The organism is Mesorhizobium sp. M0136, from assembly GCF_040322515.1.
Taxonomy (GTDB): domain Bacteria; phylum Pseudomonadota; class Alphaproteobacteria; order Rhizobiales; family Rhizobiaceae; genus Mesorhizobium.
The window spans coordinates 57,672-114,687 of record NZ_JAMYTP010000018.1; the positions used below are offsets into that span (position 1 = coordinate 57,672).

51 protein-coding genes and 6 pseudogenes (2 of these 57 only partly in view) are annotated in these 57,016 nt (G+C 60.6%); 40 read left to right on the forward strand and 17 right to left on the reverse strand.

What is annotated here, in order from left to right:
• A protein-coding gene (locus NKJ35_RS21430) for a beta-ketoacyl-[acyl-carrier-protein] synthase family protein (RefSeq protein ID WP_352649457.1) crosses the window boundary here: on the reverse strand, positions 1-172 show its 5' end (the start). 1,034 nt of this gene lie to the left of the window's left edge; only the first 172 of its 1,206 coding nucleotides appear in the window; the start codon lies at positions 170-172; its stop codon lies beyond the left edge, outside the window.
• Entirely contained in the window at positions 173-448 is a 276-nt protein-coding gene (locus tag NKJ35_RS21435) for an acyl carrier protein (protein WP_023679611.1), read from the reverse strand.
• 772 nt (positions 449-1,220) lie between these two features.
• On the opposite strand from NKJ35_RS21435, the pseudogene NKJ35_RS21440 reads away from it, so the two are divergent.
• Positions 1,221-2,520, forward strand: a pseudogene (locus tag NKJ35_RS21440) (IS1380 family transposase).
• Positions 2,521-2,889: 369 nt separating this feature from the next.
• Here the strand turns inward: NKJ35_RS21440 and NKJ35_RS21445 are convergent.
• Positions 2,890-3,060 (reverse strand): hypothetical protein, encoded by a 171-nt coding sequence (locus NKJ35_RS21445; protein ID WP_352649458.1) that lies wholly within the window; start codon positions 3,058-3,060, stop codon positions 2,890-2,892.
• A 336-nt stretch (positions 3,061-3,396) separates the two neighbouring features.
• On the opposite strand from NKJ35_RS21445, the gene glmS reads away from it, so the two are divergent.
• On the forward strand, positions 3,397-5,220 hold the full coding sequence (glmS, locus tag NKJ35_RS21450) for a glutamine--fructose-6-phosphate transaminase (isomerizing) (RefSeq protein ID WP_352480273.1): 1,824 nt from the start codon (positions 3,397-3,399) through the stop codon (positions 5,218-5,220).
• 718 nt (positions 5,221-5,938) lie between these two features.
• A complete protein-coding gene (locus NKJ35_RS21455) occupies positions 5,939-6,193 on the forward strand; it encodes a helix-turn-helix domain-containing protein (protein WP_031212627.1) in 255 nt (84 codons plus the stop codon).
• A 1,137-nt stretch (positions 6,194-7,330) separates the two neighbouring features.
• On the opposite strand, the gene NKJ35_RS21460 is transcribed toward NKJ35_RS21455, so the two are convergent.
• On the reverse strand, positions 7,331-7,720 hold the full coding sequence (locus NKJ35_RS21460; protein ID WP_352649459.1) for a hypothetical protein: 390 nt from the start codon (positions 7,718-7,720) through the stop codon (positions 7,331-7,333).
• Between the two features lie 612 nt (positions 7,721-8,332).
• Between NKJ35_RS21460 and queC the strand changes: the two genes are divergently transcribed.
• Genes queC through queE form a run of 3 tightly spaced genes read left to right on the forward strand, consistent with a single transcriptional unit; the run spans position 8,333 to position 10,118 of the window.
• Entirely contained in the window at positions 8,333-9,031 is a 699-nt protein-coding gene (gene queC / locus NKJ35_RS21465; RefSeq protein WP_023679622.1) for a 7-cyano-7-deazaguanine synthase QueC, read from the forward strand.
• A complete protein-coding gene (gene queD / locus NKJ35_RS21470; RefSeq protein ID WP_023679623.1) occupies positions 9,031-9,387 on the forward strand; it encodes a 6-carboxytetrahydropterin synthase QueD in 357 nt (118 codons plus the stop codon). Before queC ends, queD begins: the two co-directional genes overlap by 1 nt.
• Positions 9,384-10,118, forward strand: coding sequence for a 7-carboxy-7-deazaguanine synthase QueE (gene queE / locus NKJ35_RS21475; protein ID WP_352468486.1), 735 nt, complete (start codon positions 9,384-9,386; stop codon positions 10,116-10,118). Before queD ends, queE begins: the two co-directional genes overlap by 4 nt.
• Before the next feature lie 555 nt (positions 10,119-10,673).
• On the opposite strand, the gene hemN is transcribed toward queE, so the two are convergent.
• Positions 10,674-12,023: an oxygen-independent coproporphyrinogen III oxidase gene (gene hemN, locus NKJ35_RS21480; protein WP_352649460.1), complete on the reverse strand. Its 1,350-nt coding sequence runs from the start codon at positions 12,021-12,023 to the stop codon at positions 10,674-10,676.
• 154 nt (positions 12,024-12,177) lie between these two features.
• Here hemN and NKJ35_RS21485 point away from each other — a divergent pair, with 154 nt between their 5' ends.
• The 11 genes from NKJ35_RS21485 (at position 12,178) to NKJ35_RS21535 (ending at position 25,345) form a co-directional block, all read left to right on the forward strand.
• A complete protein-coding gene (locus NKJ35_RS21485) occupies positions 12,178-12,924 on the forward strand; it encodes a Crp/Fnr family transcriptional regulator (protein ID WP_352480269.1) in 747 nt (248 codons plus the stop codon).
• Between the two features lie 604 nt (positions 12,925-13,528).
• Positions 13,529-15,160 carry a cytochrome-c oxidase, cbb3-type subunit I gene (ccoN, locus tag NKJ35_RS21490; protein WP_352649461.1) on the forward strand — a complete coding sequence of 544 codons (1,632 nt, stop codon included), beginning with the start codon at positions 13,529-13,531 and terminating at the stop codon, positions 15,158-15,160.
• Complete coding sequence (gene ccoO / locus NKJ35_RS21495; RefSeq protein ID WP_352649462.1) at positions 15,151-15,882, forward strand: cytochrome-c oxidase, cbb3-type subunit II; 732 nt, start codon at positions 15,151-15,153, stop codon at positions 15,880-15,882. Before ccoN ends, ccoO begins: the two co-directional genes overlap by 10 nt.
• 11 nt (positions 15,883-15,893) lie before the next feature.
• Complete coding sequence (locus tag NKJ35_RS21500; protein WP_352480266.1) at positions 15,894-16,043, forward strand: cbb3-type cytochrome c oxidase subunit 3; 150 nt, start codon at positions 15,894-15,896, stop codon at positions 16,041-16,043.
• Positions 16,044-16,045: 2 nt separating this feature from the next.
• Positions 16,046-16,909 (forward strand): cytochrome-c oxidase, cbb3-type subunit III, encoded by an 864-nt coding sequence (ccoP, locus tag NKJ35_RS21505; protein WP_352480265.1) that lies wholly within the window; start codon positions 16,046-16,048, stop codon positions 16,907-16,909.
• Between the two features lie 116 nt (positions 16,910-17,025).
• Positions 17,026-18,600 carry a cytochrome c oxidase accessory protein CcoG gene (gene ccoG, locus NKJ35_RS21510; protein WP_502904660.1) on the forward strand — a complete coding sequence of 525 codons (1,575 nt, stop codon included), beginning with the start codon at positions 17,026-17,028 and terminating at the stop codon, positions 18,598-18,600.
• Positions 18,597-19,094 carry a FixH family protein gene (locus tag NKJ35_RS21515; RefSeq protein WP_352649463.1) on the forward strand — a complete coding sequence of 166 codons (498 nt, stop codon included), beginning with the start codon at positions 18,597-18,599 and terminating at the stop codon, positions 19,092-19,094. The genes ccoG and NKJ35_RS21515 overlap by 4 nt, the downstream gene beginning before the upstream one ends.
• A complete protein-coding gene (locus NKJ35_RS21520; protein ID WP_352649464.1) occupies positions 19,091-21,379 on the forward strand; it encodes a cation-translocating P-type ATPase in 2,289 nt (762 codons plus the stop codon). The genes NKJ35_RS21515 and NKJ35_RS21520 overlap by 4 nt, the downstream gene beginning before the upstream one ends.
• Complete coding sequence (ccoS, locus tag NKJ35_RS21525) at positions 21,376-21,528, forward strand: cbb3-type cytochrome oxidase assembly protein CcoS (RefSeq protein ID WP_352649465.1); 153 nt, start codon at positions 21,376-21,378, stop codon at positions 21,526-21,528. The genes NKJ35_RS21520 and ccoS overlap by 4 nt, the downstream gene beginning before the upstream one ends.
• Positions 21,529-21,954: 426 nt before the next feature.
• Positions 21,955-23,136 (forward strand): 5-demethoxyubiquinol-8 5-hydroxylase UbiM, encoded by a 1,182-nt coding sequence (ubiM, locus tag NKJ35_RS21530; RefSeq protein WP_352649488.1) that lies wholly within the window; start codon positions 21,955-21,957, stop codon positions 23,134-23,136.
• A 301-nt stretch (positions 23,137-23,437) separates the two neighbouring features.
• Positions 23,438-25,345, forward strand: coding sequence for a putative bifunctional diguanylate cyclase/phosphodiesterase (locus NKJ35_RS21535; protein WP_352649466.1), 1,908 nt, complete (start codon positions 23,438-23,440; stop codon positions 25,343-25,345).
• A gap of 95 nt (positions 25,346-25,440) precedes the next feature.
• On the opposite strand, the gene NKJ35_RS21540 is transcribed toward NKJ35_RS21535, so the two are convergent.
• Positions 25,441-25,722 carry a DNA -binding domain-containing protein gene (locus tag NKJ35_RS21540; protein WP_352480260.1) on the reverse strand — a complete coding sequence of 94 codons (282 nt, stop codon included), beginning with the start codon at positions 25,720-25,722 and terminating at the stop codon, positions 25,441-25,443.
• A 105-nt stretch (positions 25,723-25,827) separates the two neighbouring features.
• On the opposite strand from NKJ35_RS21540, the gene NKJ35_RS21545 reads away from it, so the two are divergent.
• The 6 genes and pseudogenes from NKJ35_RS21545 (at position 25,828) to NKJ35_RS30940 (ending at position 28,973) form a co-directional block, all read left to right on the forward strand.
• Positions 25,828-26,079: a helix-turn-helix domain-containing protein gene (locus NKJ35_RS21545; protein WP_352480259.1), complete on the forward strand. Its 252-nt coding sequence runs from the start codon at positions 25,828-25,830 to the stop codon at positions 26,077-26,079.
• A gap of 161 nt (positions 26,080-26,240) precedes the next feature.
• Positions 26,241-27,180 (forward strand): annotated as a pseudogene (locus NKJ35_RS21550) (IS1595 family transposase).
• A 274-nt stretch (positions 27,181-27,454) separates the two neighbouring features.
• Positions 27,455-27,736 carry a DUF3892 domain-containing protein gene (locus tag NKJ35_RS21555; RefSeq protein WP_352649467.1) on the forward strand — a complete coding sequence of 94 codons (282 nt, stop codon included), beginning with the start codon at positions 27,455-27,457 and terminating at the stop codon, positions 27,734-27,736.
• Positions 27,737-27,855: 119 nt separating this feature from the next.
• Positions 27,856-28,329 carry a hypothetical protein gene (locus NKJ35_RS21560; RefSeq protein ID WP_352480257.1) on the forward strand — a complete coding sequence of 158 codons (474 nt, stop codon included), beginning with the start codon at positions 27,856-27,858 and terminating at the stop codon, positions 28,327-28,329.
• Positions 28,330-28,546: 217 nt separating this feature from the next.
• The gene (locus NKJ35_RS21565; RefSeq protein ID WP_352480256.1) at positions 28,547-28,882 is read left to right on the forward strand and encodes a hypothetical protein; all 336 of its coding nucleotides are present in this window, start codon (positions 28,547-28,549) and stop codon (positions 28,880-28,882) included.
• Entirely contained in the window at positions 28,800-28,973 is a 174-nt protein-coding gene (locus tag NKJ35_RS30940) for a sunset domain-containing protein (protein ID WP_502901907.1), read from the forward strand. Before NKJ35_RS21565 ends, NKJ35_RS30940 begins: the two co-directional genes overlap by 83 nt.
• Here NKJ35_RS30940 and NKJ35_RS21570 read toward each other — a convergent pair.
• Complete coding sequence (locus tag NKJ35_RS21570) at positions 28,915-29,079, reverse strand: hypothetical protein (RefSeq protein WP_352480255.1); 165 nt, start codon at positions 29,077-29,079, stop codon at positions 28,915-28,917. The genes NKJ35_RS30940 and NKJ35_RS21570 overlap by 59 nt on opposite strands.
• 342 nt (positions 29,080-29,421) lie before the next feature.
• On the opposite strand from NKJ35_RS21570, the gene NKJ35_RS21575 reads away from it, so the two are divergent.
• From NKJ35_RS21575 to NKJ35_RS21620, 10 genes and pseudogenes are all read left to right on the forward strand, one after another.
• Entirely contained in the window at positions 29,422-30,384 is a 963-nt protein-coding gene (locus tag NKJ35_RS21575) for an ArdC family protein (protein WP_352480254.1), read from the forward strand.
• The gene (locus tag NKJ35_RS21580; protein ID WP_352480253.1) at positions 30,381-30,584 is read left to right on the forward strand and encodes a hypothetical protein; all 204 of its coding nucleotides are present in this window, start codon (positions 30,381-30,383) and stop codon (positions 30,582-30,584) included. The genes NKJ35_RS21575 and NKJ35_RS21580 overlap by 4 nt, the downstream gene beginning before the upstream one ends.
• 14 nt (positions 30,585-30,598) lie before the next feature.
• Complete coding sequence (locus tag NKJ35_RS21585) at positions 30,599-31,018, forward strand: DUF2958 domain-containing protein (protein ID WP_352480252.1); 420 nt, start codon at positions 30,599-30,601, stop codon at positions 31,016-31,018.
• A 77-nt stretch (positions 31,019-31,095) separates the two neighbouring features.
• Entirely contained in the window at positions 31,096-32,817 is a 1,722-nt protein-coding gene (locus tag NKJ35_RS21590; protein WP_352649468.1) for a ParB/RepB/Spo0J family partition protein, read from the forward strand.
• A 545-nt stretch (positions 32,818-33,362) separates the two neighbouring features.
• Positions 33,363-33,686 (forward strand): DUF736 domain-containing protein, encoded by a 324-nt coding sequence (locus NKJ35_RS21595; RefSeq protein WP_023672372.1) that lies wholly within the window; start codon positions 33,363-33,365, stop codon positions 33,684-33,686.
• 151 nt (positions 33,687-33,837) lie between these two features.
• A complete protein-coding gene (locus tag NKJ35_RS21600) occupies positions 33,838-34,107 on the forward strand; it encodes a helix-turn-helix transcriptional regulator (RefSeq protein WP_352453595.1) in 270 nt (89 codons plus the stop codon).
• On the forward strand, positions 34,104-34,649 hold the full coding sequence (gene lepB, locus NKJ35_RS21605) for a signal peptidase I (RefSeq protein ID WP_352649469.1): 546 nt from the start codon (positions 34,104-34,106) through the stop codon (positions 34,647-34,649). Before NKJ35_RS21600 ends, lepB begins: the two co-directional genes overlap by 4 nt.
• Entirely contained in the window at positions 34,637-35,323 is a 687-nt protein-coding gene (locus NKJ35_RS21610; RefSeq protein WP_352649470.1) for a lytic transglycosylase domain-containing protein, read from the forward strand. Before lepB ends, NKJ35_RS21610 begins: the two co-directional genes overlap by 13 nt.
• Positions 35,324-35,516: 193 nt before the next feature.
• A complete protein-coding gene (gene rlxS / locus NKJ35_RS21615; RefSeq protein ID WP_352649471.1) occupies positions 35,517-37,487 on the forward strand; it encodes a relaxase/mobilization nuclease RlxS in 1,971 nt (656 codons plus the stop codon).
• A 992-nt stretch (positions 37,488-38,479) separates the two neighbouring features.
• Positions 38,480-38,591 (forward strand): annotated as a pseudogene (locus NKJ35_RS21620) (SMC-Scp complex subunit ScpB); the annotation flags it as partial.
• Between the two features lie 704 nt (positions 38,592-39,295).
• Here the strand turns inward: NKJ35_RS21620 and NKJ35_RS21625 are convergent.
• Positions 39,296-40,942: an MFS transporter gene (locus NKJ35_RS21625; RefSeq protein ID WP_352649472.1), complete on the reverse strand. Its 1,647-nt coding sequence runs from the start codon at positions 40,940-40,942 to the stop codon at positions 39,296-39,298.
• A 473-nt stretch (positions 40,943-41,415) separates the two neighbouring features.
• Between NKJ35_RS21625 and NKJ35_RS21630 the strand changes: the two are divergent.
• Positions 41,416-41,646, forward strand: a pseudogene (locus tag NKJ35_RS21630) (class I tRNA ligase family protein); the annotation flags it as partial.
• Between the two features lie 418 nt (positions 41,647-42,064).
• Here NKJ35_RS21630 and NKJ35_RS21635 read toward each other — a convergent pair.
• Complete coding sequence (locus NKJ35_RS21635) at positions 42,065-43,210, reverse strand: trans-sulfuration enzyme family protein (protein ID WP_352647545.1); 1,146 nt, start codon at positions 43,208-43,210, stop codon at positions 42,065-42,067.
• Between the two features lie 92 nt (positions 43,211-43,302).
• Between NKJ35_RS21635 and NKJ35_RS21640 the strand changes: the two genes are divergently transcribed.
• Positions 43,303-43,965: a helix-turn-helix domain-containing protein gene (locus tag NKJ35_RS21640; RefSeq protein WP_352649473.1), complete on the forward strand. Its 663-nt coding sequence runs from the start codon at positions 43,303-43,305 to the stop codon at positions 43,963-43,965.
• Positions 43,966-43,996: 31 nt separating this feature from the next.
• Positions 43,997-44,635: an FMN-binding negative transcriptional regulator gene (locus NKJ35_RS21645; RefSeq protein ID WP_352595050.1), complete on the forward strand. Its 639-nt coding sequence runs from the start codon at positions 43,997-43,999 to the stop codon at positions 44,633-44,635.
• A gap of 128 nt (positions 44,636-44,763) precedes the next feature.
• On the opposite strand, the gene NKJ35_RS21650 is transcribed toward NKJ35_RS21645, so the two are convergent.
• From NKJ35_RS21650 to NKJ35_RS21660, 3 genes are all read right to left on the reverse strand, one after another.
• Complete coding sequence (locus tag NKJ35_RS21650) at positions 44,764-44,901, reverse strand: hypothetical protein (protein ID WP_352595047.1); 138 nt, start codon at positions 44,899-44,901, stop codon at positions 44,764-44,766.
• Between the two features lie 585 nt (positions 44,902-45,486).
• Positions 45,487-45,996 (reverse strand): GNAT family N-acetyltransferase, encoded by a 510-nt coding sequence (locus tag NKJ35_RS21655; protein WP_352649474.1) that lies wholly within the window; start codon positions 45,994-45,996, stop codon positions 45,487-45,489.
• The gene (locus tag NKJ35_RS21660; protein WP_352480559.1) at positions 45,997-46,281 is read right to left on the reverse strand and encodes a type II toxin-antitoxin system TacA family antitoxin; all 285 of its coding nucleotides are present in this window, start codon (positions 46,279-46,281) and stop codon (positions 45,997-45,999) included.
• A gap of 952 nt (positions 46,282-47,233) precedes the next feature.
• Here NKJ35_RS21660 and NKJ35_RS21665 point away from each other — a divergent pair.
• The gene (locus tag NKJ35_RS21665) at positions 47,234-48,199 is read left to right on the forward strand and encodes a glycosyltransferase family 10 domain-containing protein (protein WP_352595041.1); all 966 of its coding nucleotides are present in this window, start codon (positions 47,234-47,236) and stop codon (positions 48,197-48,199) included.
• A 138-nt stretch (positions 48,200-48,337) separates the two neighbouring features.
• Here NKJ35_RS21665 and NKJ35_RS21670 read toward each other — a convergent pair whose 3' ends face one another.
• The 3 genes and pseudogenes from NKJ35_RS21670 to NKJ35_RS21680 form a co-directional block, all read right to left on the reverse strand.
• Positions 48,338-48,694 (reverse strand): hypothetical protein, encoded by a 357-nt coding sequence (locus NKJ35_RS21670; RefSeq protein ID WP_352579644.1) that lies wholly within the window; start codon positions 48,692-48,694, stop codon positions 48,338-48,340.
• 216 nt (positions 48,695-48,910) lie between these two features.
• Positions 48,911-49,083, reverse strand: a pseudogene (locus tag NKJ35_RS30945) (ATP-binding protein); the annotation flags it as partial.
• A gap of 240 nt (positions 49,084-49,323) precedes the next feature.
• On the reverse strand, positions 49,324-50,508 hold the full coding sequence (locus NKJ35_RS21680; protein ID WP_352649475.1) for a glycosyltransferase family 9 protein: 1,185 nt from the start codon (positions 50,506-50,508) through the stop codon (positions 49,324-49,326).
• A gap of 319 nt (positions 50,509-50,827) precedes the next feature.
• Between NKJ35_RS21680 and NKJ35_RS21685 the strand changes: the two genes are divergently transcribed.
• Positions 50,828-51,100 (forward strand): hypothetical protein, encoded by a 273-nt coding sequence (locus tag NKJ35_RS21685; protein ID WP_352649476.1) that lies wholly within the window; start codon positions 50,828-50,830, stop codon positions 51,098-51,100.
• Here the strand turns inward: NKJ35_RS21685 and NKJ35_RS21690 are convergent.
• The gene (locus tag NKJ35_RS21690; RefSeq protein WP_352596264.1) at positions 51,092-53,158 is read right to left on the reverse strand and encodes a carbamoyltransferase family protein; all 2,067 of its coding nucleotides are present in this window, start codon (positions 53,156-53,158) and stop codon (positions 51,092-51,094) included. The genes NKJ35_RS21685 and NKJ35_RS21690 overlap by 9 nt on opposite strands.
• 1,012 nt (positions 53,159-54,170) lie before the next feature.
• Here NKJ35_RS21690 and nadE point away from each other — a divergent pair.
• Together nadE and NKJ35_RS21700 are read left to right on the forward strand one after the other, a co-directional pair.
• Positions 54,171-54,502: pseudogene (gene nadE / locus NKJ35_RS21695) on the forward strand (NAD(+) synthase); the annotation flags it as partial.
• A 404-nt stretch (positions 54,503-54,906) separates the two neighbouring features.
• Complete coding sequence (locus tag NKJ35_RS21700) at positions 54,907-55,989, forward strand: sensor histidine kinase (RefSeq protein ID WP_352649477.1); 1,083 nt, start codon at positions 54,907-54,909, stop codon at positions 55,987-55,989.
• A gap of 424 nt (positions 55,990-56,413) precedes the next feature.
• Here NKJ35_RS21700 and NKJ35_RS21705 read toward each other — a convergent pair.
• Positions 56,414-57,016 (reverse strand): IS3 family transposase gene (locus NKJ35_RS21705; protein WP_352649478.1); it runs 587 nt beyond the window's last position. Within the gene, positions 56,414-57,016 belong to an annotated coding region that runs on past the window's edge; the region does not span the whole gene.

A 57,016-nucleotide genomic window follows, 5' to 3' on the forward strand; every position in this document is an offset into this window, starting at 1 on the left:
CCGGCAGCGCCTTGATCTCGGCACCGATCCTGACCCTCAATTCATAGAGCTCGGAGTTGACGATTGGGCCGATGGCGGAGCAGCCTTCTCGCATCTCTCTCCAAATGGCGGCGGCGTTGGTCCCAAGCCCGCAAATCCCGCCAATCCCAGTAATCACGACGCGCCTGTCCATTCACACCCCCTTAGCGAGCAAGCTGCGCACGGCTTCCACCATGTCCCCAACATTCTGGAGATCCGACCATGCCTCGGCCGTATTCATCTCGATCTCGATGCCGTAGGCCTGCTCCAGGTCCCAGAGAACGTCCGCCAATCCCAGTGAATCGATACCGAGCGAAGTCAGTCCCGTGGCAGCCGTTATCTCGCCGCCCGTGGCAGGCGCTATGCCGCCCTCCGACGCGGCGCGCTTCTTGATCATGGCGATTATTTCGTTGGCGAGTTGATCTGCCATCTTGTTCCTTTCCAGCTTGCGTTTTCGGCGTCGTTCAAAACCCGAGTCGCGTCGCGTTGCCAAAATTGCCCCTCATAGAGCCTGTGCGACCGACCAAGCCCAATGCCCATAGGAACCGGACGAGTTCCGGCTTCTGCGGCGTCAGCCCGATGAGGAAGAAAAGTCGCCGGCCTCCCGCTTTTGCGCCAGCACATCAAGAATCTGCGTGTAAATGGATAGGAACCGTCGTCAAACGTCAGCTAAACGCTGCGACGGTGGGTGCTGTCAGCGTATTCACTCGGCACCTCATATGTAATCGAGATGTTTCATAGCTCCGGACCATTGCGATCAACTATTGTACCGGTCCACCATTCGTCGGAGAGTTCGACATGATCGGAGCGCTGCCTCTCATTCCCAGTACAATCTCCACCGCACGCGACAGATTTCCTCTTTCGGGCTCTTCTCAAGGGACTCGCCACGCGATAGAGGCAGTGATCGGCGCACGTTAGGTCCTGCCAAGTCCATGCGACATTCCGGAAAATTGGTAAAATCGTTTGTTCCAATCAAATGCATCCACGCTATGGATAGCTAAGACATGCGTTTCAAGGGCTCGATCTGAATCTTCTCGTCGTTCTCGACGCGCTGCTGAGCGAGCGCGGCCTCACGGCGGTGGCACGCCGCATCAACCTAACCAAATTCATGGGGGTTGGTGGATGTGGGGCAAGCCGTTGAAATGACGTAGGATTTGGTTGCTTAAGCCGATCCGAACCATTTCCCGGAGACCACACCTACCATGAACGATCTTGCGCTGCCGCTGAGCGGTTTGTCATCAGTCGGCGGCAAGTCCGTCGTCGCCCGTTTCGACGGCGGCATGCTGTCGTCCAACAGCGGCGTTCTGGCCTTGGCCGAGGTGGAAAAGCGGTTGCGGGTGGCCGAGCGTCTGGCGCGTTGCATCGACGATCCGCGCTGCCCGGACCAGGTCGTCTACAGCCTGGCGGACATGATCGGCTTTCGACGCCAACCGGCTGCGCCGCGATCCGGTCTTCAAGATGGCCCAGGATGCGCTGCCGTCGGGTCGGGATCTGGCGTCGCAATCGACGCTGTGCCGGCTGGAGAACCTACCCGGCGTGCGGGAGCTGGTCGCGATGGGACGGGCGATGGTCGATCTCTATTGCGCCTCGTTCCGGCAGGTGCCGAAGCGGATCGTACTCGACATTGACGATACCTTCGACGCTGTGCACGGAGGCCAACAGCTTCGCCTGTTCAATGCCCACCATGACGAGTACGGCTTCCAGCCGATCGTCGTGTTCGATGGTGCGGGACGGTTCGTCAGCGCGATCCTGCGACCGGCCAAGCGGCCGAGTGGGGCTGAGATCCGCCCCCACCTGCGCCGTCTGGTGCGGGCGATCCGGATCAACTGGCCGAACATTCGAATCCTGCTCCGCGGCGATAGCCATTATTGCAACCCGCAGGTCATCGACTGGTGCCGCGCCAACGACGTCGACTTCATCTTTGGCCTCGCGCCCACCACGACCCTGCGCAAGCATGTCGCGGATCTGGAGGCCAGCACGACGGCGCGCTTCGAAGCGTCGGCCAAGACAGGCAAGGTCCGCAGGTTCAAGGAGTTCTTTGACGGCGCCGCCAGTTGGAGCCGCGTCGAGCGCATCATCGCCCGCGTCGAGGTCAGTGCCCAAGGTACTGACACCCGCTTCATCGTCACCAATCTGGCCGGTGGCAAGGCCAAGGCGCTCTACGCGGACCTTTACTGCCGGCGCGGAGCGGCCGAGAACCACACCAAATCGTGGAAGACGCATCTCGCCGCCGACCGCACATCCTGCACCAGAGCCACAGCCAACCAGTTCCGGCTTCTGCATGCCGGCGCCTACTGGATGATGTGGAGCCTGCGCGCCGCGATGCCGAAGCGTTCCAGCTTTGCCGTCGCCCAATTCGACACGCTGCGTTTGCGCCTCATCAAGATCGCCGCGCGGGTGGTCGAGATGAAGACGCAAATCCGCTTGCACCTGCCGACATTCTGCCCCGACCAGCGCATCCTGCGCATCGTCCTCGATCGCATCCCCCAACTCGCGACATAACGATGGGGCGCTGACGCCCCGAAACGAACCCGTCGACCGCAACCTGCAAACCCCCGCCTGCCATCACAACGGAGCAATCCCGGCGCCTGACGAGGCGCGTGGAAAAGCACCGCAACGACGACCACAACGTCGCTTCAGGCCGTCAAAAGCTTATCGCCGTGCATCAAGGCGGCTAGTTCTTCCGCTGCGGGAATCGGGTTTGAGTAAGACGGACGAAGCACTGAGAACCAACGCTTTCGTGATAGTGCATTCATGCCCCGAGAATCCTGTTGACCGTTACGAACCCCAAGAAAGCCGGCGTTGAGTGAAACGGTCGCTGAACGTGCTCTGTGGCGTGCGCCGCCTGACTCTCGGTTTCGGCCATGCCGACTAACAGCGTATGATAGGCCATCGCGGGCTAAGCTCTACCGGCGAAAGCCGCGTCAACAGCGGCAGGCAATCAGAAACTGGATCGGCGGCGACGATGATTATGATCAACGTGACGAACACGTGAATCATGCCGACGGCGCCGACGCTGCCGATGATGATGATGCCGATCATGCGTCGCTGATGCTGCCTAACTACAGTGCTTGTGATCATGCCGATCACCGCGTGATCACGAGCGCCGGCGCTTCGTGTCAGGTGCGTAGCCGGGATGGTCGCGCATGGCCGATTGTTCCTTCGTGCCGCGGGGTGTGGGCTTGCTTTCGATCATGAGGGCGTCAGGCGCAACGAGAAGTTTAGATCAGGGGCTCATCCATGGGCTGGATGATAGTTATCCCTACAATCAATTGTACCAATATTACCGAATACTACTACAAGATCCCCAATGAAAGCGGCCGGATGGGTATCCGTCTCGCGTGGGCTGAAGCTGCCGGCAACAATGGGAAGACGAACATGTGCGGGATTGTTGGCATCGTTGGGCAACAGCCGGTGTCGGATCGGTTGGTCGACGCATTGAAGCGTTTGGAATATCGCGGCTATGATTCCGCCGGCGTTGCGACGATCACCGAAGGTGCCTTGCACCGCCGGCGCGCCGAGGGCAAGCTCGTCAATCTCGAGAGGAGACTGAAGGAAGAGCCGCTGAGCGGCAACATCGGCATCGGCCATACGCGTTGGGCAACCCATGGGGCCTCGACGGAACGCAATGCGCACCCGCACTTTACCGACGGTGTCGCCGTCGTCCATAACGGGATCATCGAGAATTTCACCGAGCTGAAGGAGGAATTGGCGGCGGCTGGCGCCGAGTTCCAGACCGACACCGACACCGAGGTGGTCGCGCATCTCTTGGCAAGACACCGCCGGGAGGGCATGAGGCGGCAAGAGGCGATGCGTGCCATGCTGAAACGCGTCAGGGGCGCCTATGCGCTTGCCGTCCTCTTCGAAGATGATCCGTCGACCATCATGGCGGCGCGCAACGGACCACCGCTGGCGATCGGTCACGGCGACGGCGAGATGTTCCTGGGCTCCGACGCGATCGCGCTCGCTCCCTTCACCAATGAAATTACCTATCTCATCGAGGGCGACTGGGCCGTTGTCGGCAATTCGGGCGCCCATATCTTCGATTTCGACGGCCACCCCGTCGAGCGTCCGCGCCATACCTCCACGGCCGCGGCCGATCTGGCCAGCAAGGGCAATCATCGCCACTTCATGGAGAAGGAAATCTGCGAGCAGCCCGAAGTCATCGCTCATGCTCTCCGTCACTATAGCAACATCATAGAGAATCGCGCCGACATGGTTTCTGGCATCGATTTCGCCAGGATCCCGAGCTTGGCGATCTCGGCCTGCGGGACCGCCTATCTCGCCGGACTGATCGGAAAATACTGGTTCGAGCGCTACGCGCGCCTGACGGTTGAAATCGACGTTGCGTCCGAATTCCGTTACCGCGAGATCCCGTTGTCGCCGCAGTCGGCGGCTCTTTTCATTTCGCAGTCCGGCGAAACCGCCGATACGCTCGCATCGTTGAGGTACTGCAAGGAGCGTGGGCTGAAAATTGGCGCTATCGTCAATGCCTGCGAATCGACCATCGCTCGGGAGGCCGATGCGGTCTTCCCGATCCTTGCCGGACCGGAGATCGGCGTCGCCTCCACCAAGGCGTTTACCTGCCAGCTTGCCGTTCTAGCCGCACTCGCCATCGGCGCCGCCAGAGCCCGCGGGACCGTAACCGAAGACGAGCTGCAGGCGCTCGTCAGGAGCCTCGCCGAAGTGCCGCGCGTCATGGGCCAGGTACTCAACAGCATCCAGCCGGAGATCGAGTTCCTGTCGCGCGAACTGTCAAAGTGTCGTGACGTCCTGTATCTCGGCCGTGGCACCAGTTTCCCGCTAGCGATGGAAGGTGCGCTGAAGCTCAAGGAGATTTCCTACATCCATGCCGAGGGCTATGCGGCGGGTGAATTGAAGCACGGTCCGATCGCATTGATAGACGACAACATGCCAGTGATCGTCATCGCGCCCCATGATCGCTTTTTCGACAAGACCGTCTCCAACATGCAGGAAGTGGCTGCCCGTGGAGGGCGGATTATCCTCATCACCGATGAAAAAGGGGCAGCCGCATCGAAACTCGACACTATGCACACGCTCGTGCTGCCGGCTGTCGACGAGATTATCGCGCCGATGATCTTCTCGCTGCCGATACAGCTTCTTGCCTACCACACGGCGCTCTTCATGGGCACAGATGTAGACCAGCCGCGCAATCTCGCAAAATCGGTCACGGTCGAATGATTGCGAACCTTTATAGGTGGCGATGCTCGTCCATCGAAAGCGCTACCCCCTGTCTGGATCCGAAGCCCGGATGAACCAGATGACCATTGCTGCAATTTCGGGAAACTCGCCGTCGCCGCATCATGACAATCGCCATCCTTTTTTCGGCCGGTCGGGCGATTGCACAGGGCAGCCGGATCGAGCTTGCTCAAGCCGACGTCAGCACAAAAGCGCGCGGCCCTTTCGGCTGTTTCCTCGGGCGCCCCATCCTTTCGGTCTCCGAACAAGCATCGGCGGCTTAAAAATTTTCGTTAACAGCGGTGATCGATGTGTGATTCAAGCACAAGCGCGTCTGTCGCTGCATCGGCGGTGGAAATTGGTCGAAGGTATCAGCGTCCGCGAGGCTGGGTGGACGGTGCCGCGAATAGCCACTGGAGGCGTCAGGGGGAGTTCGAGTTGCTGTTCAAGAAGCCATCGGCGAGAGTGAGTCGTGTAGGATCGCAGGTCGAATGCGCTACAGCCGATCAGGCCATCTCAGGGTGGGCAGGTTCTTAGAACTTGATCAGAAGCAGGTGAGCCGCCATATTCCGACCCGGCTGCCAATTTCAAGTGGCCCATTCCATGGATGAGGCCGGTCCGGCCGAATGGACGTCCATTTTTTTGATTTGCTGGGTGTGCGCCAGGGTCGGGGAGGAAATCTCCCGATTTGTCAGGCGCTCCCATCTTCTTGGAGATGTTTATGAAGGATTCGCGCATTCCCGAGCCAGTCTTGACGGCTATGTCGCAGGGGACCCACATCATCCGCGCTTATCGTGAGCACCTTGGGTATTCAATCGAGGACCTCGCGGTGGCGTGCGGGCTTGCCGCTGAGGAAATCCAAAACATCGAGCGGGGTGTGAGGTACAACAAGGGCTATCGGGATCGGATAGCAAGATCGCTGTCCATACCTGTGGGAATTCTTGAGGCAGAGGCGGACATATCGGACGCCGCCTGATCAGTCGGATAATCTGCAATGGGTGGAAGACCGCTCTTGTGATGTGAAGTTTGCGGCTGATAGTCGTCGCTTGATTCCGTTGGACGCGAATGCCTTCTGGCGCAGTACCGCCAAGAGAATTCTCGTCCACTGTCCGATGGAACTGCACACGGGCTCGCCGAACACGAAGTTGGAACGCTTCGTCATGCTGTCTTAGGCGATATAGCCGCCCGGAGTGCTGCGACACGTGCACGATAGCATCGGCTCGCGACGATGGATTGCTAACAGCGAACTCATGCTGGTCGGCAAGGCGATACTGGCTGGAGCATCAACTCGGCCGACGAGAGTGGCCCCCATCCTAGACTAGGCAGGATCGGCCGACATGGCCGGCATCGCGCGCCGCTCTGAAAAGAGCACAGCGGGCATCCAGACGCTGCCGGGTTGACTATGGGTGTCGGAACAGCAAAAAGGGGCCGCTCTTCATGAGTGGCGTGCGCCGGCAGTCTAACCCCAAGCCCCCCCGCCAGGCTGCCGGCGCGCTTCTAGGAACATCGAGGTAGGGCACTACGCTTCCTTGTCCGACTACGCCTCGATCAGATCCCGAGCAGCCAGCTAGTGTCCGACCGTCGCTTGCGCCTCTGCCCGCTGAGCCTTGTGCTTCCTCCAGCGAGTCAAGCCGATCACCATGGGTGTCGCCAGTTCTGGTGCTCACCCATGTGCCATTTGCGATCTCGTGTCGGTGAGAGCACCGCAAGCACCTCCCCTGCTACGGCAAGGCGGCTTGCGTCGCCCGTGTTGTTACTATTCTTCGCTGTGATCGGAGTTTTTTCGTGGCTTCGGAATCGGGACATTCGGCTTTGCAAAAAAATAGGCCGTCGTGGTCGATCGTCACGCCCCCGAGTTCGGCGGCACGATGGAATGACAACGGCAGCGCAAGCTCCATTTGCGCGAGGGGCTCGTCCCTTCAAATACTTGATGCATTTGCGCTTTGCGTCCTCCGTGCATGTTGCTCGATGCCAGGCGGAGACCTCTGTCTAAACGATCGCGCATCGATGCAACGCCCGCGCGTTGATCGCCATCATCGCGGCGATCGCTTTGCCGCGACCGCCGCGGCAGCGATGCGCATGCAAAAATTCACAGATGCATTCTAGCCAAATGCTAGCTGCCCAGCAAATGTCCGGCATTTCGCAAGGCCCCTAGGAAGAGACTAGCATGGCCGTTGGCATCGATCTTGGCCTGCATCGACAGGCGCATGCTGTGCCAGTTCTCCAAGGGCGTAGTGAAATGTGAGAACGTACCGTTGACGATGCACTGGTGGGTAACAAGACCCTGTCTGTCCAACGCCAGCACGCCGATCTGGTCGCCCTGATATCGGATGGCTGCGACCCGCTGGACCTCCGCGTCACCGTCGACCCGCACGTCGAAAAGCAGGATGCCGCGGCTCCTGGTGGCTACCTCGGCGGCCTTTTCAGCGAAGCTTAAGGAGAGCGAGCGGACGCTTTCGACCGCCAGCCGTAAAACCATCAAATCCAGTTCATCCACTGCCATAAGGTACCTGCGCGCAACACATGGGTGATAGCAATCGACCACACCGCTTGTTCACAGATGTCGGCTCACGACCGATCATTCAGGGTTTGCCGGTCAGTCCATTGACCGAGGGCGTGCTCCGGTTCGAACCGATCCTGAAGCGGAATGCGCTGGATCTACGGAACCCGAGGAGCAGGCCAGCCAAAGTTGCCGCGACAATTGATGTCGTGATCATTCCAGACATCTGCATCGGCGTCGCTGAACATCCCACTGGTAAGTCCGTTCTCTTGCGGCAAGCCCATCCTCGGGCCGTCTTGTACCTGAAACCCTCGCGGTGGCGTCCCTCGAAACTCGGGACCGCCGGGCGCTTGATCGTCGAGAACTTTGTTTACGAAGGTCCGGACCTCCTGCAGAGCATATTCCGGTGCGCTCGCCTTTGAGCATTCCGCTGAAGCGTGACGTTTCGCTAGTCCGTGTTCCTTGCAGGCTCACCGCGAGGGCGCCTTGCACACAGCGGCACGTCAGCGCATGAAACTCGTCCCCCGTTCACTTCACAAAATGGATTTCCTGAAGTACTGGGAGCGCAGAGAAATCTCCGGTCGCAGCCTACCCGGTTAAAACAAGGACCCAACAATGAAGACTCTCGTCGTCTGCTCCGGCGGATTGGACTCCGTCACCCTTGCTCACAAGGTGGCAGCGGAGCACGAACTCGCCGGCCTCTTATCTTTCGATTACGGCCAACGGCATAGGAAGGAATTGGGCTTCGCCGCCCTTTGTGCGGAGCGACTGAGCGTCCCGCACCGCATCATCGACATCCACGAGATCGGCGGCGGCCTTTCCGGCTCCGCGCTGACCGATAATGTGGACGTGCCCGACGGGCACTACGCCGAAGACACGATGAAGGTCACGGTGGTGCCGAACCGGAACGCCATCATGTTGGCCATTGCCTTCGGCTTCGCCGCAGCGCACGACGCTGACGCGGTGGCGACGGCCGTGCATGGTGGGGATCATTTCATTTATCCCGACTGCCGTCCGGCCTTCATCGACGCTTTCCAGATGATGCAGGACCACGCGCTCGACGGCTACGCGAAGATTCGCATTTATGCACCCTATGTGAATCTCACGAAGGCGGACATTGTTAGGAATGGAGCAGCATACGGCACGCCATTTGCGCAGACCTGGTCCTGCTACAAGGGCGCCGAGCGTCACTGCGGGAGGTGCGGGACCTGTGTCGAGCGGCGCGAGGCGTTTCATCTCTCTGGGCAGCCGGACCCCACCGACTACGAGGACTCCGACTTCTGGCTCGATGCGCTGCGAAGGAGGACCGCGTAATGTTCCGCATCACCAAGGAATTCCACTTCTCAGCCTCGCATCAGCTCACCTCGTTGCCACCCGATCACCAATGCGCGCGCCTGCACGGGCATAACTACATCGTTGAAGTGGAGCTTTCAGCGAATGGACTGAACGAGAACGGCTTCGTGCGCGACTATCACGATTTGGCGCCATTCAAACGCTACATCGACGAGAGCTTCGACCACCGACATCTCAACGACGTGCTGGGACATGAGCAAGTCACGGCGGAATATCTGGCCAGACATTTTTATGAATGGTGCAAGGCACGCCTGCCCGAAACCTCGGCCGTGCGGGTGAGCGAAACGCCGAAAACCTGGGCGGAATACCGGCCATGACCGATACGCATCCCGCAATCCGCGTGAGTGAGATTTTCGGGCCGACGATCCAGGGCGAGGGCGTGCTCATCGGTTTGCCGACGGTCTTCGTCAGAACCGGCGGGTGTGACTATCGCTGTTCCTGGTGCGACAGCCTGCATGCGGTCGACAATCAATTCCGCCATGAATGGGAGATGATGTCCATTGCCGCGGTGTGGCAAAACGTGCTTGCGCTTTCCGGTGGCCGCCCGCTGATGGTATCGCTGTCAGGCGGCAATCCGGCCATCCAGCCGCTCGGCGCGCTCATCGAGCGAGGCCATGGTGAAGGTTACCGTTTTGCGCTGGAAACCCAAGGTTCGGTGGCCAGGGACTGGTTTGCCGACCTTGACGTCCTAGTCCTCAGCCCAAAGCCGCCGTCAAGCCAAATGACGACCGATTGGGCCGCTTTCGAGGCCTGCCTCCAGGCGGCACAAGGCAGGCCGCAAGTCGTGCTCAAGCTCATTGTTTTCGACGAAAGGGACTACGCCTACGCGAAAGACGCCGCTGCGAGATTTCCGCGACTTCCGATCTATCTGCAACCCGGCAATCACACGCCGCCACGCCCCGCAAATGAAGACGCTCCTGTCGACCTTGACGGAATATTGAAGCGCATGGAGTGGCTGGTTGATGCCGTGACCCGCGACAGGTGGTTCGAAGCCCGTGTGCTGCCGCAGCTGCACGTTATGCTCTGGGGTAACAAGAGAGCCGTCTAGCCTAGGCCCGCTTTTCACTGAAACTGCGCCGGCGGATATTCGGGTGGACGGGTTGTCCCACGCTTGACGGCGCTGCCGGGGCTTGCGGACTTCTGCCACCGGCACCAAGAGCGTGGCCAGCCGCTTACGACTCGGATTGTTGCCGAGGCTCGGTTTCGACGGGCGTCCCTGGCGCGAACCAATCAAAGGGTTAGCGCGAGCCACGGGTGGATAGTATGGTGGTGCGATGCGGCGGCGCCTGCTGCAGCTGGCACGGTCCTTGCGTATTCTTGTTGCAAGGCCGAAGGGAGCTGTCGGCCGACAACCATGATCTGGCCAGGACGATTGTCGACTGCTTCCGATACAGAAAAGAGGCCGGACTCGACGTGGCGCTTCAGGGACTGCGAAATGGAATACGGCGCCGGAAGGCACGACCGGACGATATCGTCACTATGCCAAGACGCGTCTGGTCCGCTCCGAATCCTGTTTCGACACGACGGTCGCCGATCAACAGTGAAAAACATAGCGCAATCGGTTCACGATCGACTGAGAACCATGACCGTTCCTCTGCGGTGCTCAGACTGCCGCTGAGTGCCTGGCCGTTCCACTTTCGAAATATTTGTCGAACTTTGCCGCGATGCTCCTGACAAAGGGCCGGCTTTCCGCAGGCACGACGAAGCGGTCACCATCAAGTTCAAGCAACCGCGCAGGATCTTGGAGGGCCGTGGAACTCGCTCGGACGAGAAGTCTTTGGCCGGCTTTGCCAAAGCGCTCCACCAGTACGATCGCCGAGAAGCCGAAGTCACACATCAGCCGCTCGATGATCCAGCCGCGAACACGGTCGTCTTCGGAAAGCGCAATGCCACGGACCGCAGCCAGCCCACCGTTCTCGACCATGCGCCCATACTCGGCGGTCGAAGGCATGTTCTGTGCATAGCCCTGGCGAAACTGGCTGATGGATGACGGGCCAAGGGCGATCAAGGTCTCGCAGCGATCCTCGGTATAGCCCTGAAAGTTCCGGTGCAGTGTTCCGGCGCGGGCGGCAAGCGCGAGGGCATCGCCCGGTTTGGCGAAATGGTCGAGCCCGATTGCTTCGTATCCCTGGTCCACGATCGCCCGCGCCGCCAATTGCGATTGAGCAAACCGCTCTGCCGGACCCGGCAGCCATGCCTCGTCGATCATCGTCTGATGTTTCTTGAACCACGGCACATGGGCGTAGCCAAAAAGCGCTATCCGATCCGGTTCCAGGGTCAGTGCCTGTGCAACCGTGGAGGCGACGCTCTCCCTGGTCTGATGCGGCAGGCCGTAGAGCAGATCGAGATTGACGGATTCGACGCCGCGCGAACGAACGCCATCAACAACCGTCTTGGTCTGCAGAAAGCTCTGCTCGCGGTTGATCGCTTTCTGCACCTTCGGGTCGAAATCCTGGACGCCGAGGCTCGCCCTTGTCATGCCGATTTCGGCAAGTGCATCGAGGCGGGCATCGTCCATATCATTGGGTTCGATCTCAACGCTGATCTTTGCACCGGGGAGAAAGGTGAAGCTGTTGCGCAGGACGGTTCCCAGCGCCACGATATCTTCCGGTTTGAGCATCGTTGGCGAACCGCCGCCGAAATGGACGGCACGCACGCGGCCCTTGCCTGCGACAAGACCGGCGACGGTGGCGATCTCGGCATGCAGTGAGCGCAGATATGTGGTCACCGGTTCTTTGTGGCGTGTCTGCTTGGTATGGCAGGCACAGAACCAGCAAAGCTTGTCGCAGTACGGGATGTGCAGATAGAGCGAGATCTCGTCACCACCTTCGAGCGCCTCCAACCAGCCTCGGTAAACGACGGCATCGACCCCCGCATGGAAATGCGGCGCGGTCGGATAACTGGTATAGCGCGGGACGTTCTCGCCAAGTCTGGCAGCTAGCTCCAGTCGCATGTCGTGGTCCACCGTGTTTGCGTCGCCGGAACTGTGGATGCTTGGATGAGCCTAAGCCCTGATTTCGATCAACCTTCAGCACGGACAAACTGCCGCAAGGATTTTTCTACCGTCGATTGCTATCCTGCCCGCACTGGACCGGTAGAGCGATCGAATGACATTACGGCAGGACAGTCACAGTTCCGGCATTCCCGTTCTTTGCCTGTCTTGCGAGGCACGGCACCGCGGTGTCTGTGGTGCGCTCGAACCAGACCATTTGGCTCAGCTCGCCAAGACGTCGTCGCGGCACAATATCGAGCCGGGGGTCGAACTGATCGGCGACGCCGAGGCGGTCGACTGTTATTCAAACGTGCTTTCAGGCGTGGTGAAGCTCACGAAGAGCCTTTCGGACGGCCGCCAGCAGATCGTCGGTCTCCAGTTCGCGCCGGATTTTCTGGGACGGCCCTTCAAGATGAAAAGCGCGATCAATGCGGAAGCGGCAACAGCTGTCTCGCTATGCTCGTTTCCGAGAGCGGCCATCGAACGGTTGATGAAGGAATCACCGGAATTTGTGCATCGCCTGTTCAAGCAGGCGCTGAACGAACTCGACGAGGCACGCGAATGGATGGTGACTCTGGGGCGCAAGACCGCACCGGAGAAGGTGGCGAGCTTTCTCCTCATGATCGCCCGGAACATCGATTCCAGTGTTGACCCGGCGGCTAGGTCGGCGTGCTTCGAGCTGCCGATGACGCGTGCCGACATCTCTGATTTCCTTGGAATTACAAACGAGACCGTGAGCCGTCAGCTGACCAGCCTGAGAATGGACGGCGTGATTCGGATCGAGAACAACCGCCGTGTCACCGTGGACAGCATGAGCCGGCTGGAACGGCGCTGCGGCGGCCGAGGCGCAACCGCCGTTTGAATGACACCGAAGCTGCATGGCCTACGTCACTTATTTCGTTCGGGGCAGGGCATGCTCGCGTTGGGCTTAGAAGAAGCCGCATAGCGACAGTCCGCTCTCCATCCGATCGCCTGAGCCAGGTGTGTTTCGGCCAACTCGTCGGCGAAGCATCCATCCTCGAGGTGCTCGACGTGCAACCGGCTGTTCCAGGCAGGATTGCACTCGGCCGAAGTCAATACGCCTCATACGCAGGGGAAAATCGCCGTCTCCCCGAACCATGAATGTCACGAAGGCAGCGCAACGCTGGCGCTGGCTGTCCCAAGGCATTGAAACGATCGACGTTCGGCAAGGCATCGGCCTACTTTCCAGCGTCACAGAAGGCGCGCTTCCCCACACGCCCGCGATCGCCTCCATACCCGGCCCGACCGGGGACGCGGGGCCTGTCCGTAAGCGTTGCGGCCGGTGCTGCGCTTCCACATTCGATCGCCACAGTCTGATCGCACCGAACTCGATGCTGCTCGAAGCAAAATCGTGCGGCTCTGACATGGATCAGGGCGAGCAGGCCACGGCTGCGCAATAAGGCACTGCGGTTGGCGCCCGCCGGAATTGGAAATCGGGGCTTGCGATGAAATTCGGCACAGAGATCGTCCTTCTAAGCCTGTTTGCGTTTGCGGCCCTGGTGGCTGCCGGCTTCGGCGTAGATGAACCTTTTCGCCGGCATATGTGGGTTTTGTTCTTCGCCCTGGCTGGCTTCACTGCGATTCTGTTGCGCAACACGGAGTTCAAGCCGGCAGTTCCGATCGACCCCGCCGCTTACATGGATGGGCCGATCCGCTACGGTGCCATCGCCACCGTATTCTGGGGCGTCGTCGGCATGCTGGTCGGCGTGGTCATCGCCCTGCAGCTCGCCTACCCCGATCTCAACATCCAGCCCTGGTTCAATTTCGGCCGACTGCGGCCTTTGCATACTTCCGGCGTGGTTTTTGCCTTCGGCGGCAATGCACTCATCTGCACGTCACTTTATGTCGTGCAGCGGACCTGTCGTGCCAGGCTGTTCGGCGGCGATCTCGCCTGGTTCGTGTTCTGGGGCTATCAGCTGTTCATCGTCATGGCGGCAACCGGCTACCTGCTCGGTATCACCGAGAGCCGCGAATACGCCGAGCCCGAATGGTATGTGGACCTGTGGCTGACCATTGTCTGGGTCGCCTATCTCATCCTGTTCCTCGGCACGATCCTAAAGCGCAAGGAACCGCACATCTATGTCGCCAACTGGTTCTACCTTGCCTTCATCGTGACCATCGCAATGCTGCATGTGATCAACAACCTGTCGATGCCGGTCTCCTTCCTGGGCTCCAAGAGCTATTCAGCCTTCTCCGGCGTACAGGACGCCCTGACGCAATGGTGGTACGGCCACAATGCCGTCGGCTTCTTCCTCACCGCCGGCTTCCTCGGCATGATGTATTATTTCGTGCCCAAGCAGGCCAACCGGCCTGTCTATTCCTACCGGCTGTCGATCATCCACTTCTGGGCTTTGATCTTTCTCTACATCTGGGCCGGTCCGCACCACCTCCACTACACCGCCCTGCCGGACTGGGCCCAGACGCTCGGCATGGTGTTCTCGATCATGCTCTGGATGCCCTCGTGGGGCGGCATGATAAACGGCCTGATGACGCTCTCGGGCGCCTGGGACAAGCTGCGCACCGACCCGATCATCCGTATGATGGTGATGGCCATCGCCTTCTACGGGATGTCCACCTTCGAAGGCCCGATGATGTCAATCAAGGCCGTCAACTCGCTCTCGCACTACACCGACTGGACCATCGGTCACGTCCATTCGGGCGCGCTCGGATGGGTTGGCATGATCTCGTTCGGCGCGATTTATTTCATGGTCCCGAAGTTATGGAACCGCGACCGGCTTTATTCGCTGCGGCTCGTCAACTGGCACTTCTGGCTGGCGACGCTTGGGATCGTCGTTTACGCCGCGGTGATGTGGGTCTCCGGCGTCATGCAGGGCCTGATGTGGCGCGAATACAACGAGCAGGGCTTCCTGGTCTACTCCTTCGCCGAAACCGTGGCCGCCATGCATCCCTACTACATCATGCGTGCCATCGGCGGCGCGATGTATCTGTCGGGCGCCCTCATCATGGCCTGGAACATCGCCATGACCATCCTCGGCTACCGGCGCGAGGAGGATCCGATGCCGCGCTCCATCCCCGCCCTCCAGCCTGTGCGATCAGGAGCCAGAAAATGGGCTTGATGGACAGACACGCGGTCATCGAGAAGAACGCCACACTGCTTCTCCTCGGGTCCCTGCTGGTCGTAACGGTCGGCGGCATCGTCGAGATCGCACCGCTCTTCTATCTCGACAACACCATCGAGAAGGTCGAAGGCATGCGGCCCTATTCGCCGCTCGAGCTCGCCGGGCGCAACATCTATGTGCGCGAGGGCTGCTACCTCTGCCACAGCCAGATGATCAGGCCATTCCGCGACGAAGTCGAGCGCTACGGCCACTATAGCCTGGCGGCCGAGTCGATGTACGACCACCCGTTCCAGTGGGGCTCGAAGCGCACCGGGCCGGATCTCGCCCGGGTCGGCGACCGCTACTCCAACGCATGGCATGTCCAGCATCTCACCGAACCACGCTCCGTGGTGCCGGAATCGATCATGCCGAGCTACGCGTTCCTGAAGGACATGCCAATCGAGGTGAAGGATTTCTCGACGCATCTGATCGCCAACCGCCGTGTCGGTGTGCCCTATTCAGACGACATGATCGCTCATGCCAATGCCGATCTCATGGCGCAGGCCGATGCGAATGCCGACACATCGGGCCTGGAGAGACGCTATCCGAAAGCCAAGGTTGGGGACTTCGACGGCGATCCGCAGCAGGTCACCGAAATGGATGCGCTGGTCGCCTATCTCCAGATGCTCGGCACGCTGGTCGATTTCAGGACCTATGACGAAGCCGCCGGCTACCGCTGAGGAGAATGGCGATGACCTACAATTTCATGCGGGAGTTTGCCGACAGCTGGGGCCTGCTTGCCATGGCGCTTTTCTTCCTCGGATGCGTTGCCTTTGCACTTCGTCCCGGCAGCCGCAGGCAAGCCGAGAGAGCCGCTCACATTCCTCTCAAGGGCGACTGATCATGGGCAGCGAGCATATCGATGAGGTTTCGGGCATCTCGACGACCGGCCATGAGTGGGACGGCATCAAGGAACTCAACAACCCGCTTCCGCGCTGGTGGGTCATCACCTTCTACATCACCATTGCCTGGGCGATCGGCTACACCGTCGTCTATCCGGCATGGCCGATGCTGACTTCCGCGACCAGGGGTGTGCTGGCGTATTCGAGCCGCAAAGACGTCAAGAATGAACTGGCGGCGGCCGAAGTGGCCAAGGGTAAATATGTCGCTGCCATTCAGGCGAAGACCGTCTCCGAGATTACTGCCGACGATACGCTACGCGAATTCGCCGTCGCCGCGGGTGGCGCCGCGTTCAAGGTCAATTGCGTGCAGTGCCATGGCTCGGGCGCTCAAGGGTCCAAGGGTTTTCCCAACCTAAACGACGACGATTGGCTGTGGGGTGGCAACGCCGAACAGATCCAGCAGACGATTGCGCACGGCATCCGCTTCGCATCAGACCCGGATACGCGCCTGTCGGAAATGCCTGCTTTTGGGGACATCATCACGACGGATCAGATCAAGCAGGTCGGCGCCTATGTCGCAAGCCTCTCCGATCCTGTTCAGGACACAAGCCTGATCGAACCCGGCGCCAATATCTTCGCCGAGAATTGTGCGGCCTGTCATGGTGAGAATGCAAAGGGCAACAGGGAGCTCGGCGCACCCGACCTGACCGACGCGATCTGGCTATACGGGTCTGGCGAAACAGCCATCGCCGCGCAGGTCCGCGCGCCGAAGCACGGCGTCATGCCGGCCTGGATCGGCCGTCTCGGCGAGATCAAGGCCAAGGAACTCGCGGTCTATGTCCATTCGCTTGGTGGCGGAGAATAGGTGCGCAAGCCTATTCTCGTCCTCCCCCCCACCGCCAAGCGACGAGGCCCGGCGCGAGCCGGGCCTCGGCATCATCCAGAAACCGATGGGTCGGGCTTCCGGCGAAATCGTCGCTGATGACTGGAGCTTTCGTGCTCGATAACACGCAAATAGAACGGCTCGAAGCCGATGCGGTCAACTCGGCCAAGACCCGTCAGCCGCTCTATGCCGCACGCAAGAAGATCTTCCCGAACCGGGCCTCTGGCAGTTTCCGCCGCTTCAAGTGGTCGGTGATGGCAATCACGCTGGGGATCTACAACCTGACGCCCTGGCTGCGGTGGGATCGCGGGCCATTTGCCACGGACCAGGCCGTGCTGGTCGATCTTGCCAACCGCCGCTTCTACTTCTTCTTCATCGAGATATGGCCGCAGGAATTCTACTACGTCGCCGGCCTGCTGGTCATGGCCGGTATCGGCCTTTTCCTGATCACATCCACCGTCGGCCGGGCCTGGTGCGGCTATACGTGCCCGCAGACCGTGTGGGTCGATCTGTTTCTGGTCGTCGAGCGAGCCATCGAGGGCGACCGCAACGCGCGCATCAAGCTCGATGCCGGTCCCTGGACTGCGCGCAAACTCGTGGTGCGAACATCGAAACACGCCATTTGGCTGGTCATAGGGGTGCTGACCGGCGGCGCCTGGATTTTCTATTTCGCCGATGCCCCCACGCTGCTTGGGGAACTCTTCACCGGCACCGCCGCCCCCGTCGCCTACATCACCGTGTCCGTGCTGACGGCGACGACCTATACGTTCGGCGGGCTGATGCGCGAGCAGGTCTGCACCTACATGTGCCCATGGCCGCGCATCCAGGCGGCCATGCTCGACGAGAATTCCCTCACCGTCACCTATAATGACTGGCGCGGCGAACCGCGCTCGCGTCACGCCAAGAGGGTCCTTGCCGCCGGGCAGCCCGTCGGCGACTGCGTCGACTGCAATGCCTGTGTCGCGGTGTGCCCGATGGGGATCGACATTCGTGATGGCCAGCAGCTTGAATGCATCACCTGCGCGCTCTGCATCGATACCTGTGACGGTATCATGGACAAGCTCGGCAGGGAGCGCGGACTGATTTCCTATGCGACGCTGGCCGACTACAACGCCAATATGATGCTGGCGACCCCAGGCGGCTCCGGTTCAGTCAACCCGTCACTGGTCAGGAACGCTGACGGCCTGTTCTCCGACAATGTGGCCCGTTTCCATATCCGCAAGATCTTTCGCCCGCGCACCTTCATCTACATGGGCGCCTGGTCGGCGGTCGGTCTCGCGCTGCTCTATTCGCTGCTGACCCGCGCACGGCTCGAATTGAATGTCCTGCACGATCGCAACCCGCAGTTCGTGACGCTGTCCGACCGTTCGATCCGCAATGGCTACACCGTCAAGCTGCTCAACATGATCCCCGAACCAAGAACGATCATTGTCACGATGCAGGGCCTGCATGGAGCCGAAATGAGCGTTGTCGGCATCGACCTGCCGGCGGATCGCTCCTTTGCCATCCCGGTCGAACCCGACCGGCTGAAGATGCTCAAGGTTTTCGTGCGTCAGCCGGCAGATCAGGTTCGGGGTGCAGCGCAAAGCTTCAAATTCCGGGTCGAAAATAAGGCAACGTTCGAGTCGGACGAATACACGGCCACTTTCAACGCACCGGAGATCGCCAGATGACCGACACCTCGCGACAATCCCGCGAATTCACCGGCAGGCATATGCTGTTCACCATCCTTGGCTTCTTCGGCGTGGTCATAGCGGTCAATCTGACGATGGCGACGCTCGCCAACACGAGCTGGACCGGCCTTGTCGTCGAAAACACCTATGTGGCGAGCCAGCAATTCAACGAAAAGGCCGAGCAAGGGCGAGCTCAGGCGGCCCTCGGCTGGACTGGCAAACTGACCATCGCAGGCGGTGAGGTCCGCTACAGCCTCACCGATGCTGTCGGCAAGCCGGTTGCCTTGCATGGCGTCAAGGTGCTGTTCCGTCATCCCGCCTACGAGGCCGAGGACAAATCCGTCACTCTTGAGGCTGCTTCCGGTCAGATATTCGCCGCGCACCACATGCCCAACGATGGCCTCTGGATCGTCGAAATCGACGCCGATGCGAGCCTTGCGGAACCCTATCGCGACGTTCGCCGGATCATGATTTCCCACGGGGCGCTGCAATGAGCTGCTGCGCGCCAGGCGCCGAAATGGCATTGGACCTGGAAAAGGTCACACTGGTCCTGCCTTCTGGCCAGGAAATCAGACTGGCGAGCCGCTCGATTGGCGAAAATCTTCGCCAGACCGACCTCACGGTGCCGGCTGTGCATTGTGCCGCCTGCATCCAGACGATCGAGACGGCGATCGGCAAGCTGGATCGCGTCGAAGGCGCTCGTGTCAATCTTTCGACGAAACGTGTTTCGGTCCGGTGGCGCGGCGAGGAGGTTCCGCCATTCGTCGCCACACTTGGACGGCTGGGCTATGGCGCGCACCTGTTCGATCCCGAGCCTGACGGGAAGGACAAGATGCTCTCGGAACTGATCCGCGCCGTCGCGGTCGCCGGCTTTGCGGCGGGCAACATCATGCTGCTATCAGTCTCCGTCTGGTCCGGCGCGCAAGGCGCGACCCGCGACCTGTTCCATTGGGTCTCGGCCTTGATTGCCATTCCTGCGCTCGCTTTCGCCGGCGGCATCTATTTTCGCTCGGCCTGGAATGCGCTGCGCCACAGCCGCATGAACATGGACGTGCCGATCGCGGTCGGGGTATCGCTCGCTTACGCCATGAGCCTCTACGAGACGATCAACCATGGCGACCATGCTTATTTCGACGCGTCGGTGTCGCTGCTGTTCTTTCTGCTGATCGGCCGCACGCTGGATCACGTGATGCGGGAACGGGCACGGACGGCCGTGAACGGACTGGCTCGGCTGGCGGCGCGCGGCGCCATGGTGCTGCGCGAGGATGGTTCGCGCGACTACTTGCCGGTTGGCGAGATCGAACCAGGAATGGAGCTCTTGATCGCGGCCGGCGAGAGGGTGCCCATCGACGGCAGGATCATTGGCGGGGCGTCGGATCTCGACTGTTCCCTGATTTCCGGGGAAAGCACGCCCAGAACGGTGGGCCCGGGGGCGCAGGTCCAGGCCGGTACGCTCAATCTCACCGGTCCGCTGACCATCGAGGCGACGGCCGCCGCGAAGGATTCATTCCTGGCCGAAATGGTTCGGCTGATGGAAGCGGCAGAGGGCGGCCGCGCCCGCCACCGCAGGATCGCCGATCGCGTCTCCGCGCTCTATGCCCCCGTGGTCCACCTCACCGCCTTTGTGACGTTCCTCGGCTGGATGGCGGCGACCGGCGACTGGCACCGGGCGATAACCATCGCCATCGCCGTTTTGATCATCACATGCCCGTGCGCGCTCGGTCTCTCCGTGCCGATCGTACAGGTGGTCGCTGCGCGCCGGCTGTTCGAAAGCGGCGTCATGGTCAGGGACGGCTCCGCCATGGAGCGCCTGGCGGGGATCGACACGGCATTGTTCGACAAAACCGGCACGCTTACGCTCGGACTGCCAAGGCTGATCAATGCGCCGTCCATCGATCCGATTATGCTCGCCATGGCGGCCGAGATGGCAGCGCATTCCCGCCATCCCTTTTCGAAGGCAATCGCTGGCCATGCAGCCTTTGCCGGCCAGCCGAAGCTCGCGTCCGTCAGCGAGCATCCGGGCTTCGGCATCGAAGCCATCGCCGAGGGCAGTACCTGGCGACTGGGTCGCCGCGGATGGGGTGAGTGGAAAGCCCGGACCGGCGGCGAAGGCAAACAAGGCTATGGCGGAACCGTTCTGACGAAGGACGGGGTCATTGTCGCGACTTTCGATTTCGAGGATGAGCTGCGTGCCGATGCCAAGGCGGCCATCGAGCAACTGAACGGCGCCGGCGTGTCGGTGGAGATGCTGTCGGGCGACACAGAAGCTGCCTGCGGCGAAGTCGCGGAAGCACTGGGCGTCGACCGCTTCGTTCCCGCGTTGCTTCCCTCCGGGAAGGTCGAACACATCGAAGCATTGACGCGAACTGGCCACAAGGTGCTGATGGTCGGCGATGGGCTCAACGACACGCCTGCATTGGGCGCCGCACACGTTTCGATCGCTCCGGCCACGGCGGCGGATATCGGTCGCAACGCCGCGGATTTCGTGTTCCTGCGTAAAAGTCTTCTGGCGGTCCCACTTGCTTTAGACATTTCGCGGAAGGCCGGACGGCTGATCCGGCAGAACATCGCCATCGCGATCGTTTACAATGGCATCGCCGTGCCGGTCGCCATTCTGGGGCACGTTACGCCACTGATCGCTGCGGTCGCAATGTCCGCCTCCTCCCTCCTGGTCATCGGCAATGCGCTACGCCTGCAAGGTTTCGTGTCACATGCATCGGTGCAAGATGCCCGACATGACAGGCGCTCCGACATTGGCGCACTGGCTCAATCCTCATGACGACGCTCGCCTACCTCATACCTGTGGCCCTGTTCCTCGGAGCGCTTGGGCTGGCGGGGTTCCTGTGGGCCTTGAGGAGCGGCCAATATGAAGATCTCAATGGCGCCGCCGAGCGGATCCTGATCGACCGCGACGAGCCACGCAGTTGACCCAGCCTGCCCTGCGACGACTCGCTCGAATATTTTCCGCGGTTGCTTCGCGTCATGCCGATTTCGGCGCGCGACGGGTCCGAACGGATCAGCCAGAATACGTTGCCGAACTTTCGGCCAGGAAAGGGCCGCACCGAACGGGAAGCCGGCTATTCCATGATGTCCTGACCAGACCATGCTGGCGTGGCGATCGACCAGTCGACCGTGAACCTGCCGTTGCCGCGTTTATCGAGCCTGCTTGATCCACATCAGGGTTATCTCTTCATCGGCATGGTTTCATTGAGCATTTTTGAACGGAGAACGGATGTCTAACGGACGGTTAGGTCGCGTGGAGACGCTTGGGGAGATGAGCCGCAAACCGTGGATCGATTGCGATGCGTTCCAGTGCCCTTCGTCGCAGATAGCCGACGCAATGGCGGCACGCTGATGGCCGGCTCTGTCGATAGATTCGACGTTATTGTCGTCGGAGCCGGGCCGGTCGGACTTTCCTTCGCCGCATCACTTGCCCAGAGCCGACTCGAGGTGGCAGTGGTTGAACGGCAGTCGCTCGAAAGCCTGGCGAATCCGGGCTTCGACGGTCGCGAGATCGCGCTGACCCACGCATCGGTTGGAATCCTTCGCGAGCTCGGCGCCTGGGATGCCATCCCCGCTTCGGACAAATCACCGCTACAAGGCGCGCGCGTGCTCAACGGATCGAGCCCTTTCGCCCTGAGCTTCGATTCTCCCAGCGGATCTGGGGAACCACTCGGAATTCTGGTCCCAAATTGTCGGATCCGCGACGCCCTGTTCAAGCTTGTCCACTTCCAGGATCATGCCCAGCTGCTGTGCGGCCGCTCGGTCGTCAATGCAACAACCAGCCACAAAGAAGCAGTCATAACGCTCTCTGATGGCAGGCAATTGGCCGCTCGGCTGCTCGTTGCAGCGGATTCGCGTTTGTCCGCGACGCGCGACCTGCTCGGCATTGGCGCCGACATCAATCGGCTTGGCAACTCCATGCTGATTTGCCGGGTGAGGCACGAGCGCGCCCATCACCAGATCGCGGTCGAATGGTTCGATCACCATCAGACGATAGCGATGTTGCCGCTCATGGAAGGCGTGTCGTCGCTGCTTCTCACTTTGCGCTCAAGCGAGGCCGACAGACTGCTTGCTCTCGACGACGATTTGTTCCTCATGGAATCGACGAGCCGGTGTCGAGGACGCCTCGGAGAGATGACCTTGGCAAGCACCCGCCATGCCTATCCGCTGGTCACGACCTGGGCGCACAAGTTCTGGGCTCCGAGTGCGGCACTGATCGGCGATGCTGCCCTCGGCATGCACCCGGTGACCGCGCATGGCTTCAACATCGGCCTCAGTGGCCAGAAGCAACTCGCCGATAGAATCCTGGCGGCATGTCGCGAGCGCCGCGACATTGCTGATCCCGACATGCTCGGCAGATACGAAAGCCGGCTGCGTCTGTCGGCGGCACCGCTCTATCATGCTACGAATGCGCTTGTCGCTCTCTACTCAGGCGAGCACCCGGCGGCACGGCTTGCAAGACATGCAGGGCTTCGCTTTGCCCAATATCTTCCATTTATCCGCCATGGCATTTCGGCCATGCTCAGGCGGTGAATCGCAGGCAGCGCTGCCGCTCTGGAACGCTATCTCGGCCCGGCTTCCTTTTGTCTCGCCGGGCGCGTTGATGCGGTTGGCAGGGCTGCTTCCATGGTGACGTTGCCGATCCTGGGATGATTCGGATCAAGGCACGCGTGCGGGAAGAGCTCGATGGTCAGACGGCAAGGCCAAGAGCAGACGTGCGCGCCGAAGCCATGGTGAGCGCACTGGCTAGCCCTGCTGGATAGTTAACCCGTCCTTCAGTGGGCTTGCGTAAGCTTGTCGTCGCGAACAACGATGGGAGCAAGCCGGTCCGTCCATGGCCCCGAAGAATGAAGACACGCTGGAGGCCAAAATCCGTCAGGATCAGCTTGCTGACCTGAGGGCCGGCCTCTTCGTGTCGATGCCGATAAGCGCTATCCTGTCAGGCCTGATTTGGGCGGTGCACGCCCTTTCTGGCAGCGGCTTTGCCGCTGCAATCTGGTTCCTGGTCGTCAATGCGATAAATGCCGCCCGCCTTGCACTCGCGCGTTATCAGCTAAAGGAAACAAGGCGCCATGACAATTTCGTGGGGGTTTTGCCGCGGCTTCGCTGGTTTGGCATCCTTGCTCTTCTGGCAGGGTTTGCCTGGTCCTTCCTGGCCGTCCTGACTGTTGGATACACGACACCTCAAGCACCGCTGCATCTGGTCATTCTGGCGGGCATTTCAGCTGGTGCGGTTACATACGGCAGTTCGTATGCCGCGGCGGCGATCAACTTCATAACACCTCCGCTCCTCATCACGGTGGTATGCCTTTTGGCGAAAGGCAATTTTGAAGACTACATTCTGGCTTTTACCATTCTGCTCTTCATGGGCGGCTTGGTTCGAGCTTCGTGTGTTGGGCAAGCACGGTTCCGCGAAGCGAGCCGCCTGAGGCATGAGGCCGAGCGGCTTGCGGCGGAGATGAAGGCCAGTTCCAGGCAGGACCACCTGACGGCCCTTCTCAACAGGCGTGGCCTCGAAGACGCTATCGGACGGTTCGAGACCGCGGATGGCCCCTTCGTGGCAATGCTGATTGATCTGGACGGGTTCAAATCCGTCAACGATACCTACGGTCACAGGACCGGTGATGAACTGCTTCTCAGGATCGCGCGCCGCATAGAGGAGGAAGCACCGGAAGGCTCAACGCTCGCTCGTATCGGCGGCGATGAATTCGTGCTGTTTTTTCCCTCAACGAGGGTTTCGGTTTCTGCCAGTGATCTCGCCTCCGATATCATAGCCAAAATTGCCCGCCCCTATATCGAGGTCGCGTCCGTCCGTGTCGGGGCATCGATAGGAATATACTTGGCGCAGACGCCGGGCCTGACGGAAATGTTGTTGCGGGCGGATATCGCCCTTTATACGGCCAAGCGTCGTGGCAGGAACGAATTTTGCCTGTTCGATGCCGAACTCGACAGGGAACTGCAACGCCGCCAGTCCGTCGAACGGCACCTTCATTCGGCGATAAAGACGAGAAGCTTGCAACCTTGGTTCCAGCCGATCGTGAAACTCGACACCGAGGCCGTGGTCGGTTTTGAAGCCTTGCTGAGGTGGTCCCATCCGACTCATGGTGCCATCTCTCCACCCGAAATCATCACAGCTGCACGCGAAACCGGTATGCTTCAGCTGCTGACGCAAACCGTATTCGCCGATTGTTGTGCTTTTATCGACGGCTTGGTGAAAGCTGACTGTCGTGATCTCCGTGTGGCGATGAATGTTTCACCGCGCGAACTGGAAGCCGGCGATATCGACGACATGGTTCTGGATGGTCTGGCGGCAAGAGGTCTGCCTGCAACGATGTTCGAGATCGAGATTACCGAAGAATCCCCGGTGGACCCGGACAGAGTGGATGAAAAGCTCGGACGGCTTTCACATGCCGGCATTTCCATTGCGCTCGATGACTTCGGCACCGGCTTTTCCACGTTGGCATCGCTCAAGGACAGTCGGATACGCAAGGTGAAAATAGACCAGGGCTTCATTCGTGGCTTGGCCAAGTCCCGAGAGGACCGACTGCTTGTCAAATCGGTCATCGATCTCGGTAACATGCTCGGGATCGAGGTCATGGCCGAGGGCGTCGAAACAGAGGCGGATCGGCAAACCCTGCACAAGCTTGGCTGCAGGACCGCTCAGGGCTTCCTGTTCTCGAAGGCGGTGCCTCTGAGCCAAGCACTAGAAATGGCAGTCAAACAGCACGCCAACCAGTTGTGACCGCTCCCGCCGCGCTGTCTCTCGCGGCCGTGCGCTCATGAATGGCGGGTATCTGAACGTCCTTGTTTGAAGAGCATGACAGTCCGTGCTGTGCGTCAGCCGGCGAACAGTTCTTTGTAGCCAGTCGTCACCATCCAGTTCGCCCGGTCGATATGGCTGCGAAGAGCCTTGCGGGCGCGGACCGGTTCAAGGGCCGGGTCGATGCCGAGAATGAGATCAGCCATCTCCTCTTCGCTGGCATTGTCGGCGCAGGCATCCAGGATCCGCAGGTAGATCGTGAAATGCTCCCTGTCGTAGCTCGTGAGGTTCTCCGACCAGGGGACTTCATCGCTCAACGTTGAGCTTCGACTTTCATCTGTTCCCATTGGTCGATTCATGCCTGCGAACCTCGCATGTTGAGCGCACGCAGCATATCCCAAAATGGGATAATCCGAAACCGGGATTAGTCGCTGATCCGGTCTTTACCCGACCGGTTCGCCTACATGCCCAAGTCTCTTCGATCGCCCCGCCACCAGCGGTTTCTGGCCGAGTTGGTTGCCCTGCGCAAGGCCAAAGGCCTGACTCAGGCGCAGGTGGCCGAGAAGCTTGATCGTCCCCAATCCTTCGTGGCCAAGTACGAGGGTGGAGAGCGGCGTCTCGACGTCATCGAGTTTCTCGACTTAACTGCGGCGCTTGACGCTGATCCGTGCGAGATTCTGTCCAGCCTGCGGGCTAACGGGCGCCTGCGCGTTTAACGGCTCGCGCCGGTACCGTGAACCGAGCGTGCTTTTCTTCGGCAAGCTGCCATTCCGCTGCGGGTGGGTCTTTACCAAGCCAGCCGATATAGGATGATAATCCTAATTATATACTTGACGAACCAAGCCGAATTTTCAATGAATGCAAGGAGCTACCGCCAATTTTCGACCTGACCAACGAAATTTACCACGACGCTGACAAGGCCCGCGAGCATCTGGAGACTATCCATTGGCCTCATGACCCGTTCTGCCCGCATTGTGGCAACGCCAACCCCGAGCGCATCACGAAGCTGGCGGGCAAGTCCACGCGCCCCGGCGTCTACAAATGCAACGAATGCCGTTTGCCTTTCACGGTCACGGTCGGCACCGTCTTTGAGCGTTCCAAGATCGGCCTGCATAGATGGGTGCTGGCTTCGCAGCTCTACGCTTCGTCCAAGAAAGGCATGAGTGCCATCAGTTGCATCGTATGCTTGGCGTCACCTACAAGACCGCTTGGTTTATGGCGCACCGCATCCGCGAAGCCATGCAAGAGGGTGTTGCTTCTGCTGGTCCTATCGGCGGCAACGGCAAGACTGTTGAGGCCGACGAAACCTACATCGGAAAGCGCGAGACGCCTCGCGTATCAGCCCAACGTAAGGGTCGTCCTTTCACCAAGAAAGGCGAGGGCGGCGGTCGCGAAAAGCGCATCGTCGTCGGCTTGGTCGAGCGCGGCGGCAAGGCTCGCATGTTCCATTTGAACGACGCCACCAAGGCAACCGTCCGTGACGTGCTGGTGCGCAACGTGTCGCGAGATACCATCCTCTACACCGATGCGTCGAACCTCTACACAGAGACTGGCGGCGAGTCGCTACCCACAAGACCACGAAGCATTCGGACGGCGAATATGTCCGCTACGAGGACGGGATCGCCATCCATTCGAACACCATTGAGAACGTGTTCTCAGTCTTCAAGCGCGGCATGATCGGCGTCTACCAGCATTGCGGCGAGGCGCATTTGCATCGCTACCTTGCCGAGTTTGATTTCCGCTGCCATCGCCGCATGGCTCTGAAAGTCTCAGATGCAGAACGCGCCGAGGATTTGCTTCGCATGGCCCGCGACTAGCGCCTTATCTATCGGCGGATTGGTGAAGCCGGTCACGCCTAAGCAGAAGGCGCGACGACTCCTGTGGATACGTAGAAAAAAGAGAACAAAACGAGATTGACGATCTTGTGCGAATCAAAGTTTCGCCAGAACGTAAAAGGCGACCGTCTGAACCACGGTCGCCTTTAAGTTGAAACCAAGCCGTTGGAGGGCTTGTTTGTGATCACGTCCATTAAGTTGCGCGTTACGCGATTCACGTCAAGCCCTCCTGTGGCGCAAATCACAGGAGGCCTACATGGCCGGAACTTTCCGAGTAAATTGTCACAAGCCTGATAACGCCGACAAAGACCGTCGTCTTCAGGGCCTCGGCGGCCCTGCCGCTGGCGGCTGGTATCGAGACATCGATACGATGATAAACAACGTCGAAAACGAAAATGAGCAATACTGGACGGTAGCGCCGACAGGAGAGTCCGTGTGGATTGTCGTACGCCAGCGTTCGAACGGACGGAAGTATCTTAAGACGGAGCCTGACGGCGTGGAGCCGAATAACCTGCTGGCACTCCCTCACTGTCCTTAGAGCCATCTGGCGCTACAGGCTGCTTGCCCTTCCCGGTCTTATGATCGGGAGGGGTTTTCAACAGGCGTCGCAAAATCTCGTCGCCCTTGTCCTGGTCTTTGTCTTTGGGGGATTCTGACATGGCTACCTACAACGATCTCAACAACCTAAGTAGTGATTCGGACATCGCAACCGCATTGGGCGATATGGTCGTCGCTTGGGCGAACGCTGAAACCACACTCATGCATGCCATGTGTTCAATCTGTAACATGTCGACCAACATGGCGCATTTCGGCTACTATCGTATTCCAACTTTTGAAGCCCGAGTTAAGTTCCTCCTAGCGATGATCCCCGAGTGGGATACGTCTTCCGATCGAGACGCCATCTCAAAGGCAATTGAGAAAATCAGCGGCATGTCGGGCACGCGCAACAACTGGGTTCACGGAATCTGGAGCAAGGAAAAGACAACAGGCCAAGTTGTTGTGTTCAATTTCCGCGCCGCCGAAAACAAGGGCAGGAACAAGCCCGTCAAAGCGCATGACATCAACCACCATGTCGAAACCCTGATAGCCAATACTAAGGCTCTAAGGAAGCTGCTCCCACCACTGCCATAGATGAGTAAATCTTGGCGCCCATCCTTTGGTCGACAACGTCTCCCGTGGCGGTGTGAGGGCACCCAGACGAACGGAAATGCTCGCTTCGACCATCAGCGGCGTAATCTCGTTTTCAGTACCGGCCTGCCCGGCTGCTTTATCGAATCGATCGTTGGTACGTCAAGTATACAATTGGGATGATAATCCTAGGTGGGGCGATTCCTCAACGGAGATCGCAATGGCTCGGACCAAACTTTCCAAGCAGCTTTCACAGGCTGAAATCGAGCGCTTTCTGGCGGAGGCGGAACGGCTGCACAAGAGCATCGTCCAGCCGCTTCTATCACCCACCAGCAACCATTACCGGCCTCTCCAACGCACCCATGAAGCGCTGTTAAAGACGGTGAAGGATATCACGCAAACGTCGCATTCTCTCTTCGGAGGGAGGGGGCGTAGGCAATCATCGCTATCAAGACAACTCCTGGCTGGCTTTCTTGCCTTCGAATCGACCCTGCCGCTGTCAGCGCAACATCAAAGCCAATATAAGCCACAAAACGGGCGAGCGCGTCTATCATGATCCCAGACAGGAATATTACTGGGATACGCGCCTCAACCTGTTGAAAGGCGAGCGCTGGTTTTGTTCGGAGGAAGCCGCGCCACGGCGGTGATGTCGTCGAGTTTCTCGACGTAACTGCGGCGCTTGACGATGATCCGTGCGAAAAATCTGTCCGGCCTGCCGTCCTGGCGGGCGCCCGCGCGCCTGACGACGCGCACCAGGTGCTCGTGAACCGAGCCCGCTTTTCTTCGGCAAGCTCAGGCGGTCTCGGCCATTCGGCTTCGCCCCTTGGCGTGGGCAGCCCTTCGGGCTGAGACGGCCGCCGCCCTTGCGGGCGGCGGGGTTTGCTGTTGGCCTTTCCCGGTGGCGCGGGGTGGGCGGCACTCCCTTCTAGGCCCGCCGCGGCAGCCCGCAACCCTTCGCTGCCGCTCAGGGTCCTCCTCTTCGTTCCGGTCCTTCGGATGCGGTCCGCCTCCTACGGCGGGCCTTTCCGGTCGCGACTCGCCGCCCACCCCGCTTCCGGGGAAAGGCGCGGCGATTGGCGAGCGGAGGATGAGACGATGCATGCAAACAGCAAGCGTTCCGCCAGCACAGAGGCTGGCGCAGGCAAGGGCGGGCGCCCCGGCGCCAGCCTTTATCAGGAGATCACGGACCGCATCATTGCGGAGCTGGAGCGCGGCACCGTGCCATGGGTCAAGCCATGGGGCAGCGCAAAGGCAGGCCTTGGCCTGCCGAGCAATGCATCCTCTGGGCGCATCTATTCCGGCATCAATATCCTCATCCTGTGGGGCGCGGTCATCGAGCGCAGCTATCCCAGCCAGAACTGGCTCACCTTCCGGCAGGCGCTCGTCCTTGGCGGCAATGTCAGGAAGGGCGAGCGCGGCACGCCCATCGTGCATGCCGACCGCTTTGTCCCCAAGGACGAGAAGGAGCGCGCACGCCACGAGGGCGATGAACCACAGGCCGTGCCTTTTTTGAAGCGCTTCACCGTCTTCAATGTCGCGCAGTGCGATAATCTTCCGGAAGACCTCTATGCCGCCACCGAGCCGCTGCCTCAGTGCGAGATCGTGCCGCAGGCCGAGACGCTCATTCGCGCTAGCGGTGCGGATTTCAGGGTCGGCGGCGATCGCGCTTTCTACATGCTGGGCAGCGACCACATTCAGGTGCCGCCGCAGCCGGCGTTCCATCAGCAGATCGACTATTACCGGACCTGCTTTCACGAGCTTGGCCACTGGACCGGCCACCCAACGCGGCTTGCTCGCGACCTCTCCGGCTCGTTCGGCTCCAAGGCTTACGCGCGTGAAGAATTGGTCGCCGAAATCACTGCCGCCTTCGTCTGCAGCAATCTCGGTATCGAGCCGACCGTGCGTCATGCCGATTACATCGGCTCATGGCTGAAGGTGCTGCGCGAGGACAACCGCGCGATCTTCCGTGCCGCCAGTCTTGCCTCCAAGGCCGCCGATTTCCTGTTTGGCCTTCAGGCCGATGCCGAAGGCGAGGCGCAGGAAGGGATTGCGGCATGACGATGCGCGATCCTCAACTGACCGCGAGCGAGCCGACGCCGCAAGGCGAGCAGATGCTCATTCCCGGTGTCCGGCCGATCACCACGCGCGATCGGCTCACCCTCCTGATGAACGCGCCGATGTGTCCGCGCGCGGCGCAAAAGCCGATCGATATCGGCCTCTTCGATGAAGCCAGCAGAAATCAACTCGACCTGTTCTGACAAGGAGTCTTTCCATGATCCTGATCACCGATCCACTGCGCGCACGACTGCTCGCCAATGGCGCCGCCGACGCCGAAACGGACCATTTTCCCGTTGTGAAACTGTTTAATCCGACAGGTGCCGCCACGTGGCTTCTGACCGAACTCGACGCCGATGGCGACACGCTGTTCGGCCTTTGCGATCTCGGCTTCGGCTTCCCCGAACTCGGCAGCGTCAGTCTGGCCGAGCTTGCATCCGTAAAAGGTCCGCTTGGCCTCGGCATAGAGCGCGACCTGCATTTCCAGGCGCGCTTTCCGCTCTCCGTCTATGCCGAAGCCGCCCGTATTTGCCGCCACATCACCGAGGCCGAGCGACTTCTGCGGCAGGCAGCAGACGCCCTTTCAAAGCCCCGTTCCGAGCTTCCGTCCGACACGGCGGAACAGCAGCGCCGATAGGCGCAAAAACCGTCCCGCCGCGCCGGCCTTCGGCCTCTGCGGCGGGACAACCTCAACCAAAGCGAAGGAGAGTAACCATGCAGCTTGCCCACATCCCCTTGGATCGGCTCAACATTTCCGCGCTCAACATGCGCCATGGAAAACGCGCGCCCGACATTTCCGATATCCTGCCATCCGTGGGTGCGCGCGGCGTGCTGGTGCCTCTCCTTGTGCGGCCCAACGGCCAGCCGGAAGCCTTCGAGATCGTCGCCGGCAGGCGGCGCTATTTCGCCGCGAAATCGCTTGCCGACGAGCGCGGCGAAGGCGATCCCTTGCCCTGCGCCATCATGGAGGACGGTGATGACGCCGATGCGCTGGAAGCTTCGCTGATCGAAAACCTCGCCCGCCTCGATCCTGACGAAGTATCGCAATGGGAGACGTTTTCGCGGCTCGTCAGGCAAGGCCGCACCGTTCCGGACATCGCTGCGACCTTCGGCATCACTGACCTGAAGGTCAAACGCATTCTGGCGCTTGGCGACCTCTTGCCCAAAATCCGCGAAGCCTATCGCCGCGAGGAGATCGACGCCGAGACGGTGCGCCATCTCACCATGGCGTCCAAGGCGCAGCAGAAGGACTGGCTGGCACTCTGTGCCGATCCCGATCAATACGCGCCGCGTGGCTTTCAATTGAAGCAATGGCTGTTCGGCGGCCAGTCGATTTCCACCAAGGTGGCGCTGTTTGCCATCGACGAATACCCCGGCCTGATCACCTCGGACCTGTTCGGCGAGGACAGCTATTTCGCCGATGCCGACCTGTTCTGGCAAAAGCAGAACGAAGCGATTGCCGCCAGACGCGACACCTATCTCAACGACGGCTGGAGCGAGGTGGTGCTGCTGGAACCGGGCCAGTATTTCCACCCATGGGACCACGAGAAGACCCCGAAGAAGAAGGGCGGCAAGGTCTTCATCACTGTCTCGTATCGCGGCGAGGTCGAGTGTCACGAGGGCTGGCTGTCACGCAAGGAAGCCCGCCGCGCCCGCGAGGGCGGTGAGCAAGAAGAAACAGCCGCCAAGCCGCCGCGCCCTGAAGTCACCGGCCCGATGCAGAACTATGTCGATCTGCATCGCCATGCTGCCGTGCGCGCCGCCATGCTCGACCATCCCGCCGTGGCGCTGCGCCTCGTGGTGGCGCACGCCCTCACCGGTTCCGGCCTGTGGCAGGTGCGCCGTGAGCCACAGCGCGCAGTCAACGAGACGGTGACTGCCAGCCTTGCCGGCTGCAAGGCTGAAGCTGCATTCGGCAAAAAACGGCGCGAAGTGTTGGCCCTGCTCGGATCACCGGATGAGGACGGCGTGGTCGCCGGCGGCAATGGCGACGCCTTTGCTACCGCTGGCGTGTTCGCGCGCCTCTTGGCGCTCTGCGACGACGATGTCATGCGCGTTCTCACCCTTGTCATGGCCGAGACGCTTGCAGCCGGCAGCGCCGTCATCGAGGCGCTCGGCAACCATCTGAACGTCGACATGGGCACATGGTGGCAACCGGACGATGCCTTCTTCGACCTCTTGCGCGACAAGGAAATCGCCAATTCGATGCTCGCCGAGGTCGGCGGCAAGCTGGTCGCGGACGGCAATGTCGCCGAGAAGGTCAAGACGCAAAAGAAGATAATCCGCGACTTCCTGGCGGGCGAGAATGGCCGCCAGAAGGTCGAGAGCTGGCTGCCGCGCTGGATGAAATTCCCGGCCGAAAGCTACACCAGCCGCGGCGGCTTCCGTACCGCCGATCAGTGGGCACAAGTGCAGCCGCTGTTCGTGCGCGAATAGTCGATCAGGGCCCGAGCGGCGGTTCTCTCGAGTGCCGCCGCTCAGGTCGCGCGCGCCGCACCGAGGCGCGCCGGCTGCCGATTGGTCGTCTTGTCGAGCCAGTGCCGCGCGCGAGAAATCCCGACGCCAATTCGCCCCCGTTTCGGCAGCCCTGCACCACGCCGGGTTGCTTGCCGAGGCGCCAGGCGCATGGGGCCAATTGTCCGATCCGGTTGCCGACAGAGCCCGCGCAGCCGGCGCCCTGCATTGCCGCCGGCTCCTTGTGTCACCGATCGCGCCACCTGTCTCCATGTGTCTCAGGGACCATTCCCCTGCGGCTGGCTTGACGACCTATGGGCGGATCCGGCCCGCCCGAAACCCTCGCCAGCAGCTTTTTTCCCCGCCGCCTGCGGCGGCTTCCTCGCGCCGCTTCGCTTCAAAAAAGCTGCCCGCTCGGGTCCTCCGCTATCGCTGCGGCCGTCCCGATTCCGGCGGTCCGGACACGCCCATCACGGTCCGCCATCGCAGGGGAATGGTCCCCGGCGAGCACCAAAAGGAGACTGAAAATGACCGCGATCGGATACGTCACCAAACAGGAAAACGGCGGCTACAAGGGCCAGCTCAAGACGCTCAGCGTCCGCGCCGACATCGACATCGTGCCCAATCAGGCAAAGAGCGCCGACACCCATCCCGACTTCCGGGTGCTGACGCAAGGGGTCGAAGTAGGGGCCGGTTGGATCCGCACCGGCGAGACCTCCGGCAAGGACTATGTGAGCCTGTCGATTGCCGCCCCGGAGTTCGGCCCGCGCAAGCTCTACGCCAATCTCGGCCGCGCCGCCGGCCAGGACGATGACGACACATACGCCATCATCTGGAACCCGGTCGACTGAACGGCCAGCTTCGAGCCTCGCGCCGCAACCGGCGCGGGGCTCTTCTCAAGAAGGGGCGGCGAAAACTCGCCCCCCACTCTTCGCCCGTCCCCGAAACGATCTCGCTCGCCGATCCTCGCCTTCGCTTGTCCGTAACGAAACGAGGATCATCATGGACGACGAAAACGAACGCGCGGCCCGCGCCAAGAAGGGCAGTCCGTTTCTCAACACCGCGCAGGCAGCCTTCTATATCGGGCTGTCCCAGCGCACGCTGGAAAAGATGCGCCTCAAAGGCGGTGGCCCGCAATTTCGCAAGCACGGCCGCTATGTCCGCTATCACATCGACGAGCTCGACGACTGGTCGAAGGGACGCGCGCAGGAGACCAGGCCCGAGGATGGCGGGCACAATTCCGGCTCGGCCGGTGAGGGAGGCCGCTCATGAGCCGGCGTCCCACTATCCGTCTGATCGGCAGCCATCTGCGGCGCATTCGGGCGCGCAAGACGATCGCCGTGGGCACAATAGGCCTCGGCCTGATCGGCTTCGCCGCTTTCAACCCATCGCCCTGGCTGGTGTGGAACGCCTCGGCCAGTGCGCCGGTCGGCCTCTATCGCCTCGCGTCCGGATCACCGGCTCGTGGCGATCTGGTGCTCGTCCGCCCGCCAAAACCGGTCGCCGATCTCGCCGCCGAACGCTTCTATCTGCCCAGCAATGTGCCGCTGGTCAAGCGCCTTGCCGCGCTGCCTGGCGAGCATGTCTGCGCCTTCGGCGACGCCATCATCATCGGCGGCGAGATTGTCGCGCGCCGGCTGGCAACCGACACGCAGCACCGTCCGCTGCCTTGGTGGAATGCCTGCCGCAAGCTCGCCGCCGACGAGTTTTTCCTGCTCGGCAACGATAGAAACCGCTCCTTCGACAGCCGCTATTTCGGGCCGGTGCCGGCCGAAAATATTGCCGGGAGGCTCGTGCCGCTATGGACCGAGTAACCCTCCTGATGCTCGGCATGGTCGCGATAGCGCCATGCGCCTGTTCCGCCGCGACCGACGCTCAGCCGGCCGCCATCTCCCGTGGTCCGCAGCTCCAACGATGGCAGCACTTGGTAGCCGAAGCAAGCCGGCGTTTCAGCATTCCACAGCCCTGGATTTATGCCGTCATGGATGCCGAAAGCCGGGGGCAGACAATGCTGGACGGACGGCCGATCGCCTCACACGCCGGCGCCATTGGCCTCATGCAGGTGATGCCCGGCACCTACGAGGAGATGCGCGCAGAGCTTGGCCTGGGGGCCGATCCGCACGACCCTCGCGACAACATTCTGGGAGGCACTGCCTATCTGCGCGCCATGTATGACCGCTTCGGCTTTCCCGGCCTGTTTGCCGCCTATAACGCTGGGCCGGACCGCTACGAACAGCATTTGCAGCGTGGGCGACCGCTGCCCAGCGAGACGGTTTTGTATCTGGAACAGCTCAAGGCGGCGGGGATCTCGGCCGCCGACATGGACGCGTTCACCGGCAAATCCCGTTCCGGAAAAGCGCCGGAAATCCCGTCCGGGCAGTCGCTGTTTTTCCTGCGAAACGGTGTTTCCGCGACCGATCCGAATGGCCAAATCGTGGTGCCGCTCGGATCGGAGCGAGCAAGGTCAGGCCGGCCGGATCGCAGGTGAGGGCAGGGGTATCCTGGGTCGGGCGGGGCAGGGAGGCAGGGAGGCAGGTCCGCGGAAGGCAAGATAAAGGCATCGCCTCCTGGAGGCGGCGAAGTCTTTGTCTGCACATCGTTTTCCACGGAGGCTGCCTTCAGCGTCAGGAGAGCTGCAGCCGACAAACCTCTGATATTGCTTAAGATTGCTAGGAGGCTCAATGCAGGATGAAGAGTTCAAGCCGAGCCTGGGCAAAATCGGATCGCGGGGCTCGAAGGCAGGCAAGCGTTTCGCCGGCCAGATCCGCGCCGCGATCAACCGAGCCGGCGGCGGCAGCGGTCGCCGTGGCCGCTTCATCGGAAGCCGGGCGGGGCGCGGCGGGGCTGCTGCCGCCGTTCTCAGAGCGCGCGACCCCCACGCGGCGTTTCGGCAGCGGCGCGCCGTCGTCAAGGCCCGTATCGTCAAGCTGGCCGGCAAGGGTGTTGACGGGGCACGTGCACACCTTCGCTACCTCCAGCGCGACGGCGTGACCCGCGAAGGCGAGCCTGGCGAGCTCTATAGCGCCGACAGCGACCGCGTCGATGGCAAGGCCTTCATCGATCGTGCCGATGGCGACCGGCATCAGTTCCGCTTCATCGTCGCCCCTGAAGACGGCATCGAGTATGATGACCTGAAGCCGCTCACGCGGCGCCTCATGGCGCAGATGGAAGAAGACCTCGGCACTAGGCTCGACTGGGTGGCCGTCGATCATTTCAACACTGGTCATCCGCATACCCATATTATCGTCCGCGGCAAGGACGACCGCGGCGAAAATCTTGTCATCGCGCGAGACTACATCTCGTCTGGTATCCGTGAACGGGCGGCCGAGCTGGTCAGCCTCGACCTTGGCCCGAGAACGGACCGCGAGATCGAGCAACGCCTGCGCCAGGAAATGGAGCGGGAACGCTTCACCAGCATCGATCGGCAGCTGCTCCGCATCCGCGACCATGAGGGGCATGTCTCACCGGCCAGCCGAGATACGTTTCGCCAGACGCTGCACCAGGGCCGCCTGCGCAAGCTCGAGCGGATGGGTCTGGCTGAGGAAGTCGGCTCGGGCCGCTGGCGCCTTGATGGCGAGCTTGAAGCGACGCTGCGCCGCATCGGCGAGCGGGGCGACATCATCAAGACCATGCACCGCGAACTGACCGGCAAGGGGCTCGCCCGCAGTGCCGCCGACTATGTTATCCATGATCGATCTGCAGAGCAGAGGCAGCCTGTCGTCGGCCGCATCGTTGCGCGCGGCCTGGCCGACGAAATCAATGACCGCCATTACCTCGTCGTCGACGGCGTGGACGGCAAAAGCCACTATGTCGATATCGGCAAAGGCGAGGCCACCCAACCGGCGCCAGAGGGCTGCATAGTGCGGGTCACGCCGAGGGACACCGGGCCAAGGCAAGTCGACCGCACAATTGCCGAGATCGCCACGGCCCATGACGGGCGCTACAGCATCGATATCCATCTCAAGCATGACCCGTCGGCCACCGAACGCTTTGCCGAAACGCACGTGCGGCGACTGGAGGCGATCCGCCGGGCGACCGGTGGTGTCGAGCGCGAGCCGGACGGTACATGGACTATCGCGCCGGACCATCTCGACCGCGTCGCGGGCTACGAGCGTCAGCGAGCGAGGGCCGAGCCTGTCACGGTTGACAAGCTCTCATCAATGCTGCTGGAACAACAAGTCAGCTTCGACGGCGCCACCTGGCTCGATCGAGAGCTGGTTTCCGACACACCGGAGGCCTTGCACAGCTCTGGTTTCGGCCGCGATGTCCGAGAGGCGCAAGGCCGCCGGCGGCAGTGGCTGATTGCGCAAGGTCTTGCTCGGGAAGAGCAGGACCGGATCGTCTATCGCGCCAACATGCTTTCGATCCTGCGTCAACGCGAGTTGAACCGCGTGGCCGGCCAGTTGTCGAACGAACTCGGTCTGCCCTATTCTGAAGCCCAGAGTGGCGATCGAATAGAAGGCACGCTCCGCCGCTCCGTCGAGCTCGCCGGCGGAAAATACGCTGTTATCGAGAAATCGCGCGAGTTCACGCTGGTGCCATGGCGGCCGGTGCTTGATCGGCATATTGGCAAGGAGGTTTCCGGCGTCGTGCGTGCAGAGGGGATTTCATGGACCATCGGCCGGCAGAGAAGCGGACCAAGCATTTCGTGACATGGCTACACAACTTCTTTTGCCCGCGTTGAAACAGGTACTCAGTCCGGACGGAGTTCGCCTGCTAATTGCCCGCGGCATTGATCTCGCGAGGGATAAATGGCTGGTCGTGCAAGACTTATCGTTCGCTCTACAAAAAGCGCCGCGATGATTCATCGTGTTCCATGATTCTGAGCCAAAACCCTCCTGCGCCACCACGGCACTCTTCCCGGTGCCACGGAAGCCGCGCCGACGCGGCGGTGCCGGCCTGGTTGCGCAGGGCTGCCCCGGACCCAAACAGTTGCGGCGCATTGAGGACATTGCAATCACTGACGGTGCGGCCCTCGGCGCGCTCGATGAGATAGTCCGCCAGCTAGAGAGGTGGGCTGGCGCCTGGTGACAGCGCCTAGGGCTTTCGGCGGCCGTGGTACGGCGAAGCAGGCTCGCGGCGTCGAGGATGAAGCCGCACTTCGTGATGTTCTTCTGCTCACACGACCGGGAGACAAGGTCGACCCCCGCGGGCCGGATGCTGTTGACCGGGCGTGAACTGGCAGCCTATCCCGCTGAGGATCTTCTAGCGGGAGAAACCTCGCTGCGGTGGGGAAGATTTCGGTCGTCGCCCGCGACGACGAGGCGGTCAGCGACCTGGCCAGACGAGCTTCGGCAGCTTTCCGCTGCGGCATGGTGACGTGCGCGATCATGGCCGCCGAATGAGATCGCTTCGAACGCACCGTCGGATGCTGGCTCGCCGACGCTTTTCTGGCGCAGCGCCTGGGTGGGGCCATGCGGTGCCGCTACTGGGCACCGAGGCAGCTTTGGGCATGAGACCCGATCAATCGCGCCGGGCCGCGACGGTCATTGCGGCATCTGGAGTCGAGGCCGGGTTCAGACCGGGGGAAAAACCTGCTCGTCGCGTAGGAGCCCCGCGTTGCGCGCCGTCGATCTTTCCGCCCAACTCGGCGCCGCGCGGACCGGGGCTTGCCATTGCCGCGAAACTGAGGCCAAGGCGACGGACCCGCCCTGCGTATATCGACGCCCGCCGCGCCGCCGTCGGCGGAAACGAGCGAGCCGTGGACCTCACACAATCTGAGGTGCTGGTGACGATGCATCGCCTACTTCCATCCGCACTCCTACCCACGAGCTCACCCGTGCGCCCGCGGTGCTGCGAACCCGCCGACGAATATTTGGCAGAAGCCGGAGTGGGCGCTCAGCCGCGACGAATTTTTTTGGCCTTGACCGGGCCGGGCGGCGCGACCCGATCGATCAATCAGCGCCCTTCTCGGGGCTGTCGGTCCGCATCGCGCCTGACGGCGGCGCTATGCTGGTGCTCCTACGGCCGCCCTGTTGAACCGCTTTCTCCAGCACCGAACTGAATTGGTCCCGCTGGCGGACATTTCGATGCTTCCGCCTTGTAGGGCTTCTTTGTTGCGGCCGCCTCTGCGGCACGGCTGCGCCGACGTGAACGTGCTTGGCGGCACGTTTTGTCAGGGAGGGGAAAGAGGCGCGCGGCCCTCTCCCTGCAAGCCGCCGCTGGCGGATTCCTCCGTCTGCCCGCTTCGCTCCGTGCAGACCGGGGAGACCCCTCCGCCCCCCTTGCTCCCCCCTGCTCGCCGCGATGCAGGGGGACAGGCGACCTGAACCCGTGCCCAAGCCGATCTGATGGCAGAGGCGGTGGGGCTGGACATGGGCCCGTGGTGGACATACGTGCCACACAAATCCTCATGCTCGCCTAACCGGCCGCAAGGTATGGCAATCCGGGCTGACCCGACGAAAGAAGGAGTAGGTCTCGGCCATTCCCGTGTCCGAGCCCAGAAAAGTTACTGGTTTCCTTACGGGCGCGATACAAAGGGCACAGGCTGGACTTGGCTGCCGGGGGCAGGGCTTGTCGACCGCTCGATCGAAAGTGAGAGACGAGGAGGAGAATCACCGACCTGCAGAGCGGCAAGGCGCTCGCCTACCTCCCTGTCAGTCACCGTTAGCCGATGGTTTAGACGAAGATAGTCCGTCCATGTCGGCGTGCGGAATGTCTCGGTCCAAAGAGTCGAGTTCTGAAGATCGCGCTGGAGGGTCCAGTCCCGCGCACCGGCACGGCTCTGAACGCGCCGCCTTTCGCGCATGCAGCTCAGAAATTCCTCGATATTCTCCTCGGGGATCGAGTACTCCACCTTGATCACGATCGGGCCGCTCCTGGGCTTCAAATCGAGGGCCAGTTCTGGTGGCCTGAAGTCGAAGGCCCCTTGATCCGATTCCTCCCATAGCCGTACCGGCAATAGCTTTCCCACAGCTGCAACCAGCAACAGCGCCGCTGCAGCACCTTCCAAAGCCCACGTCAGGGAATAGTACTGCGCGACAGCACCCCAGATCCAGCTGCCCGCTGCCATGCCGCCGTAGGTCAGGGCGTAATAGATCGACAGGGTGCGACCAACGACCCACCTTGGGCTTGCCAACTGCACACACACGTCGGTTCCGGTCCAGGTGACAACCCAGCCTGCGCCAGCGATTGCAAGCGCGATCGCTGCTACGGCCACCGATGATGTGAGAGCCAGTAAAAGGCAACACGTTGCGCAAGCAACGGACGCGAGCGTGATCAATCGATTTTGGGACGTGATGCGTCGCAAGTAGCTATTGCCAATGCCCGCGATGAAGGCGCCTGTGCCGAAGCCGGCTAACAGGACGCCGTAAACAATTGGCCCGCCCGTCAGTTGGTCGCGAACCACGAGGGGGAGCAGAGCAAGGATCGAGATGCTTGACAGCCCGAACAGGGTTGCACGCACGATCGCCACTCTGATCTCCGAGGAGATTGCCGTGAAGCGCATGCCATCATGAATGGCCGTCGTCATCCGCTCGCGCGGAAGAGGCGAAGAACGAACTTGCCACTTGGAGCGCAGGACAGCGCTCAATGGGACCAGGTCGGTCAGCGCAGCGAAGGCGAAAGCCGTAAGGGGGCCCAGCAAAGCCAAAATTACACCGCCCAGCGCCGGTCCTATGCTCCGAACCACGTTGTACCCCACCGACATCAGCGTCACTGCAGCGGGTATGTCGCGCTTTTCCAGGATGTCGCCGACCGAGGCGTGCCAGGCTGGATCATTCAAGGCAAAGCCGCATCCCGCCAAGAAACTCAGTCCCAAGATCAGCCATGGACTGACAAAGCCCAGCCCAACAGAGAGAGCCAGCGCCGTGGATGCCAGTGCGATCAGGCAATGTCCGGCAAGCATCACGCCGCGGCGGCTGAAGCTGTCTGCAATCGCTCCAGCAAGGATCGACAAGAAGAAGGCGGGCAGTGTCGATGCAGCCTGCACGAGCGCAACCATCAGATCGGAGGCTGAAATCGTTGCCATAAGCCAGCTTATAGCCACGCTCTGCACCAGCCAGCCAAGGCTGGATATCTGCGTGGCTGTCCAGATCGAACGAAAGACCGGATTCTGAAGAGGGATCAGTGTGTTTGCCGCAAAGGGCGGGGAATCTTGACGCCGCATGACTTCTCACCTCCACCACGTAGTTCTTTCGCTCACTCACTTGCTGACAGCGGTGCGCTTACGCACAGCTGCGTCACAACCAAGTTCCGATATCGCGCTCGCAACAAAGTAGATGTCGCATCCACGGTGCTGATGCGCGATGAGTGTGCCAGTTGGGCGTCGGCTGGTCTGGGTCGCGCAGCCCGATGGGTGCGGTCTGCCCTGCGACTCTTGGCCTTGTACGGTGCTACCGCCCCGATGGCCGGGTTGTCAAACTGCCACGGTGCTAGCAGCGCCCATCCCATCCTGACAGGCATGAGCATACGACGCAGCGGATCGCTGGTATCGGAGGCGGGTGCAAGATCAAGGGTGGCATCGTCTTGACAAGTACGAGCTGGTGGACGCCTTTGCCCGACCTATCACATCGGCGATTTATGGGGCCGCCGTTCAACTCGTTGGTCTATGCAAAAAAACATAATTCGCTTGAAAAGACGTTTCGTGCCGGCGCAGGCGCCGAGGAAGGGGCTGAAGCCTTCACCATCGTCATACCGCCGCCGAATGTCACCGGCTTGCTGCATATGGGTCATGCGCTCAACAACACGCTGCAGGACATTCTGGTGCGCTTCGAGCGCATGCGCGGCAAGAACGTCTTGTGGCAGCCGGGCATGGACCATGCCGGCATCGCCACGCAGATGGTGGTCGAGCGCCAGCTGATGCAAAATCAGATCCACCGCCGCGACAAGCGCCACCGGCTGCCGGCGGTCAACATCCTTACCGTCAATGCGGCGGTCACCCTCACGGACAATGACGACTTTCTCGCCGGGCTGGAGGTGACGCCGGAGCGCCAGGCGGTCTGGGACGAGCTCGACGGTCTCGACCGTTTCGACGCGCGCAAGAAGATCGCCGAGCTGATACCGGCGGTTTCCTCGAAAAGGTCGAGCCGCATCGCAGGCCTGAAGCGGCGGTTGCGGCGATCCTGAACAAGGTGCGGTCTCTCCGCGCCAACGCATCCGACACCGAGATTTTTGATCGAAATCTAAGCATCGTCGAAGATGCTTTGCCTGATCTAGGCGCCCAGCCGTAGCAGGCCGCATTGCTGCGCCAGCCGCCACGTAAAGCGCTGCCAGAGTTCTTGCACCCGCGTCATTCGGCTGCCGCTTTGAAGGTTCCGCCTAGGGCCTGCATCAGATCATCGATAATGTCCTGAGGATGCTCAAGTCCCACTGACATTCGCAGTAATCCGCCTGGCGCCTTGGACTTGGCACCCTCGACGGATGCGCGATGCTCAATCAGAGAGTGCGTCCCGCCAAGGCTTGTCGCCCTGGCAATAACCTCGAGGCGGCCGGCCACGGCCATCGCAGCATCGGCTCCGCCTTTGACGATAAAGGATAGCATCGCTCCGTAATGGCTCATTTGCCGCTTAGCGAGATCGTGTCCCGGATCAGTTTGCAGGCCAGGAAAAAGTACTTTTTCGACACGCGGATGAGACGCCAAAGCCTCAGCAACCTTCTGGGCGCCTTCGCAATGCGCGCGCATGCGTACCGACAATGTCTGCAGGCCCCGCAATGCCAGCCAACAGTCGAATGGCGCTGCGACGCTGCCCTTGTGTCTCTGGACCATCCGCAGTGGGCGACCGAGGGGTGACGAGTGCGGGACAATGACGACGCCCGCCATCAAGTCCGAGTGGCCGCCGATGTACTTTGTCGCCGAGTGCATGACCGCGTCCGCCCCAACTTCGAGGGGCCGTTGAAGCACTGGAGTTGCCCACGTGTTGTCCACTACGGCCAAGGCGCCAGCCTCGTGCGCGATTTTGCAGATGGCCGAAATGTCAACAACGCGGATCATCGGGTTTGACGGCGTCTCGACCCAGACGAGGCCAGTCCGCTTCGACGTGACCGCGGCGCGCACGGCATCCAGATCGCGCATGTCGACGGCCGCAAAGTCGAAGCGAGACCCAATGTCGGTCTCGTCAATCAGCGAACGAATGCCGAAATACATGTCATCCGGCAGAACGATCCGACCCGTCGACGGATGGCTCTCAAAGACTGCAGCGATTGCAGCCATGCCCGACGCGAAGGCAATGCCATCTTCCCCGCCCTCGAGCGCGGCAATGGCCATTTCGAACGCGTTGCGTGTCGGATTTCCATCCCGGGTGTATTCGAATCCGGAAGGAAACGAGCCGTCGACGCTACGTTGGAACGTCGTGCTGGTGTGCAGCGGCAGGGACACCGCCCCCGTGGAAGCGTCGACAGCTCGGCCGCAATGGATCGCCTTCGTTTCAAAACGCATCGGTCATTTCCTCGCTAACGGGGCAGTTGCACAATTTCAGGCCGGTCATTATATTGACCGTAATAAGTGAGCCGAGGCACTAAGTCAATATAATGACCGATGTTACGACAGCGTTGGACCCCGAGCGGGTGCTTGGCCAAGCGATAGCGGTTCGGATCCGACAATTGAGGCGCGACCAAAACCTGACCCTGGATCGACTGGCAAAACTGAGCGGCTTATCCAAGGGAACCGTCGTCACGCTGGAGCAAGGCAAGGCGAACCCCAGCATCGGCATACTTTGCCGACTGGCGGCGGCGTTTTCGCTTTCGGTGGCCGATTTGTTGAATGACCATCCTTCCACAGTTCGCCTTCCTATTGAGCGGACAGAGACGAGGACGCTTTGGACAAGCGCTAAAGGAAGCTTTGCACAACTTCATTCATCGATCTCGGGACGAACGATGTTCGAACTGTGGAGCTGGGCCATTATGCCGGGCGACGTGTTTTCCGCAGATGCTCATAGTCCGGATACGCGCGAGCTGATCTCGGTGACTCAGGGGTCCCTAAGTGTCGTGGTGGGTACCCACGCAGTAATTTTGAGCCAAGGCGAGAGTGTGCGGCTTGTCACTGACCAACCGCACTCATACGCGGCGGCATCTATTCTGCCTGCCCACTTCTCGATGGCAGTTCTTGAGCGTGGTGGACAGCGAGATCCGGGGCCCTCTTCGCCGGCAACAAAGATGCCCGGGCCCGTTCCGCAAGACACCGCCGCTCGCTAACGACCGCCCATTCGCGACAGGAGATCCACCGTTGTACGTTCCGCCCCATTTTGCCGTCCCCGATCAGAACACCCTGTTTGACCTAATCGAGAGACATCCGCTCGGTATCCTGGTCACCCACAGCAAAGGCACACTCGACGCGAACCACATTCCCTTCGAGCTTGACCGCTCGAAGGGAGACAAAGGCCTCCTCAATTGCCATGTTGCACGCAAAAATCGAGTCTGGGAGGAAGTTGCCAATGGCGATGAAGTCCTCGTTTTCTTCCGTGCGGCCGACGCTTACATCTCGCCGAACTGGTATCCAAGCAAGCATGAATTCCATAAGCAGGTGCCGACGTGGAACTATCTCGTCGTCCACGCCCACGGACGCATTACTGTCCGGGATGATGAGCGCTATGTGCGCCGTAACGTGGCGAAGCTCACTCACATGCATGAAGCCTCGCAGCCTGCCCCGTGGAAGATGGGCGACGCGCCGAAGGACTTCATTGACACGATGGTTAAGGCGATCGTCGCCCTGGAGATCGAGATCACCGGCCTGGTTGGTAAATCAAAACTCAGCCAGAACAAAGAGGTGCGCGACATTCAGAACGCTGGTGAAATGCTGAATGCCCGAGGCGTCAATGGGATGGGAGAAGCGATGCTCTCGGCTGCGGCGGCCCAATCCCAATAGCATCTATCTTGTCCCGACAAGCCGCTGGTGCTGGATTTCCAAAGGGTGACCTTGAGAGACAAATGCTTCGGCTCGCCGGAAACGCGACCAGCACCTGACCACCCGCTATGCGGCAGATGGACAAGAACTCAGGCCGCCATCGCCAGCCACATCCGCAATGCCGCCGGATCACCCCCCACGGTGGCGATGCCTCGCAGCCAGGTTGGATGACCAAGCAGCCGGGATGTCGGCAGGCTTGCACCCGTTTCAGATGCGAGACGGGTCAAGACGATCATCCTGCACAACGTCACGCGGCGGTGGGCTGGTTTCGAAAAGGGCCGGCCCCGGCCGTTCATACAAGTGGAGTTGGGGCGGGGCCGGATCAAGCCTATCGGGTCGAACCCGCCGGGACCGCGCGTACATCATCCCGGCAACGCCAGGCGCTCGTCCGGCGCCATGCGGGCTTCGGCTTGGCGCGCCGAATGTCTGGACCGGCATCGCGGAGCATGGCGCACCAGTCTCCCACATTGTACGTAGTCGCCATGCTGCCCCTGGCCAGATCGCAAATGACGCACGGCTTGTTCGCGATGGCGAGCTGAAGCAGGTTGACGGCGGTGCCGGGCGATGCGCCGTCCCAGACTATCATCCCAAAGTCCGCGCGCCGCGCCATCTCCCGGTCTTTGGCGGCTGGATCCAGTATCCTCTAGCGCCTTCACGAGACGGGACCTGGTAGGCAGCCCAGTCGCCCCGATTATTGCTAGCTTCCTCGCTCTGACCGCCGTCTCCCTCTGGCCCTGAGTGAGGGATCGTCATCCGGCTGCAGGCCGGCGCGCCCGGACGCTGCCGCTACGGGAGGCGCTACGCGCGTGGAGCTAGTGGCCTCTGTCGGCCAGCCAGAGGCCCACGTCCTGGATCGAGCGCATGAGCACCGACGGATTGTCCCGCGCGGGAATGAAGCCCCAGTTCTGCCAGTAGCGCTCGGCCTCGGCGTCGATCGCCCGCACCACCACTGCGCGGCCGCCGACGATGTCGGCGCCGGCGACGCAGCGATGCAGCGCGTCCTTGACCAGGCCGCTGCCGATGCCTTGTCCGGCATAGCGATGGTCGACGGCGAGTTGTCCAATCAACAGGCAGGGGATCGGATCGGGCGGGCGTCCGGTGCGGATGGCGCGCGGTGCGCTGTTTGGCTGGATCACGCCCGGCGCGAGGCCGTAATAGCCGACGACTGTTCCCTCATCGTGAACGACCAGGACGCGGGTAAAGCCGCGGACCTGGTTCGTTCGCGCGAAGCCGGCCAGCCAAGCGTTGAGCGCCGGCTTGCCGCAATCGAAGCTGTCGAGGCGGTGCGCGTCGTCGAGGAGTTCGATGCCTGAAAGCGCCACCTAACGGTCCCAGGGCGGGGACCGACGCAGCCGCTCGGTCGCCTTCGGCGGGGGCGCAGCGGCGGGGGCTGAGATCGCCTGCATGAAGGCGTCATAAGCTTCCGGGGACACGCGGATGACGGTTTCGTTGAGGATGGCCGCCTGCGCCTCGTGCAGCGCGGCGCGCCGCATGAACTCCGTGCGCGACAGGCCGAGCAGCTCCGCGCCGCGGTCGATGATGGTGAGATCATCGTCGCGAAACCGCATCGAGACGGGTGTTTCCTTCCTGGTGACTGTGGTGGCCATGGCGCGCTCCTGTGCTGCGGACGTATATACGGTAGTGTAACGCGGAACGCAATACTTCGTTCCCTGGTGACGTCTCGTGGACGGATGGCCTCAGGACTCCTCGCCGCATCGGTTCTTCTCGGCTTCTCGCCTGCAATCGCCATTGCCGCAACCCAGAGCAAGGTGGCTTTGGTCAGCTCCGGCGGATGAATTACAGCTTAGGACGCGCATGTGTTCTTATCGGCCGGATGAGCGGCTCCAGAAGCGAAGTCGCTGCCATGACTGTCGCCGGACGAGCCCCGGCTATGCCGAACCCTGATGAACATCTGACGCGATGGCGACTTTCGGGCCGTCACGCCACAAAGGAGGAACGGCTATGAAGGCTGGGCGGCCGGCACTTTCATTCTCAGGCGCCGCTCTATGCCACCTGCCGGCCAAGCGCAGTTGGCGCAAATCTTGAGTCTCTCTTTGCGCGGCGGCAGGAGCTGCAATCGCACGTTCGGCCTCACGCAATGAAAGACCGGCACGACCGCGGCACGTGCAGCCTCAGAAAAACCAGTCTGCATTTTATTCAACGGCTTAGCTGCGAGTGCGGCGGCGCGGCGGCGTGCGATGTACTGCAGAGCGGGCTCCGAACTCCTTAGGGCACGCATGCTGCCACTCAACCGGCCTGATCACCACACAAAGTGAGGAAGAACCTGGTTAAGTGCAAAGCGACAATTGCCTCGACGGCGGGTCCCGGCAGGTTTATGCTGCCCAATCTTACCGCAATCCGGAATGGCGATTGAGTACCTTCACGAGTGAAGGGGTTCCCGCGGTCTTAGAGATGAGTTGTCGAATGGCGCGAAGTCGCACAGAATCGTGTGTTTGATATCGATCAGGATCGCGAGCTATTTCAGGCGCAAAGAGGTCTTGCGCCCGATGCACAAGTTGCTCCCGGTCCAACGGAAGTGAATGGGGTGGAACTGCTTTGTTGGCCAAATTGTTGACGGAACGTCCGGCGCCCATTGTTGCTACATGTCTGGATTCTTGGGGCGTTTTGGATGATGCAATCCACCAACTCACTCCAAAGGGCAGTGGAATCTGGAACAATGTCGCTTTTGTACGCACGACATCCTTCGTGCCCGATTGGCATATCGTCTTTAACTCTGCTTCTCTTTTTGGGCTCCCTGTTGATATCGAGGCGAGCCCAAACAGGACAATTTTTGCAATCGGCGAACCGCCGACGAAAGCTCATCGCGCATTTCATGAAGGGCAGGGGAAAAATACTATCGTCCTGACGTCTGACGCAGAGCTGGCTGCTCGGCAGAATGCAGCGCGCCGATTCGTTTTGGCTCCACCTATCACTCGGTCTTGGTCTGTAAACAAGACATATGACCAACTTCTGGTCAGCGAAGTCGTGGACAAGCCGCTTCGGCTCTCATGGATTACCAGTAACATCGCCCTGCTTAAAGGGCATCGATATCGGCTGGCGTTTCTGGAACGGCTGAGAGAGGAGCTCGATTTTGACCTGTTCGGCCGAGGTTTTCGGCTGATTGGAGACAAATGGAACGCACTCGCACCTTACCGTTACAGTATAGCTTTCGAGAATACTCGTGCTGATTACTATTTTACAGAGAAGCTTATGGACTGCTTCGTTGCTGAAACAATGCCGATCTATTACGGCAGCCCGGCAATCACGAGGTTCTTCCCTTCGGACTCAATGGTTCTGATTGACCCAGAGGACAAGAACGTAATCCAAAAAATTCAAGAAATCATCAAGTCGGACCTCTGGAAGGAGCGTCGGGGCGCAATACGAGAGGCGAAGCGGTTGGTCCTCGAGAAATACAATACGTTTGCTTATCTCGCGGGCTTCATCGAAAGCGTTCAGGATAAACCCTTACCGCCAGAAATTATACACATCGATTCGCCTGAGGTCGATTTTGGAATAGACGAATGAAGTACTCCAACGCTCGCTTCGCGTGCCCGGCGGTTGGTGGTCTGGCGAGATCGGTACGGAACGCTCGGCGGAGAATGCCTACCTGCGCAGACGGGCCGGCACGGGCGCACGAGGTCATGCGCCCCCGGCTGCCGCTGATCAGACGAACTGGGGAAGGCCAGGAACGGAATTGAGGACCTCGTCCACGAGTTCGTCGCCGGCATGTTCCTTGGCGAAGGCGATCGTCTCGTTGGCGATGGCGGCGATCTTTAGAATGCTGAGACCCTCACTCATCAATTGCTGGCCGAGCCCCATGAGGCCGCCTCCGCCCTCTGGGTCATCGCCATGATACTTCGCCACTAATTCCGAAGCTCCGGGAATGGCCTCGATCATGCGCGCAACGGGACCGTCGGCCGCGTGGCGTTGCAGGAAACCCAGCATTAACCCAACGGCCTTCTCTGCGAGAGCCGGGCCGATGCCGGCACTAGTGGCGATGCGCGATAAGAATTCTTCCATGGCAGGGTTCCTAGCTCTTTAATGAGGTTTACACGGGGCCGGTCCGGCGCCCAAAGCGCCCTTGGCCGAACCACAATTGAACCCCACAAAAATAGGCCGGCGGAAGTGCTATTGCAACTGCGCGTAAAACCGCCTTTGTCAACGCAAGCTGCGTCGGACGTGCATATTTCGCAAAAACGAGACAGTCGTGGAGTGCACCCCTCGACCGAGACAATGACGCGCCAGGGCGAGATCTTCGAACAGACGCGGCATGCGCAGGTAGAGCACGGAATGATCGAGCCGGGCGGCCTGACGTCCGAAGGCGCAGGCCAGCCAAGTCTTTCCGGTGCCGGTCTGCCCGGTGATATGAGGTTTTCATGCGCCTTCAGCCAGGCGCCTTGGGCCAGCTGTCGCTTGGCACTTAATTGGGGTCTCCCTCACTTTGTGTGGTTCATCTGCTGTTAGTGGCGCTGTCGCTATGGACGGGCATGCGAACGAAAACGAAATGGTCGCCCGGCCCAGGGGGTGATATCGCCACTGCGGTCCTTCGACCAAGTCGATTCGATTCTGAATTTCGGCCTTTAGATGTTTGTAGCGATTGAATCAGCGACCAAGATCTGGACAATCGCGGTTATGGTGACCGCGAGCCACTAAGCTTGTGCCGTACCCTTACAATGATTCATCAAGGCGTTTACCTCGGCAATCACGAGATCCGGCGTGATGTCGAACTTGCATCGGACTTTGACCGGACAATGCCGCACTTGGTCCAGACCACACCCGCGACATTCAATAACACTCATAAGCATGCTGACCAGGGGACCTCGAAACCCCCAAATCTCCGGTAGATGTGACGCCGTGAAAATGCCGATAGTAGGGCGGCCAAGCTGGGCGGCGACATGCCCGGTGCCTGAATTGTTCGAAACGACGAGCGCGGCCGAATTCACGAGATAATTGAATTCCAATTCCGACAAGTCGACAGCCGTCCGAATGTTCGCGGCTCCACGATCCCGAGCTATCTTCGCAACCTCCTCAAGCGCTTCCAGGCATTCGCCACGGGCAACGAGGACCACCTCACCACGGGTCGAAAGAGCAGCGACAACTTTGCCAAAACTTTCAATCGGCCAATCTCGCAGGCTGGAATTGGAGAACGGAGCCACGACAATCGGGGCATTGCCTGTAGTCGAATTCTGTGGGTGACCCGCTCCGCTTTCGAAATAGGCAGCTGCCTTTGCGACCAGAAAGAGGAGGATTTCTGACACATGCTGGAGACGCACCTGCTTGCGGTCAATGAACCAATCAAGCCATCTACGAGGGATTTTGTTAGCAAGCCCTATTTTTTGGACCAGCTTGTAGAAGATGGTTCTGCGCAGTTTCAGATTGAATGGCGCTATCGCAATATCGATCTGATGCATGCTGTACGGATCAACTATCGCCGCACGGTGCCTGGCGGGGACTTCAAGCAAGATGGGCCTTGTTTCTTCCGGAACACGCATATCAATGGCAAGATCAAACTCGCCGGTCAGCAGCGGCCTTATGTCGGCGGCTTCTTTGCGCGTTTTGACTTTTGGGTTGCGAGGAAAAAAGTCAAAAGCAATGTGATCGTCGGCGAGGTCGAACTGTTTTGCAGTAGCGATGTTCCAGCTTCCCACCACCAGCGTAATGTGGGCATGCGCAAAACGCTGACGAAGGTCCTTTAGGGCCCCTAGAGACATCCAAAAGTCGCCGACATGATCAAGCTTGAGGACCAAAATTCTCATCCTTGCGCTTGACTGTTCCGGCTCTTCCCAGCTGCGGTATATAATTTGATTGCGGTCGTGCTTTGTAAAATATGCCATTGCCATTCCGAAGATTATACGGTCAACACTGATAGCCCAGTGACGCGTGTGTAGGGTTGGAGTGCTCCCCACTTGTCCGCGTCTCCGCAAGAATTCTGCCATCAGATCCAAGCCGCGCTCCAGCAGGAGCTGTCGGGCGAAGTCTGCATCTCTAGCGGTGGTAGCGCGCCAAGAAGCCAGCTATGTCCCGACCCGCAATGTGAAGGGCTTCGTCACGGTCTTGCATGCAGTGAGTTCGAGAAACGCCGAATAGACGGCGATCGCCAAGCCGCCGTCCCCAGATCTCGAGCATAACGGCAGTGGCCTCGCTCTTTGGTCGATGCTGATCCTGAATGAGACCGTCGGCGCCGGCGACGACATCGCCGGCCGGATTGACCGTCTCCGGCACGCCCTGTCGCTGTGGTCCCGCATCATGGTGGTTAACAAGGGACCCGCCGCAGGCGCTTTTTTCTGCGCGTCCGGGTCGTCCAACATGAAGTGGACGATCCACCCGTTTTATTACGCCGCCCGCCGGCCCGGGTGGAGGTGTCAGGCGGCGTCGATGAACACCTTTATTCGCGGAGCTTGGATAGCGGCATCGCTATCACGCTGAGAGCCTGTTATGCTGGTCCAGCGTTTGATCGCAGTCTTGATCCATGCGAGCAGCTTGTGAGGGATGCAACCGAACGAGGCGCTGCTCCCACAGTCGTCGCAGGCCCTCCATCACAGCGTCACGCTTAGCCTGATCCGGCGCAATTGTATTGAGGAGATCTCCCAACATGGCTTCGCCCTCAATCCGCATCAGCAGATTAAACAAGTCGTGTGAAATTCGCACACTGTCACTGCTGAAGTGGGTCGTGCTGATCTCGCAGTGAGTCTCCCGACGATCTGGCGCTTTGTAAGCGCGGGTTTGATGGAGGGACACATAGGGCGGCAACGAAACCGCAAGCGCAGTCCAATCCTGCAGCGTTGCAGCCCGCTTTTTTACCAGGAAGGGCCCGACCACAAGTCCATCCAGCTCTGTCGTCAGAAAGGTAGCAATCGCGTCTGCAACCGAATCCACGATCGGTTCGGCATTGTTATTAAAGGACGTGTTGAGCAGAATTGGAGTGCCCGTGCGCTTCTTGAACGCATTGATGACCTCCCAGTACGCGGGATTGGCGTTGCGCGATACTGTTTGCAGGCGAGCGGTACCGTCGACGTGCGTGATGGCACCGAGCAAGGCGCGCTTTGAGTCACGCACGCGAACGACGAAATTCATGAATGGAAATTCGTGCCTACCGTCCGGGAGGTCGAAAAATTCGCTCGCATCCTCCTCCAGCACAGATGGCGCGAAGGGCCGATAGCCTTCGCGCTTCTTGACCATCGCATTGATCCGGTCCTTGTTTGCGACGGGCCGAGGGTCGGCAAGAATGCTGCGGTTGCCCAGCGCACGTGGCCCAAACTCCGAACGACCCTGCACCCAGCCGATCACGGCGCCGTTGGCGATCCAGTCGGCTGCACTGCTTGCCACGTCATCAGAGCGTTCAACCTCGAGATGTCCGGCCCATGCATTCAGTTCCTGTTGCACGGCGCGCTCGCTCCCGAGATCAGGACCCCAATAGACCTCCTGCAGTCGCTCACACGGCGCGGGGCGGCCCATCTCGTTAGAGACTATCAGCGCAGCTCCCAATGCGCAGCCAGCGTCGTGAGACGCGGGTTGCACGAAGATGTCTTCGAAAAGCCCTGAATACAGCAGCTTACCGTTCATCGTACAGTTGTGGGCCACCCCCCCCGCCAGGCACAACCGCTTCATGCCGGTGGCCTCACGGTGATGCCGGAGAATGTGGAACACGATCCGCTCAAGCGCTTCCTGCAGTGACGCACTCACATCTCGATGCTGCTGGGTGAAGGGCATTCCCTTTCGCCTGACCTCGATATTGCGGAGCAACGCCGGACCGATGCGATCGAGGTGAACACGGTAGCCACCGCCGTTGGCGGAGAGCTCGTAGAACTGCTCGAAGAGCTCGCGATAGGGAGCGGGGTCGCCGTAGGGCGCGAGTCCCATTACTTTATACTCGTCGAACAAGCCGTAGCCGAGATAGCGGATCGTCTCGAGATAAAACAGCCCAAGAGAATTGTTCTCGGGGAAAGCCTCGAGTTGCGTAATTTCTGTGCCAGACCCTACCGCCAAGAGGCCCGATAGGAAATCACCAGAGCCATCAATCGCTAGAATGAGACTTTGTTCGAAGCCCGACATTGCAAAGGCGCTCACGGCGTGCGCCTGATGATGACTTACGAATGAAATACGCGAACTGTCCAACTTAGTGCCGAACTCACGCGTTAACAGATCCTGCACCAACGTTTTAGCATCCAACGGAATGGAGAGAATGTCCGGGTGGGATGCGGACATACCTTCAAGCATGGCGTTGGCATAGGGCTCGCTGGCGTAGAGCGCGACACGATCAATGTCGTTGAGCTGAACCCCCGCCGCTGACAGACAGTATTGAATCGAACGAATTGGGAGCTTGTTGGAGTGTTTCATCCGATTGAGGCGTTCCTCTTCGACGGCTGCTATCACCCGTCCGTCTCGGACGAGCACCGCGGCGCCATCGTGCATAAAGGCGTTCCGAAGCTCGAATCGGTTTTCATGGACTTGGTCAAGTCCGCCGCTAATTCCTAGACACAGCATTTCTTTCTCCACATAGTGACGGGCAAGCCAAATTGGCCTGCCTCAGACCGTTTCCAACTAAATAGGCCGCGTTGTCGCTTGCAGCTGCAACCGCCTGTCAGGCATCACCGGCATCAAAGAACGCTCATAAGGGTCCGCCTGAATCAATATGAGATGCTTCGATCGTGGCGCCTGCCGTTCCATGACGCCGAGAGCTTGGCTGGATCATCGAATCTTGACCGGCTGCTGACTTGCATGCCGGCGATGCCGTTTTCATCTGCAGCACGAACTTGTGACGCGGGCTGCCTATATCCTTGCGAAGGGGCGGCTGTTGACGAATAATGCCGCGCCGTGAACTGGCCCGATTTCATTCCCCGAAAGACCGTCGCACAGGCGAGTGACATGTGCTGCACTGTCCGCCTGCTTCCCGGTCGCACATCCGATAACGCCTTCGCTTGTGCAGGAGGCCGCATCGCGTCATTCGTCGGCCAAACATGGCACCGACTGGAAGCCCGGCAATACCGCGTAGATGTAAAGTGCGCTGATGTTGTATGGTAGCGCTGCCGGCCGGGTCTCCAATCCGCTGCCCAAACGAGCGGACTGCCTGCGGCAAAAAGCCCGCCACAAGCAGAATCGCGCTGGGCAACTGGCTCGCCTGCAAGACTTCGCAGCTCAGGAACATTGGGGACGACTAGCGTCGAACCGCCGACATGATCGGCCAGTTGCAACTCACTTCTCGGCACGACCTCCACTGCACGTCAGGGCGCATGGAAGATTTTCTCCTTTGGATGGGTGATCGGTGCGGACGTGCTTTTGTCCATGCAAGATTTCCGAAGAGTTATGAAATCGTTTGTTTCGATCAAAGTCATCCACGCTATGAATAGCTGCCGGACATGCGCTTCAAAGGGGCTTCAGGCTTCCCGGACGGCTACTCCGATTCGAAGCGCGTGGCATTCCATGCGCTCTATGACAACATTTTTCAGCAAAGGGTATGAGAGCAAACCCACACTTCTTTTTCAGAAGTCGCTTCGAAGCAGCCGAGGCCTTGATGGGCTTCTTCACCAAGTTCGGCGATGGTGCCGCAGACATTCTTCCTCTTTCCGGGCTGAACAAGCGCAGAGTTCGCGCCTTGGCAGTGTATCTGGGCGCTCCGTCTGATCTTGTTGAAAAGATCCCGACCGCCGACCTGGAGAACCTCGTCCCGGTCTCACATACGATGAGATTGACGACTTCCTCGAAGGCCAAGAGATCAACGAAGCGGCGCACAGGCGCATACTTCATGCGCATTCCAGCACAGCCCATAAGCGAGCGCTTCCCGTCACAACGATTGCCATGACGGGTTCGATATTTAGGCATCGGCAATAGCGTCTCAACATACACGATCGATGGGCTTGCCGCAGTTAGGCAGCTAGCGGCCTGAATTACCGCTGGAGCGAAGCGCTGCTCTTTCAGCCCGCATGCGGTCATGAGGTTGACAGTGTCGGCACGTATCGCCGAGGCCGGCACGCGAACTCATTCTCCCTGAATGCCTGCTCTATCGATCTTCCGCAGCGTACCCACTTGACCGGTCGCTTCGACATTCCAGGCACCTGGATTGTAGCCGATCCGTGCCGCTCTCCTTCGGCCGGTCGCAATGCTAGACGTGCGGCCGTTACGCGATGCAGAGCTTGTTGTCAGATGCGTGATGCGAAATGTGAGATGCAGCTCCAGTTTTGGCGATGGCAGGCTCGCCGCATTGTTGATAATATCCGCACAAAACAGGCGCGCAAATGACATCGGATTCAGAGAAGGCTGAGGCGGTCGAGCAGTTGCTTGATACACCTGACCTTGCAACCGCACTGGAAAGCGAACAGTTCAAGAAATTCCTCGACCAGGTGCCGATCGCCATAGCCGTTTCGGACCTTGCCGGTGAAGAGCGCGTGGTCTACGCCAATCCGGAATTCGAGAAACTGTCAGGCCTGACAGCCGCCAGGCTCACCCAAGAAAACTGGGCGGCCCTTTTAGGCACGGGCCTCCATCAGCAAAAGGACAGGCCGCTAGCCGAGGCCGTGCTCGAGGGAACCGATTTTGTCGGCACCTACAGGCTGGAACGCAACGAGGATAAGCCGACGATCGTCGACGTTTATTCCAATGTGATCGAGGACGACAACGGCAAGATGTGCTTCCGGCTGGTGGCGCTGGTCGACGTATCGGCCCATGGCGAGGCGGGAGATGAGCGCTCGGTGGAGGAGCTTGTCAGCGAGAAAGACACACTGCTGCGCGAACTGCAGCACCGGGTAAAGAACAACCTGCAGATGATCACCGCACTGATCCGGCTGGAAAGCCGCAACGCGACCGAGGCCGACCGGAGACGGTTTGAGCGGCTTGCCGGTCGCGTCGACGCTCTGGCGATCCTCTACCAGACGCTAACGGCCGACGAGCCGAAAGAGGAGGTCGATCTTGGCGTCTATCTCAGCCAGATCGCGTCCGCGGTGATGAGCTCGCATGCAGTCGAGGGGATCCGCCTGGATATGAAGGTGGATACATATCCCGTGTCAATAAACGTCGCCATGCCGGCGGGACTGGTCGTCAACGAATTGCTGACCAATTCACTAAAGCATGCGTTCCGGGGGCGCGACGGCGGCACGATAACACTGCACAGCGTCGTCGATGGCGACGGCTGCCGGGTTATAGTGGCGGACGACGGAATCGGCCTGCCGGAAGGCGAGGTGTGGCCCAAACCAGGCAAGCTCGGAGCGCTGATCGCGCGATCGCTGACCGAGAACGCCAAGGCGCAGCTAGCCGTCGAGTCCAGCGCCAACAAAGGGACGAAGGTGACCATCGTTTTCAAGCGGTCGGCGGCAGCAAGCTGAACGGTTGCTGTCGACTAGCAGGCTGGCGGCTGGCTTCATGTCGCGGCTTTGGGCAGGTGCCTGCAAATAGGCCCGGACGCGCTTCGCGGCCTGCTTCACATGGTCGAGGTCTTCCATTATGCTCCAGGCTTGCTGCTTCTGACTTCGGCGGCCAGTCCATCCCCACCTAGCGGAAGGCACTCCCGCCTGATTACGTTGCGGCTTGAGTCTTGACGGCGAGGGCACCTGACGCCTTCGCGCCCATCACGCGCGGGCCGGCAATTCAGCAGCGAGTCATCGCTTGGCCAATCTTGCCGAGGACGAAGGTCTAACCTACAAATAAAATTGGTCCGACTGTTCGTGGCCGGAGGTAACCGCGAATTTGCGCTATCGGGACAGGAGAGCAGTGCTGTAGGCAAACCGCGATTGACGTTGCCCCCAGTTTCTATCCAGTTTTGAGTTCGTTTCCGGCGTGGGTTGTGCCCTGCTGGGCGGGTGAAGCGACGGGCGCTGGCGCGGAGCCTTTGGCATAGCGCAGCGCGAGCGACCGTCGCGGATTGAAGGTGCTGGCGAACTCGGCCGGTGTCTGCCAGGCGATTTGGGAGTGCGGCCGCGCGGTGTTGTAGTCGGCGCGCCACAGGGCGATGGCGACGCGCGCCTGAGCCAGCGAGGTAAACAGCGTCTCGTTGAGCAGTTCATCGCGCAGTCGGCCGTTGAAGCTCTCGATGAAGCCATTCTGCATCGGCTTGCCGGGCGCAATGTAATGCCATTCGACGCGGTTCTGATCCGCCCAGGCGAGGATGGCGTTCGAGGTGAACTCGCTGCCATTGTCGCTGACGATCATCCTCGGCCGGCCGCGCTCGGTGATGAGCCGGTCCAATTCGCGGGCAACCCGCATGCCCGAGAGAGACGTATCAACGATGAGTGCCAGGCACTCTCTCGTGCAGTCGTCGACGACGGCCATGATGCGGAAGCGGCGCCCGTCGGTGAGCTGGTCCGATACGAAGTCGAGCGACCAGCGCTCGTCGGGCCTCAGCGGCACCAGCAT

Excerpts from the sequence above, each read along its gene's own strand:
- ccoO (WP_352649462.1), top strand. The coding sequence starts at position 15,151 with ATGGGCTTGATGGACAGACACGCGGTCATCGAGAAGAACGCCACACTG.
- queE (WP_352468486.1), top strand. The coding sequence starts at position 9,384 with ATGACCGATACGCATCCCGCAATCCGCGTGAGTGAGATTTTCGGGCCG.
- NKJ35_RS21590 (WP_352649468.1), top strand. The coding sequence starts at position 31,096 with ATGCAGCTTGCCCACATCCCCTTGGATCGGCTCAACATTTCCGCGCTC.
- NKJ35_RS21515 (WP_352649463.1), top strand. The coding sequence starts at position 18,597 with ATGACCGACACCTCGCGACAATCCCGCGAATTCACCGGCAGGCATATG.
- ccoN (WP_352649461.1), top strand. The coding sequence starts at position 13,529 with ATGAAATTCGGCACAGAGATCGTCCTTCTAAGCCTGTTTGCGTTTGCG.
- NKJ35_RS21600 (WP_352453595.1), top strand. The coding sequence starts at position 33,838 with ATGGACGACGAAAACGAACGCGCGGCCCGCGCCAAGAAGGGCAGTCCG.
- NKJ35_RS21540 (WP_352480260.1), bottom strand. The coding sequence starts at position 25,722 with ATGAATCGACCAATGGGAACAGATGAAAGTCGAAGCTCAACGTTGAGC.
- NKJ35_RS21635 (WP_352647545.1), bottom strand. The coding sequence starts at position 43,210 with ATGCGTTTTGAAACGAAGGCGATCCATTGCGGCCGAGCTGTCGACGCT.
- hemN (WP_352649460.1), bottom strand. The coding sequence starts at position 12,023 with ATGCGACTGGAGCTAGCTGCCAGACTTGGCGAGAACGTCCCGCGCTAT.
- glmS (WP_352480273.1), top strand. The coding sequence starts at position 3,397 with ATGTGCGGGATTGTTGGCATCGTTGGGCAACAGCCGGTGTCGGATCGG.
- NKJ35_RS21445 (WP_352649458.1), bottom strand. The coding sequence starts at position 3,060 with ATGATCGGCATCATCATCATCGGCAGCGTCGGCGCCGTCGGCATGATT.
- ubiM (WP_352649488.1), top strand. The coding sequence starts at position 21,955 with ATGGCCGGCTCTGTCGATAGATTCGACGTTATTGTCGTCGGAGCCGGG.
- ccoS (WP_352649465.1), top strand. The coding sequence starts at position 21,376 with ATGACGACGCTCGCCTACCTCATACCTGTGGCCCTGTTCCTCGGAGCG.
- NKJ35_RS21555 (WP_352649467.1), top strand. The coding sequence starts at position 27,455 with ATGGCCGGAACTTTCCGAGTAAATTGTCACAAGCCTGATAACGCCGAC.
- NKJ35_RS21500 (WP_352480266.1), top strand. The coding sequence starts at position 15,894 with ATGACCTACAATTTCATGCGGGAGTTTGCCGACAGCTGGGGCCTGCTT.
- NKJ35_RS21435 (WP_023679611.1), bottom strand. The coding sequence starts at position 448 with ATGGCAGATCAACTCGCCAACGAAATAATCGCCATGATCAAGAAGCGC.
- NKJ35_RS21545 (WP_352480259.1), top strand. The coding sequence starts at position 25,828 with ATGCCCAAGTCTCTTCGATCGCCCCGCCACCAGCGGTTTCTGGCCGAG.
- NKJ35_RS21595 (WP_023672372.1), top strand. The coding sequence starts at position 33,363 with ATGACCGCGATCGGATACGTCACCAAACAGGAAAACGGCGGCTACAAG.
- lepB (WP_352649469.1), top strand. The coding sequence starts at position 34,104 with ATGAGCCGGCGTCCCACTATCCGTCTGATCGGCAGCCATCTGCGGCGC.
- NKJ35_RS21580 (WP_352480253.1), top strand. The coding sequence starts at position 30,381 with ATGACGATGCGCGATCCTCAACTGACCGCGAGCGAGCCGACGCCGCAA.
- ccoP (WP_352480265.1), top strand. The coding sequence starts at position 16,046 with ATGGGCAGCGAGCATATCGATGAGGTTTCGGGCATCTCGACGACCGGC.
- NKJ35_RS21660 (WP_352480559.1), bottom strand. The coding sequence starts at position 46,281 with ATGGCCACCACAGTCACCAGGAAGGAAACACCCGTCTCGATGCGGTTT.
- NKJ35_RS21560 (WP_352480257.1), top strand. The coding sequence starts at position 27,856 with ATGGCTACCTACAACGATCTCAACAACCTAAGTAGTGATTCGGACATC.
- NKJ35_RS21670 (WP_352579644.1), bottom strand. The coding sequence starts at position 48,694 with ATGGAAGAATTCTTATCGCGCATCGCCACTAGTGCCGGCATCGGCCCG.
- NKJ35_RS21680 (WP_352649475.1), bottom strand. The coding sequence starts at position 50,508 with ATGGCATATTTTACAAAGCACGACCGCAATCAAATTATATACCGCAGC.
- NKJ35_RS21460 (WP_352649459.1), bottom strand. The coding sequence starts at position 7,720 with ATGGCAGTGGATGAACTGGATTTGATGGTTTTACGGCTGGCGGTCGAA.
- NKJ35_RS21700 (WP_352649477.1), top strand. The coding sequence starts at position 54,907 with ATGACATCGGATTCAGAGAAGGCTGAGGCGGTCGAGCAGTTGCTTGAT.
- NKJ35_RS21690 (WP_352596264.1), bottom strand. The coding sequence starts at position 53,158 with ATGCTGTGTCTAGGAATTAGCGGCGGACTTGACCAAGTCCATGAAAAC.
- queD (WP_023679623.1), top strand. The coding sequence starts at position 9,031 with ATGTTCCGCATCACCAAGGAATTCCACTTCTCAGCCTCGCATCAGCTC.
- queC (WP_023679622.1), top strand. The coding sequence starts at position 8,333 with ATGAAGACTCTCGTCGTCTGCTCCGGCGGATTGGACTCCGTCACCCTT.
- NKJ35_RS21575 (WP_352480254.1), top strand. The coding sequence starts at position 29,422 with ATGCATGCAAACAGCAAGCGTTCCGCCAGCACAGAGGCTGGCGCAGGC.
- NKJ35_RS21565 (WP_352480256.1), top strand. The coding sequence starts at position 28,547 with ATGGCTCGGACCAAACTTTCCAAGCAGCTTTCACAGGCTGAAATCGAG.
- NKJ35_RS21485 (WP_352480269.1), top strand. The coding sequence starts at position 12,178 with ATGACATTACGGCAGGACAGTCACAGTTCCGGCATTCCCGTTCTTTGC.
- ccoG (WP_502904660.1), top strand. The coding sequence starts at position 17,026 with ATGACTGGAGCTTTCGTGCTCGATAACACGCAAATAGAACGGCTCGAA.
- NKJ35_RS21625 (WP_352649472.1), bottom strand. The coding sequence starts at position 40,942 with ATGCGGCGTCAAGATTCCCCGCCCTTTGCGGCAAACACACTGATCCCT.
- NKJ35_RS21640 (WP_352649473.1), top strand. The coding sequence starts at position 43,303 with ATGACCGATGTTACGACAGCGTTGGACCCCGAGCGGGTGCTTGGCCAA.
- NKJ35_RS21585 (WP_352480252.1), top strand. The coding sequence starts at position 30,599 with ATGATCCTGATCACCGATCCACTGCGCGCACGACTGCTCGCCAATGGC.
- NKJ35_RS21535 (WP_352649466.1), top strand. The coding sequence starts at position 23,438 with ATGGCCCCGAAGAATGAAGACACGCTGGAGGCCAAAATCCGTCAGGAT.
- NKJ35_RS21455 (WP_031212627.1), top strand. The coding sequence starts at position 5,939 with ATGAAGGATTCGCGCATTCCCGAGCCAGTCTTGACGGCTATGTCGCAG.
- NKJ35_RS21685 (WP_352649476.1), top strand. The coding sequence starts at position 50,828 with ATGCTGATCCTGAATGAGACCGTCGGCGCCGGCGACGACATCGCCGGC.
- NKJ35_RS21610 (WP_352649470.1), top strand. The coding sequence starts at position 34,637 with ATGGACCGAGTAACCCTCCTGATGCTCGGCATGGTCGCGATAGCGCCA.
- rlxS (WP_352649471.1), top strand. The coding sequence starts at position 35,517 with ATGCAGGATGAAGAGTTCAAGCCGAGCCTGGGCAAAATCGGATCGCGG.
- NKJ35_RS21520 (WP_352649464.1), top strand. The coding sequence starts at position 19,091 with ATGAGCTGCTGCGCGCCAGGCGCCGAAATGGCATTGGACCTGGAAAAG.